A 56,460-nucleotide genomic window follows, 5' to 3' on the forward strand; every position below is an offset into this window, starting at 1 on the left:
CCCTCGCAGTGTCCGCAGCTCATTCCGCTCACCTTGTAGACCGCGGTGACGGAACCCTGGGTGTCGGTCTGGGCGCTCATGTCGTTCTCCTCGATGAGGTGTGTGACGTTCTGTGGTGTCGCACAGCCTATACCCCTAGGGGGTATTTCTCCAAGGGGGCTCGTGCCGCGTCCGCGTCCGCTCCCGTTCGAGGGGGCGCGGGGAAGCGCGCGACCGGCCACGATGTACCCGCGGAAGAACAGCGACGGGAGAGCCGATTCATGCGGGCAGTGGTGTTCGAGCAATACGGTGAGCCGCTCAAGGTGAGCGAGTTCCCCGACCCCCGGCCGGCACCGCACGGTGTCGTCGTACGGGTCGAGGCCACCGGCCTGTGCAGAAGCGACTGGCACGGCTGGCAGGGCCACGACCCGGACATCACGCTCCCGCACGTCCCCGGCCATGAGCTCGCCGGTGTGATCGAGGCGGTCGGCGCCCGGGTGAACCACTGGCGCCCCGGCGCCCGCGTCACCGTCCCCTTCGTCTGCGCCTGCGGCACCTGCCCCACCTGCGCCGCGGGGGATCACCAGATCTGCCCGCACCAGACCCAGCCCGGCTTCACGCACTGGGGTTCCTTCGCCCAGTACGTGGCCCTGGACCACGCGGACGTGAACCTGGTGGGGATCCCCGACGACCTCTCCTGCGCCACCGCGGCGGCGCTGGGCTGCCGGTTCGCCACGGCGTTCCGGGCGGTCGTGCAACAGGGCAGGGTCGCCGCGGGGGAGTGGGTCGCGGTGCACGGCTGCGGCGGGGTCGGGCTGTCGGCGGTGATGATCGCGGCGGCGTCGGGGGCGCGGGTGGTGGCGGTGGACGTGTCACCGCGGGCGCTCGACCTGGCGCGGACCTTCGGCGCGGTGGAGGGCGTGGACGCGTCCCGGACCGAGGACACGGCGGCGGCGGTCCGTGACCTGACCGACGGCGGCGCCCACCTCTCGCTGGACGCCCTCGGCTCACCCGTGACCTGCGCCGCCTCGGTCCACTCGCTGCGCCGCCGCGGCCGTCACCTCCAGGTGGGCCTGCTCCCGTCGGCCACCGGCACCACCCCCGTCCCGATGGCTCGCGCGATCGCCCTGGAGCTGGAACTCCTCGGCAGCCACGGCATGGCCGCCCACACCTACCCGCCGATGCTGGAGCTGGTCCGGGCGGGTCTCCTGCGGCCCGATCTGCTGGTGACGTCCGCGATCGGCCTGGACGCGGCGCCCGCGGCGCTGGCCGCGATGGGGACGGCACCGGGGGCGGGGGTGACGGTCATCGAGCCGTGGCGGTGAGGGCGGCCCACTCGTGGTCGAGGAGGCCCATGACGACCTCGTCGACCCAGGCGCCGTTCTTGAACTCGGTCTCCCGCCGGAGCCCCTCCCGTACGAAGCCGACCTTCTCGTACACGCGCAGGGCCCTGTGGTTGAAGGCGTACGCCTCCAACTGGACGCGGTGCAGAGCGAGGTGCTCGAAGGCGTAGCCGACGAGGAGCCGGACCGCCTCCGTTCCGACCCCCCGGTCGCGCCCTCGCGGCCCGATCAGTGTGCGGAAGGTGCAGCTGCGGGCGGCCGGATCCCACTCGTGGAGCACGACCTCGCCGAGGACCTCACCGCTGACGGGGTCGCACACGGCGAGGTCGAGCCGGTCGGGCTGCTCACAGCGGGAGCCGTACCAGGCCCGTAGGCGTTCCGGGGTGAGTTCGTCGGCCGGGTCGCCGGTGAAGCGGCGGACCTCGGCGTCACCGATGATCTCCCACATGACCTCGGCGTCGGCCTCGACGAACGGACGCAGCACGGTCTTCTCGCCGGCCAGCACGGGTTTGACGGAGAAGTCGCTCATGGCGGGACTGTGCCAGAGCCGGCCTCCTTCCGGCCCGGCGTTTTCCGCGGGGCGCCGGGTGCCCGCGAGCCACGGCCCCGAGGGCGCCCGCTCGACACGACCCGGCAGGGAGGGTGGGTCAGTCCTCTCTGCGCCCGCGGTTGCCCGGCCGCGAGGCGACCCAGGCCCGCACGGTGTCCGCGTACCAGAACGGCTTGCCGCCCTCGACGTGGTCGGGTGGCGGCAGCAGCCCGTGTTTGCGGTACGAGCGCACGGTGTCCGGCTGCACCCGGATGTGCGCCGCGATCTCCTTGTACGACCAGAGCCTTCGGTCGGTCATGAGTGGCACCTCCCCGCGCGCACCGCGGCGGCGGCCGGGAACGGCCGTCGGGGGTACCGGGCGCTGCGCTGGCGATCACAAAGCCTGTGCCCGGTGAACGACGCAGCGTGACCGCAGGTCAGGGCCTGTGCACCGCGTGTGACACAGAACCCGCGTATACGCGACATGCGTGACACGAAGGGGGCGTTTGTGACGCGAGTGCAGCAAAGGCGCACGCGGGCGCACGGGCGAGTCGCGTTGACAGGCGGCTCCCGGGGCTCCCAGGGCCCCTCGCCGACAGGGGTGCGGGGAACCGCGCGACAAGCCACGCGCCACCCGCACGCGCCCCTGCACCAAACCCGGCACCCCCTCGGGCGCCACGCCCCACCGGCGCCCTCTACGCCCCGCAGGACCTCAGGAACGCCCGGGTCCGCCGTGCGATCGGCAGCGGCTTGTCCGGCTCGCAGGGATACATGTCCTGCTCGACGATGGCGAACAGGTCCACGTCCAGCTTCTGCGCGGCCTCCAGCACCGGTCCCAGTGCCGGCACGCCCGACGGCGGCTCGCACATCACGCCCTGCGCCACGGCCGGCCCGAACGGCGTCCCCTTGGCCCGTACGTCGGCGAGGATCTCCGGGTCCACCTGCTTGAGGTGCAGATACCCGATCCGCGAGCCGTAGGTCTCGATCAGCTTGACGCTGTCGCCGCCGCAGTACGCGTAGTGCCCGGTGTCCAGGCACAGCGACACCAGTGAGGAGTCCGTCCCGTCGAGGAAGCGGACCACGTTCTCCTCGCTGTCGATGTGGGTGTCGGCATGCGGGTGGACGACGATCCGCAGCCCGTACTCCTCCCGGACCCGCTGTCCGAGCCGTTCGGTCAGCGAGGTGAGGTCGCGCCACTGCTCGGGCGTCAACGTGTCGGGCTCCAGCACCTCACCGGTCTTGTCGTCCCGCCAGAAGGACGGGATCACCACGAGATGGGAGGCGCCCATCGCCTGCGCCAGCACCGCGTTGTCCGCGACGTGCGCCCAGGTCTTCTCCCAGACCGACTCGCCGTGGTGCAGTCCGGTGAAGACCGTGCCGGCGGAGACCTGCAGGCCGCGGCGGCGCACCTCCTCGGTGAGGACCGCGGGGTCGGTCGGCAGATACCCGTACGGCCCCAGCTCGATCCACTCGTAGCCGGAGTCGGCGACCTCGTCGAGGAAGCGCTGCCAGGGGACCTGCTGGGGGTCGTCGGGGAACCACACACCCCAGGAGTCGGGAGCCGACCCGATCCGGATGCGCGACAGTGAGGGCTGAGGTGACAACGACGTCATGCCGGTCAGCTTCCGGGTGGGCAGCAAGCGCTGTCAAGGTCTGGTCCGAATGTCTGGACAAAACATTGACAGGGCGCCGGGCCGGAGGCTACAAAGCCGGGGGAGAGTCGATGCGAAGGGAACTCGATGGCGTACGACCTGATCACCATGGGGCGGATCGGAGTAGACATCTATCCGCTGCAGACGGGCGTCCCGCTGCCGCAGGTGGAGACCTTCGGCAAGTTCCTCGGCGGCTCGGCCACCAACGTCGCGGTCGCCGCCGCCCGCCTGGGACGCCGTACCGCGGTGATCACCCGGACCGGTGACGACCCCTTCGGGACCTACCTCCACCAGGCGCTGAAGGACTTCGGCGTCGACGACCGCTGGGTCACCCCGGTCCCCGGGCTGCCCACCCCGGTCGTCTTCTGCGAGATCTTCCCGCCGGACGACTTCCCGCTCTACTTCTACCGCGAGCCCAAGGCCCCGGACCTGGAGATCGACGCTCACGAGCTCGACCTCGACGCCATCCACGACACCCGGATCTTCTGGGTCACCGGCACCGGCCTGAGCGAGGAGCCCAGCCGTACGGCGACGCTCGCGGCCCTCGCCCACCGGGCCAAGGCGGGCACCACCGTCTTCGACCTCGACTGGCGCCCCATGTTCTGGCGGGACCCGGCCGCCGCCCGCCCCTTCTACGAAGAAGCCCTGCGCCACACCACCGTCGCGGTCGGCAACCTCGACGAGGTGGAGGTCGCGACCGGCGTGCGCGAACCCCGCGCCGCGGCCCAGGCGCTGCTGGACGCGGGTGTCGAGATCGCCATCGTCAAGCAGGGCCCCAAGGGCGTCCTGGCCGTCGACAGCAAGGGCGACGAGGCCGAGGTCCCGCCGCTCCCGGTGGACGTCCTCAACGGGCTCGGGGCCGGCGACGCCTTCGGCGGCTCCCTCTGCCACGGCCTCCTCGAAGGCTGGGACCTGGAGAAGATCATGCGGCACGCCAACGCGGCCGGCGCCATCGTCGCCTCCCGGCTGGAGTGCAGCTCGGCCATGCCGACAGCACGGGAGATCGAAGCCGCGATCGCCGCGGGGGCCGTCAAGTGAGCGTCGACGTCTCCGAACTCGTCCGCCTGCGCACCCGGCACCCCGAGGCCGTCGCGGAGGCCGCCGCCCGCCGGACCCGCAGGCCGCTGCTCGGCGACAACGGCCGTCTGATGATCGTCGCCGCCGACCACCCGGCCCGCGGCGCCCTCGGTGTGGGCGACCGCAAGCTCGCCATGGCCAACCGCGCCGACCTGCTGGAACGGCTCGTCCTTGCGCTCAGCCGCCCCGGCGTCGACGGCGTCCTCGCCACCGCCGACATCCTCGACGACCTGCTGCTGCTCGGCGCCCTCGACGGCAAGGTCGTCATGGGCTCGATGAACCGCGGCGGCCTCCAGGGTGCCCGCTTCGAGCTGGACGACCGCTTCACCGGCCACCGCGCCGAGGACATCGAGCGCCTCGGCTTCGACGCGGGCAAGCTGCTGCTGCGCATCGACTACGACGACCCGGGCTCCCTGACCACCCTGGAGTCCACCGCCCGCGCCATCGACGACATGGCCGCGCGCCGACTCCCCGTCTTCGTCGAGCCGTTCATCAGCGGCCGCACCGAAGCGGGCAAGGTGAGGAACGACCTCTCCGCCGAGGCCGTCACCAGGTCCATCGCCATCGCCTCGGGTCTGGGCGGCAGTTCGGCCTACACCTGGCTGAAGGTCCCCGTCACCGAGAACCCCGACGACATGGCCGAGGTCATGGCCACCTCCACGCTCCCCGCGGTGCTGCTCGGCGGCGAGGTCGGCGACGACCAGGACGGGGCGTACGAGAAGTGGCGCGGGGCACTCCAACTGCCCACCGTGCAGGGCCTGGTGGTCGGCCGTTCGCTGCTCTACCCGGCGGACGGTGACGTGGCCGCCGCCGTGGACACCGCCGTAGGACTGCTGTGAGGGCCGGATGACGACCAAGGATCTGTACATTCCCCAGGGCGCCTCGAGCAGCGCCCGGTACACCGTGGACATCGACCCGAAGCGGGCCGGCTGGACCTACTGCGCTCTGCGGGTCGTCACGCTGGAGCCAGGCGGCGCTCACACGTTCACCACCGGCGACAGCGAGTGGATCATCCTTCCGCTGGAAGGCGGATGTACCGTACAAGCAGACGAGAACGAGTTCCAACTCCTGGGCAGGGAAAGCGTGTTCGCGTCGGTCTCCGACTTCGCGTACGTGCCCCGCGACGCCCGGGCAACGATCGCCTCCGGCGCGGGAGGCCGCTTCGCCCTGGCAGGAGCGAAGTGCGAGCGACGACTCCCCGCCCGCTACGGCCCCGCGCCGGAGGTCCCCACCGAGGAGCGTGGCAGCGGCAACCGGCTGCGCCACGTCCGCAACTTCGCCTCCGCCGACGCCTTCGACTGCGACAAGCTCATCGCCGTCGAGGTCATCACCCCCGGCGGCAACTGGTCCTCCTACCCGCCCCACAAGCACGACGAGCACCGGCCCGGCGAAGAGGCGGAGCTGGAGGAGATCTACTACTTCGAGATCGACGGCCCGAACGGTTTCGGCTATCAGCGCGTGTCCCCCTCCCGCGAGGGCGGATCGGACGTCCTCGCGGAGGTCCGGTCCGGCGACGCCGTCCTCGTCCCCGACGGCTGGCACGGGCCGTCCATCGCCCAGCCCGACCACGACATGTACTACCTGAACGTCATGGCGGGACCGGGGAAGACCCGGGAGTGGCGGATCTGCTTCCACCCGGACCACACGGAGGGGTACCGATGACCACCCGCCTGACCGTCGCGCAAGCGCTGGTCCGCTTCCTGGCCGCCCAGTACACCGAGCGCGACGGCGTACGGCAGCGGCTGATCTCCGCGACCTGGGGCATCTTCGGCCACGGCAATGTCGCGGGCCTCGGCCAGGCGCTCGTCGAGTACGGCGCCGACATGCCCTACCACCAGGGCCGCAACGAGCAGTCGATGGTGCACGCGGCGGTGGGATACGCGCGGCAGTCCAACCGCCTGTCCACCCACGCCGTGACGACCTCCATCGGCCCCGGCGCCACCAACCTGGTCACCGGCGCCGCCCTCGCCACCATCAACCGCCTCCCGGTCCTGCTCCTGCCCGGCGACACCTTCGCCACCCGGGCCGCCGACCCGGTCCTCCAGCAACTGGAGGCCCCCTACGCCGGCGACATCAGCGTCAACGACTGTCTGCGCCCGGTGTCCAGGTACTTCGACCGGGTGACGCGCCCCGAGGCCCTGATCCCCGCCGCCCTCCAGGCCATGCGCGTCCTCACCGACCCGGTGGAGACGGGCGCGGTCACCCTCGCCCTCCCGCAGGACGTCCAGGCCGAGGCCTACGACTGGCCCGAGGAGTTCTTCGCCGAGCGCACCTGGGCCGTACGCCGCCCGGGCGCCGACCCCACCGAACTCGCCGAGGCGGTACGGGCGATCCGGGCGGCCCGACGCCCGCTCGTCATCGCGGGCGGCGGCGTCCACCACAGCCGGGCCGAGGCGGCCCTCGCCGAGTTCGCGGAGGTCACCGGCATCCCCGTCGCCTCCACCCAGGCCGGCAAGGGCTCCCTGCGCTTCGACCACCCCCAGGACGTCGGCGGCGTCGGCCACACCGGCACCGCCACCGCCAACGAACTCGCCCGCCAGGCCGACCTGGTGATCGGCGTCGGCACCCGCTACACCGACTTCACCACCGCCTCCCACACCCTCTTCGCGGGCGACGGCGTCCGCTTCCTCAACCTCAACATCGCGCCCTTCGACGGCCACAAGCTTGCTGGGCAGCCCCTCGTCGCGGACGCGCGCAGCGGCCTGGCCGAGCTGACCGCGGCCCTGCGCACGCACGGGTACCGGGTCGGCGACGAGTACGTCCGCGAGTACCGCGAGGACAAGGACCGCTGGGAGCACCGGGTCGACGCCTGCTACGAGGCCGAGGAGCCCGACCTGCGCCCGACGCAGCCGCAGGTCCTCGGCGCGCTGGACGCGCTCGTCGACGAGTCCGACGTGATCATCAACGCGGCCGGCTCGCTCCCCGGCGACCTGCACAAGCTGTGGCGGGCCCGCTCCCGGGACCAGTACCACCTGGAGTACGGCTACTCCTGCATGGGCTACGAGATCCCGGCGGCGATCGGCGTGAAGATGGCCGCCCCCGAGCGCAACGTCTGGGCGCTGGTCGGTGACGGCACCTATCTGATGATGCCGACCGAGATCGTGACCGCCGTCCAGGAGGGCGTCGCGATCAAGATGCTGCTCATCCAGAACCACGGGTACGCCTCGATCGGCGGGCTGTCGGAGTCGGTGGGCGGTGAGCGGTTCGGCACCGCCTACCGCTACCGGTCGGACGACGGCACCTACACCGGGGCCCCGCTCCCGGTGGACCTGGCCGCCAACGCGGCCAGCCTGGGCATGCGCGTTCTGCGCGCGAAGACCGTGAGTGACCTGCGCGAGGCCCTCGCTCAGGCACGCGCGGCGGACACTCCCACATGTGTCTACGTCGAGACCGAAACGGCAGACACAGTGTCGGGCGCGCCTCCGGCGCAAGCCTGGTGGGATGTACCTGTGGCCGAGACCGCGACCCGACCGTCTGCGGTGAAGGCCCGCGAGGAGTACGACCGGCACGTCTCAACCCGACGCCGCCATCTGTGAAGGAGCAACTGGGCATGACGAAGATCGTCAACCACTGGATCGGCGGCAAGACCGTCGACGGCGCGTCGGGCACCTACGGGCCGGTCACCGACCCGGCGACCGGCGCGGTCACCACGAAGGTCGCGTTCGCCTCGGTCGAGGAGGTGGACTCCGCGGTCGCCGCCGCCAAGGACGCGTTCGCGACCTGGGGCACGTCCTCGCTGGCCAAGCGGACCACGATCCTGTTCAGGTTCCGGGCGCTGCTGGAGGCGAACCGGGACGCGCTCGCGGAGCTGATCACCGCCGAGCACGGCAAGGTGCACTCCGACGCCCTCGGCGAGGTCGCGCGCGGCCTGGAGATCGTGGACCTGGCGTGCGGGATCACCGTGCAGCTGAAGGGCGAGCTGTCCACCGAGGTCGCCAGCCGGGTGGACGTAGCCTCCATCCGCCAGCCGCTCGGTGTCGTCGCGGGCATCACGCCGTTCAACTTCCCGGCCATGGTGCCGATGTGGATGTTCCCGATCGCCATCGCGACCGGCAACACCTTCGTCCTGAAGCCGTCCGAGAAGGACCCGTCGGCCTCGATCAAGATCGCCGAGCTGCTGGCCGAGGCCGGTCTGCCCGACGGCGTCTTCAACGTCGTCCACGGCGACAAGGTGGCCGTGGACCGCCTCCTGGAGCACCCGGACGTCAAGGCCGTCTCCTTCGTCGGCTCGACCCCGATCGCCCGCTACATCCACACCACGGCCTCCGCCAACGGCAAGCGCGTCCAGGCGCTCGGCGGCGCCAAGAACCACATGCTGGTCCTCCCGGACGCCGACCTCGACGCGGCGGCGGACGCGGCCGTGTCGGCGGCCTACGGCTCGGCCGGCGAGCGCTGCATGGCGATCTCCGCCGTGGTCGCGGTCGGCGCGATCGGCGACGAGCTGGTGGACAAGATCCGCGAGCGCGCCGAGAAGATCAAGATCGGTCCCGGCAACGACCCGGCCTCCGAGATGGGCCCGCTCATCACCAAGGTCCACCGCGACAAGGTCGCCTCCTACGTCGAGGGCGCCGCCGCGGAAGGCGCCGAGGTCGTCCTGGACGGCACCGGCCACACCGTGGAGGGCTTCGAGGACGGCCACTGGATCGGCATCTCGCTCCTCGACAAGGTGCCGACCACGGCGAAGGCCTACCAGGACGAGATCTTCGGCCCGGTGCTGAGTGTCCTGCGCGTGGACACCTACGAGGAGGGCCTGGCGCTGATCAACGCCTCCCCCTTCGGCAACGGCACCGCGATCTTCACCCGGGACGGCGGCGCCGCCCGCCGCTTCCAGCTGGAGGTCGAGGCCGGCATGGTCGGCGTGAACGTCCCGATCCCGGTTCCCGTCGGCTACCACAGCTTCGGTGGCTGGAAGGACTCGCTCTTCGGCGACCACCACATCTACGGCAACGACGGCACCCACTTCTACACCCGCGGCAAGGTCGTCACGACCCGCTGGCCGGACCCCGCCGACGCCCCGGCGGGCGTGGACCTGGGCTTCCCGCGCAACCACTGAGCGACTGACGAGCCCGGGCACCCCGCTGGGGGTGCCCGGGCTCAGTCGTGCCGTCTCACTGCCCCTGGGAGTCCTTGAGGGCCTGGGTCATGTCGGCGGTCTCCGCGGCCGGCGGGGCCTTGACCTCGGCGGTGGCGCCGAACTCGGAGAAGTCCATGGTGGCCGTGATCTTGCCCATGACCTGCTTCAGCCGGACGGGCAGGTCCTTGTCGTTCAGCCAGACGTCCATGGTGATGGAGTCGGCGCCGCCGGTCATCGAGCTCAGCAGGCTGTCCTCGCCGGAGTAGGCGTCCTTGAACTTGCCCATCTGCGACTGGTCGATCACGGCCCGGTAGTGGGTCGTCTTCTGCCCGTCGATGGTCTGCGAGCCGAGGTCGTCGACGTCGTTGGCGTACTTGAGGCCCTTCATCGAGGCCGTCGGGTTGCCGGCGCCGCCCCCGCTCATCGCCGCGGCGCCGCTCTCGCCGAGCACGGCGGAGGCGTCGACCTTCATCCACTCCTTGCCCTGGAGCGGGCCCGAGGCCTGCGGGTCGACGTCGTAGTAGTACACGCCGTCGACGAGCAGACAGTGGATCGTCGGGTCGTCCTGCACGGTCTGCATCTGCGCCGCCACGGTGTCCATCTGGACGTCGTAGGCCATGCCGTCGCCCCACGAGTACGTGCCGTTCATGACGACCGGCGTGCCGGTGCCCAGGTCGGTCGTCATCTTGATCTCGGCCGAGCCGAGCTGTTCGGTGCGGTCGGTCGCCCGGGTGAGCGCCGCCATGATCGCGTCGGTCTTGTCGACCGTCTCGGCCGCCTGCTTCACGGACTCCGCCCCGCACGCGGTCGTCGCCACCAGCGCCGCCGCCGTGAGCCCCACCCAGGCAGCGGTGTGCTTCAGCTGCATGATCCCCACCCATAGCTGTGATTCGTATGTGAGTGCTGTGCGACATGACTGTAGCGGGCGCCACCGACAGTCCAGCGACGAGATTTTTTCGCCGCACCCGGTGCGGTTCCCGTAGGCCCCAAGGGCAGGTAGGCGAAAGGGTTTGAGTGTCGTATCCGACCGCCAAGAGGCTGCTGATCTACTGATTCCGTAGGTAAGTACCCATTGACGCAATAGTTTTCGTCGGGGTTCCATGCCGCAACCGCTGCACGACGTTCGCTGTCGCACAAGTCGATCGGAACCGCCGCATGACCGACACGCTCCGCCCTGCCGAGGCCGCCCTCCCCGAGGCGCCCGACAGTCCCCACCAGCTCAGGCGCTCCATCGGAGTCGTCGGCGGCACCCTCCTCACCCTCTCCTGCGTGACCCCCGCCTCCACCCTCTTCGTCGTCGTCCCGGACCTGTTCGGCTCGCTCGGCACCGCCACCGCCCTGACGATCGCCATCGGCTCCCTGCTCTGTGTCGCCGTCGCGTTCTGCTACTGCGAGCTGGGCACCCTCATCCCCAGCGCGGGCGGCGAGTACGCGATGGTCTCGACGATGGCCGGACGCCTGGCGGGCTGGCTGGTCTTCGTCCTCTCCCTCCTGGTCGTGATGATCGTCCCGCCGGTGATCGCGATGGGCACCGCGGACTACCTCGCCCCGGTCGTCCACCTCGACGCGTCCCTGGCGGGCGCCGGCGTCATGCTCCTCGCCACCCTCGCCGGCCTGCTCGACCTGCGCGCCAACGCCTGGATCACCGGCGTCTTCCTGGTCCTGGAGGTGGTGGCGGCGGCCGTCGTCGCGGTCCTGGGCTTCGCCCACAGCGAGCGGGGCGCGGACAGCCTCCTCTCCCTGGAGGTGGCCGGCGCGGACGCTCACACGGACACGGTCACGGCGATGCTGATCGTGTCGGGCCTGGCGATCGCGCTCTTCGTCACCCAGGGCTTCTCCACCGCCGTCTACCTCTCGGAGGAGCTGGAGAACCCGCGCCGCAACGTCGCCCGCACGGTCCTCGCCACCCTGGCCATCTCCTCCGTGATCATCCTGGTCCCGGTGATCGCGATCACCCTGGGCGCCAAGGACCTCACGGAGCTGACCGGCGGCGACATCGGCACGATGGTCACCACCTGGTCCAACTCCGCCGTCGGCACCTTCGTCAGCCTCTGCGTGGCCCTCGCGATCATCAACGCCGGCATCGTCATGGTCATCCAGAACTCCCGCGTCCTGTTCGCCTCGGCCCGCGACCAGGCCTGGCCCACCCCGGTCAACACCCTCTTCGCCCGGCTCGGCCGCTTCGGCTCCCCCTGGGTCGCCACCCTCGCCGTCGGCATCCCCGGCGCCGCCCTCTGCTTCGTCGACCTGGACACCCTGTACGGCATCACGGGCGTCTCGGTGACCGGCATGTACCTCCTGGTCGCGGTGGCCGCCCTGCTCTCCCGCAAGGGCCGCCACCAGCACTCCGCCGCCTGGCGCATGCCCCTGTGGCCGGCGGCGCCGGTCCTCCTGATCGCGGTCCTGACGTACATCCTGACCCAGCAGGAGACGTCGTACCTGCTCTGGACGGGCGGCATCACCGCGGCGGCGACCCTGTACTGGGCGCTGTACCTCCGCCCGCGCAAGGACACGCGGTGGCTGGTCTCGATCCCGACGGGGGAGTAGCGCCGCCCCTCCAGGGGCGCGGGGCTGTGCCGATGTGCGGCTCCGCCGCGCGGGCGCGACCAGCCGCAACGGAGCCGCCCCCGGCACCTGACGGACCGGACCGAGCTCCAGACCGTACAGCGAACGCGGTACACGAACCCCTCGGCACACCCCCACGGGAGGTGCCCGGTTCAGCCTCCGGTCGACAACTCCCCGACAGTTTCACCCCGTACCGTTGAACCATGGATCTTCGACCCCCCGGACTGCGAGGGCGCCCCCGGAGGCCGCGGCGGTGGATCGCCGCCGCGGCCTCCGTCGCCGTCCTCGCGGGCGCCGGTACATGGACGGCCGTCGCAGCCGACGACGCGCCCCCGGTGCACCGCGCGGACCGGGTCATGGCGGTGAACGGGGTACACATCGACACCTCGTACTTCACCCCCGAAGCCGCCGGCAGGCACCCCGCCGTCCTCCTCGGCCACGGCTTCGGCGGCAGCAAGGACGACGTACGCGACCAGGCCGAGTCCCTCGCCCGGGACGGCTACGCGGTCCTCACCTGGTCCGCCCGCGGCTTCGGCAGGTCCACCGGCAAGGTCGGCCTCAACGGCCCCGACGCCGAGGTCGCCGACGTCTCGAAGCTGATCGACTGGCTGGCGAGGCAGCCCACGGTCCAGCTCGACAAGGCGGGCGACCCCCGCGTCGGCATGGCGGGCGCCTCCTACGGCGGCGCGATCGCCCTGCTCGCCGCCGGTCACGACGCCCGCGTCGACGCCATCGCCCCGGCGATCACCTACTGGAACCTCTCCGACGCCCTCTTCCCGAACGGTGTCCTCAAGAAGCTCTGGGCCGGCGTCTTCGTCAACACCGCGGGCGGCTGCGACAAGTTCGAGCCGGAGATCTGCGCGATGTACCAGCGCGTCGCCGAGTCCGGCACCCCGGACACCGCCGCCGAGAAGATGCTCCAGGAACGCTCGCCCGCCGCCGTCGGCGACCGGATCAAGGTCCCGACCCTGCTGATCCAGGGCCAGAGCGACTCCCTCTTCCCCCTCGACCAGGCCGACGCAGCCGCCCGGGCGATCAAGGCCAACGGCGCCCCCGTGGACGTCGACTGGATCGCCGGCGGCCACGACGGCGGCGACATGGAGACGAGCCGCGTCCAATCCCGCGTGGAGTCCTGGTTCGACCGCTGGCTCAAGAAGGAACCCGGGACCGACACCGGCCCGGCCTTCCGCGTCACCCGCACCGGAGGCGTCGACTCCACCGACGGCGCCGCCCAGCTGCGCAGCGCCGGCGACGACACCTACCCCGGCCTGCGAAGCGGCCGCAAGGCCATCGCCCTGACCGGCCGCGAGCAGAGCTTCGCCAACCCGGCCGGCGCCAACCCCCCGGCCGTCTCCGCCCTCCCCGGACTCGGCGGCACGGGAGGCCTCGCCCAGCTCTCCGCGCTCGGCGTCGGCGTCTCCCTCGACTTCCCCGGCCAGTACGCCCGCTTCGACTCCGCCCCGGTCCGCGACGACCTCCGCGTCACCGGCACCCCGACGGCCACCGTCCACGTGAGGTCCACCACCGAGGACGCCGTCCTGTTCGCCAAGGTCTACGACGTCGGCCCCGGCGGCACCCGGCAGGTGCTCCCGTCCCAGCTGGTGGCGCCGCTGCGGGTCGAGGGCGCCAAGGCCGGCAAGGACGTGACGCTCACCCTCCCGGCGATCGACCACGAGATCGACAAGGGCCACCGCCTGCGCCTGGTCCTCGCCTCCACGGACCTCGGCTACGCCTCCCCGGTGACCCCGGCGACGTACACCGTCTCCCTGAAGGGCGACCTGGAGGTACCGACGGCCCCCGGCCTCTCCACCGCGGCCGCCCCGCTGCCCTCCTGGGTCTGGTGGCTGCCCCTCGCGGGCGCCCTGATCGCGCTGGCCCTGCTCCTGACGGGCCGCCGCCGCACGGCCGGCCCCGCCCCGGACCCGGCGCTCGCCGACGTCCCGCTCCAGATCACGGACCTGAGCAAGAAGTACGCGGGCGGCGACCGTTACAGCGTCCGCGACCTCTCCTTCCGCGTCGAGAAGGGCCAGGTGCTGGGCCTCCTCGGCCCGAACGGCGCCGGCAAGACCACCAGCCTGCGCATGCTGATGGGCCTGATCAAGCCGGACGGCGGCGAGATCCGGGTCTTCGGCCACGCCATCCGCCCCGGCGCCCCGGTCCTGTCCCGGGTCGGCTCCTTCGTCGAGGGCGCGGGCTTCCTGCCGCACCTCTCGGGCCGCGACAACCTGGAGCTGTACTGGCGGGCCACCGGCCGCCCGGCCGAGGACGCCCACCTGGAGGAGGCGCTGGAGATCGCCGGTCTCGGCGACGCGCTCGCCCGCGCGGTCCGCACCTACTCCCAGGGCATGCGCCAGCGCCTCGCCATCGCCCAGGCCATGCTCGGCCTGCCGGACCTGCTCATCCTCGACGAACCCACCAACGGCCTGGACCCGCCGCAGATCCGCGAGATGCGCGAGGTGATGATCCGCTACGCGGCCGCCGGGCGCACGGTGATCGTCTCCAGCCACCTGCTGTCGGAGGTCGAGCAGACCTGCACCCACCTCGTGGTCATGGACCGCGGCCGGCTCGTCCAGGCCGGCCCGGTCGCCGAGATCGTCGGCTCCGGCGACACCCTGCTGGTGGGCACGGCCACACCCGTCGAGGAACCGGTCGTCGAGAAGGTGGCGGCGCTGGCGGGCATCGCCTCGGCGGTCCGTACCGACGACGGGATCCTGGTCCGCCTGGACGTCGACGGCAGCGCCCAGCGCCTGATCACCGAACTGGTCCGCCTCGAAGTGCCCGTCCGGTCCGTCGGCCCGCACCGCCGCCTGGAGGACGCCTTCCTCACCCTGATCGGAGGTGCCGCGTGAGCACCCTGACCGAGACGGCCTCCGGCTACCGGGCAGGCCGTACGCTGCCGCTGCGCGTCGAGCTGGCCCGCCAGCTCAAGCGCCGCCGCACGCTGGTGATGGGCGGCATCCTCGCCGCCCTGCCCTTCGTCCTGCTCATCGCCTTCGCCATCGGCGGCGAGCCCGGCGGCCGCAACGACACGGTCTCCCTGATGGACACGGCGACCGCGTCCGGCGCCAACTTCGCCGCGGTCAACCTGTTCGTCTCGGCGGGCTTCCTGCTGGTCATCCCGGTCGCCCTGTTCTGCGGGGACACGGTCGCCTCGGAGGCCGGCTGGTCCTCCCTGCGCTACCTGCTCGCGGCCCCCGTGCCCCGGGCCCGCCTGCTGTGGTCCAAGCTCGTCATCGGCCTCGCCCTCAGCCTGGCCGCGATGATCCTGCTCCCGGTCGTCGCCCTCGCCGTCGGCACGGCCGCCTACGGCTGGGGACCGCTGGAACTGCCCACCGGCGGCTCGCTCGCCCCGGGCACCGCCGCGGGACGGCTCGTGATCGTCGTCGCTTTCATCTTCGTGTCCCAACTGGTCACCGCCGGGCTCGCGTTCTGGCTCTCCACCAAGACCGACGCCCCCCTCGGCGCGGTCGGCGGCGCGGTCGGCCTGACCATCGTCGGCAACGTCCTGGACGCCGTGACCGCCCTCGGCGACTGGCGCCACTTCCTGCCCGCGCACTGGCAGTTCGCCTGGGCGGACGCCGTCCAGCCCACCCCCGAGTGGTCCGGCATGATCCAGGGCACCGCGGTCTCGATAACGTACGCCCTCGTGCTGTTCGCCCTGGCCTTCCGCGGTTTCGCCCGCAAGGACGTGGTCTCCTAGGTCAACGGAAGATCACCTACCGGTCTCGACAGGCCTGCTCCGTGGCCTCATCGAGACGCTTCCGCAACGCTTCGTAGCGCACGTTCCGGCCCCCCGGCCCGTCACAGTCACAAAGGTCGACGTCAACGGACCAAGGGGGCACCGAAGATGGAGCAGTACCGAACACGACGCGTGCGCACCGCCCTGCTCGCGCTCACCGCCGCGGGCGGCCTGCTGCTGACGGGGTGCAGCGCGGACGGCGGCAGCGCGGGCGGCTCCTCGTACGACGGCAGCCGCAAGGGCGGCGGCTACGCACCCGCCCCCGAGGGCGAGCAACAGGGCAGCCCCGACAGCTCGGACAGCGACTCCCGCGAGGTCGCCCCCGAGCCGGACTACCTCTCCACCTTCGCCCTCGACGTGGACACCGCCTCCTACGGCTACGCCCGCCGCACCCTCGCCGAGGGCCGGCTGCCGGACCCCGCCACGGTCCGCCCGGAGGAATTCGTCAACAGCTTCCGCCAGGACTACGACCGTCCCGAGGGCAACGGCTTCACGGTCACCGTCGACGGCGCCCGCACCGACGAGGACGACTGGTCCCTGGTCCGCGTGGGCCTGGCCACCCGCACCGCCGAGGACGGCGAGGAGCGCCCGCCGGCCGCCCTGACCTTCGTCATCGACATCTCCGGCTCCATGGCCGAGCCGGGCCGCCTGGACCTCGCCAAGGACTCCCTCGGCACGATGACGGACCAGCTCCGCGACGACGACTCGGTCGCCCTCGTCACCTTCAGCGACGAGGCCGAGCGGGTCCTGCCGATGACCCGCCTCGACGGCAACCGCGACGAGATCCACGACGCGATCGACGGCCTGGAGCCCACCGACTCCACCAACCTCGGCGCCGGCGTCGAGACCGGCTACGAGACCGCCGAGGACGGCCTGCGCGAGGGCGCCACCAACCGGGTCGTCCTGATCTCCGACGCCCTCGCCAACACCGGCGACACCGACTCCGAAACCATCCTCGAACGCATCGCGAGCGAACGCCGCGAGCACGGCATCACCCTCTTCGGCGTCGGCGTCGGCAGCGACTACGGCGACGAACTGATGGAGGAACTCGCCGACAAGGGCGACGGCCACACCGCCTACGTCTCCAGCGAGGACGACGCCCGCAAGGTCTTCGTCGAGCAACTCCCGCGAAACATCGACCTCACCGCCCGCGACGCCAAGGCCCAGGTCGCCTTCGACCCCGAGACGGTCAAGGAGTTCCGCCTCATCGGCTACGACAACCGCCGCGTCGACGACGAGGACTTCCGCGACGACAGCGTCGACGGCGGCGAGATCGGCCCCGGCCACACCGTCACCGCCCTCTACGCCGTCCGCCACAAGCCCCACGCCGAAGGCCACCTCGCCACCGCCGGCGTCCGCTGGCTGGACCCGGAGTCCCGCACCCCGCACGAGGAGTCCGGCCAACTGGAGAGCGAGGACCTCGAAGACGACCTCTGGGACGCCGGCCCCCGCCTCCAGATCACCGCGGTGGCCGCCTACTTCGCCGACGCCCTGCGCTCCTACGGCGCCGAGGCCCGCCCCCTGCCCGGCACCCCCTCCCTCGGCGAACTGGGCGAGCACGCCCACGACTTGGCGCGGTCCACAGAGGACGAGGAGGTCTCCGCCCTCGCCGAGGCGATCGACCAGGCGGACCGCCACGGCGACTGACCACCGGGTCCTGCCGCACCCATTGACCTTTTATTACGCGTGAGTAAGTTGACTCTCGGGTAAGCAATGTCTGGGGGCCGTCATGGGCGTACGCAAAGACCTGAAGAGGGCGAAACGGCGCAGCGACCTGGCCGGCCGCGCCAAGGTCGAGATCACCAGGGACGACACGGGCGCGGTGCGGGAGGCCCGCACCGCGCCCCTCGCCCCGCACCCGCTGACCGGCAGCACCGCGGACCTGCCGTTCACCAACGCGGCCGAGGCCCCCGACGCGGTGGCCCTGCGCCGCAAACAGGGCGCCACCTGGCACCCGGTCACCGCGGCCGCCTTCGCCCGCGAAGTCACCGCCGTCGCCAAGGGGTTGATCGCCGCCGGTCTCCAACCTGGCGGCCGGGTCGCGGTGATGTCCCGCACCCGCTACGAGTGGACGGTCCTGGACTTCGCCATCTGGGCCGCGGGCGGCCAGACCGTCCCCGTCTACGCGACCTCCTCGGCCGAACAGGTCGAGTGGATCGTCCGCGACTCCGGCGCCCGCCTCGTCGTCACCGAGACCGCCGAGAACGCCGACACGGTCACGACGGGCACCGCCCGCCACCAGGAGCGGCCCCGCATCTGGCAGTTGGACGCGGGCGCACTCGCCGACCTCACCCGCCTCGGCCGCGACGTCCCCGACGAGGAGGTCACCAAGCGCCGCGCCGCCCTGACCCCCGGCACGGTCGCGACGATCTGCTACACCTCCGGCACCACCGGAAAGCCCAAGGGCTGCGTCCTCACCCACGCCAACCTCCACGCGGAGGCCGCCAACACCGTCGAGCTGCTCCACCCGATCTTCAAAGAGGTCACCCGGCAGGTCGCCTCCACCCTCCTGTTCCTCCCGCTCGCCCACATCCTCGGCCGCACCCTCCAGATCGCCTGCCTGATGGCCCGCATCGAGATCGGCCACTGCCCGAGCATCAAGCCCGACGAACTCAGGCCCGCCCTCAAGGAGTTCCGCCCGACCTTCCTCGTGGGCGTCCCCTACCTCTTCGAGAAGATCCACGACACCGGCCGCGCCACCGCCGAGAAGATCGGCCGGGGTGCCTCCTTCGACCGCGCCGACCGCATCGCCGTCCGCTTCGGCGAGCAGTACCTGGACAGGTTCCTCGACCGCGGCAAGGGCCCCGGCCCCGGCCTCTACGCCGCCTGGGCCCTGTACGACCTGCTGGTCTACCGCCGCGTCCGCAAGGAACTCGGCGGCCGCATGCGCTACGCCATCAGCGGCGGCTCCCCGCTCGACCGCAACCTCAACCTGTTCTTCCACGCGGCCGGGATCAACGTCTACGAGGGCTACGGCCTGACCGAGACCTCCGCCGCGGCCACCATCGTCCCGCCCCTCAGGCCCCGCCCCGGCACGGTCGGCCCCCCGGTCCCCGGCACCGCCGTCCGCATCGCCGACGACGGCGAGGTCCTGATCAAGGGCGGCATCGTCTTCGGCGGGTACTGGAACAACCCGGCCGCCACCGACGCCGTCCTCACCGACGGCTGGTTCGCCACCGGCGACCTCGGCTCCCTCGACGAGGACGGCTATCTCACCATCACCGGCCGCAAGAAGGACATCCTCGTCACCTCCGGCGGCAAGAACGTCTCCCCGTCCGTCCTGGAGGACCGGCTGCGCAGCCGCCCACCGGTCGGCCAGTGCCTGGTCGTCGGGGACAACCGTCCCTTCGTCGCCGCCCTGATCACCCTGGAACCCGACGCGGTCGCCCACTGGCTGTCGGTCCGCGGGCTGCCCGCCGACACCCCCCTGTCCGAGCTGGAGACCGACCCCCGGCTGCGCGCCGACGTCCAGAAGGCCGTGGACTACGCCAACGCGGCCGTCTCCCGCGCCGAGTCGATCCGCGCCTTCACCCTGGTCGAGGGCGAGTTCACCGAGGACAACGGGATGCTCACGCCGTCCCTGAAGGTCAAGCGGCACGCGGTGACGGCGGCGTACGCGCGGGAGATCGAGGCGATCTACCGCACCTGACACGCAAAGCGGCGGGCCACCGGAGGAACCGGTGACCCGCCGCGGCGGAGATCCGAGGATCAGCCGTTGCCGGCGCCGTTGCCCGCCAGCACGGAGATGTCGTCCAGGATGTGCGACAGCGGCTCGTCGCCCTTGGCCTGGGTGGAGTTCTCGACACACTGCTGGTTCTGCGGGGCCGACAGGATCGGCACGTCCTGCAGGACACCGACGGCGACGAGGCCGACGACCCCCTGGGCGTTGAGCTTCGCCGGCAGGCCGACACACGGCTTGTTCAGCGAACCCTGGACCAGCGAGAGCTGCGGGCTCATGTCGCCGAACGTCGCCGAGTTGCCGAACTCCTGCGAGGCGTGGTTGCCACTGGCGGAGGTGGTGCCGGTGTCGTCACCGATGGCAAGAGCCTGGGGCGCGGCCGCGGCCGAGATACCGGCGACGGAGGCGGCGATAGCCGCGGTAGCCCACAGCTTCTTCATGTTCATTCCCTTCGAGAAGCGGACTCCGGTGAGGAGCTGCATGATCGTCAACGGCCGTACCCCGGCCGGGGTTGCGCTCTGTGCCCCGATTGGCCCAGCGCGCGGCGCCAGGGCGTGGGCGCCCTGGTCGTACGAGTTCATTTACGGGCGAGGGAGCCGCCCCGCACCGGGCTCCCGCGGGCTGGCGACACCCGCCGAACGCGAAAACAGCGGGCCGCCGGGGAAACCGGCGGCCCGCTGACGGGGCTTCAGATCGCAGCCTCAGGCTCAGAGAGTGGAATCTCCGAGGACGGTTCAGCCGTTGCCGGTGCCGTTGCCCGAGAGGGCGGAGATGTCGTCCAGGATGTGCGACAGCGGCTCGTCACCCTTGGCCTGGGTGGAGTTCTCGACACACTGCTGGTTCTGCGGCGCCGACAGGATCGGCACGTCCTGGAGGACACCGACGGCGGCGAGGCCGACGATCCCCTGCAGGTTCGCCTTCGCGGGCAGACCGATGCAGGGCTTGTTGAGCGAGCCCTGGATGAGCGCCATCTGCGGGCTCATGTTGCCGTAGGTGGCCGAGTTGCCGAACGACTGGTGCGCACCGTTGCCGCTGGCGGACTTGGTGCCGTCGTCGTTGCCGATCGCCATGGCGGGGGAGGCGGCACCCACGACGGAAGCGGCGACCGCGGCGGAAGCCAGAACCTTCTTGATCACTTGCTAGTCCCTTCTGGAGAAACCCCGTCCACCGGAGCGCTCTGGTCAACTGGCCGGGGCCCGCTTGGTTCCTCCTCTTCACTCCGATGGCCCAGCGAAAAGAGTCACCGCCGCGACACGGCGAAGTCCCGTGGCGTCCGTGAATTCCGGGAGCGGTGCGGTCCGATCGGGTGAACAGCCGAAACCAAACCCGGCGGGGCTGGTTGATGCGAGGGCAGGAGCGTGCGTCTCGGTGATGCACCCAGGAAAGGAACTGAAATGCTGAAGAAGGCAATGGCCGCCACGGCGGTCGCCGCTTCCGTCGTTGGTGCGGCGTCGCCGGCCATGGCCATCGGGAACGACCAAGGCACCACGTCGGCGAGTGGCAACCACGCCACCTCGAAGTTCGCCAACTCGGTCACCAAGGGTGACCTGAGCCCGCAGGCCACCCTGGTGCAGAGCACCGCCAACAAGCTGTGCGTCGGCCTGCCGGCGAAGGTGAACGCTCAGGCCATCGTCGGCGTCATCGCCGCCGTCGGTGTCCTCCAGGACGTGCCGATCCTGTCGGCCCCGCAGAACCAGCAGTGCGCCGAGAACTCCACCCAGGCCAAGGGTGACGAGCCGCTGTCGCACATCCTGGACGACATCTCCGCCCTCTCGGGCAACGGCGTCGGCAACCACTGATCCGTCGTTTCTGACATCGCTCGGGCCGTCCGTCTCCAGCGGACCGCCCGGGCTTTTTCCGTCCCTCAGGCGAATGGTTTCTGCTCATTTGGACGCGTCGTGTCAATTCTGTGGAGGCGTTCGAGTGAATTACCAGACGACGCACGTTCCGGAGTTTCTTCATCTGTCTATCCCTCGTTTACAGCCTGTAGGTCACGTCATAGGGGCATGACCGCAGAGAAGGGAAAGCTCATGAAGAAGACCGCTGCTGTCGTCGCGGGCGCGATCATGGCCCTGGGTATGGCCGCCCCGGCCTTCGCGGACGCGGAGGCCGAGGGCGCCGCCGTTCACTCGCCGGGTGTCCTCTCCGGCAACCTGGTCCAGGTTCCTGTCCACATCCCGGTCAACGTGTGCGGCAACACCGTCAACGTCGTCGGCCTGCTGAACCCGGCGTTCGGCAACGTCTGCGTCAACGACTGACGTCGTAACGCCTCCAGCCACTCCGGCTGATCGAGCCGGCCTTGGACTGCTTCCTCGCCTTCCAAGGCCGGCTTTTTCCACTTCTTCAAGCAGGAGGACAACGAGATTGCGACAGACCCTGAGCAGGGGAATGGTCGCGGCCGCCGCCGCGACGAGCATCCTGTCCCTGTGTGGCAGCAGCCCCGCCTTCGCCGACTCGGACGCGGACGGCGGCGCCAAGGGCTCGCCGGGCGTCCTGTCCGGCAACTCCGTCCAGGCCCCGGTCGACGTACCGGTGAACGCCTGCGGCAACTCCGTCGACCCCGTCGGCGTGTTGAACCCGACGTTCGGCAACTCCTGTGTCCATGACTCGGGTTCGCCCAAGGGCGGCGCCTCCTACGGCGACGAGTCCGGCCACGACGGGGGCAGCCACGGATCCTCCGGTCACGGGGCACCCCACGCGTGCGAGTACATGGCGGACGGCGGCGGGGCCTACGGCGACGACTGCGGGACCGGCGGCCACGAGGAGTCCCCGGGGTACGGCGACACCCCGACGCCGACGCCGACCACACCGGGGCCGACCCACACGCCGCCGAACGGTGGGGAGCACACGCCGACGCCGACCCCGACGCCGCCCAACGGCGGGGACCACACGCCGACGCCGACCCACACGCCGCCCCATGGTGGGGAGCACACGCCGACGCCGACCCACACCCCGCCGAACGGCGGGGAGCACACGCCGACGCCGTCCCCCACCTCGTCGGTCTCGACCCCGCCCCCGGGGCCGCACGGTCCGCCGCCACAGCTCCCCGAGACCGGCAGCGGTGAGACCATGGCGGCCGCCGCCATCGGCAGCGCCGTGATGATCACGGCCGGAGCGGTGCTGTACCGCCGGGGCCGCAAGCAGGCCGCGGCCCATCTGTAGTCGCGCCGGGTGCCGGGCCCCTCGGTCCGGCACCCGCGCCCCTCACCGCCGTACCCGCTCGGGCGATGCGCCCCGTGCCGGAGCCGGGATCACGCCCGCGCCCGGACCGGTGCGCAGCCGGCGCCGCACCCCCCGTACGAGCGCGCCCGCCGTGTAGGTCGCGCCGTGCACGAAACGCATCGCCGGGCCGAAGGCGGAGGCCGTCATCAGGCCCGCCAGGAACAGGCCGGGATGCGACGGGGACTCGAAGTCCCGGCCGGCCGCCGGCGCACCGTCGGCCGCGGTCGCCAGGGACGCGCGCAGCTCGGGCGAGAGCAGGCCCAGCCGGTCGGTGGTCGCCCGGAAACCGGTGGCCGCGATGACGTGCTCGGTCTCCAGGGTGCGCGAGGCCCCCGCCCCGCCCGCCCGGTCCAGCACGTCGACCCGCACCCCGCCCGGCACCGCCCGCGCCGCCGCCACCTCGTGGGCGAGCAGCACCTCCACGGCCGGCTCGACCCGCTCCCGCACCCACCAGGCGCCCGCCGGACCGAGCGCCGTCGCCGCGATCCGCGCCCGCGTCGGCCCCGGGAGCCGGCTGTACAGGCCGGGGCGCTCGGCGTAGAACCAGTTGCGCCAGCCGCACCCCAGGGCGCTGTGCGGGGAGCGGGCCGACCGCCACCAGGGGCGCTGCCACGGGGGCGGTACGTCGTTCCAGCACAGCTCGTCGGCGCGGGCCAGCACCCGGACCCGGGTGCCCTGTTCGGCGAGAAGAGCCGCGGTCTCCAGGGCCGCCTGGCCGCCGCCGATCACGGTGACGTCCCGGCCGCGGAAGCGGGCGAGGTCGCCGTGGTGGCTGCTGTGCGTCACGCGGGAGGTGTCGAGGCCGGCCAGCGCGGCCGGGATCTCGACGAACGGCATCATGCCCACGGCCAGCGCGACCGTGCGGGCGGGCAACACCTCGCCGTCCTCCAGGACCGCCTCGAAGCCGCCCGGCCGCAGCGCCACCAGGCGGGTCACCGTGCGCTCGTCCACCGGGGGAACGGCCGTGCGGGCGAACCACAGCCCGTAGTCGGCGTACATCTCCACCGGGACCGGCTCCCCGTGCCGGACCGTCACGCCCCGGCTCTCGCAGTAGACGTCCAGGCCCCGGCGGCGCCCGGGGTCGCAGAGGTGCGAGGCCCACGGCTCCGACTTGAGGAACATCCCGCGCGGCATGTGGTCGCGCCAGGACGCCATGGGGCGGCCGAGGACGCGCACGCCCAGCCCGGCGGCCGCGGCATGGGACGCGATGGACAGGCCGTAGGGGCCCGCGCCCACCACCAGCAGGTCGTACATCAGCGGCTGCCCGCCTTCTCCTCGCCGGTCGGCTCGGCCGCCACGGCGGTCGCCCGGCGCGCCGACGGCACCCGCCCGCGCTCGCCGGCCGGGGCGCACAGCCCCCGGAGCCGCGCCAGCAGCCGTCGGGACACATGCCGGCCCCACAGACCCCACATCGCCCGGCCCGGCGCCCGGTCGTCGCGCGCACCCCAGGCCCGCTCCCGGCCCGCGGGCGCGGGGCGCAGCGCGGTCAGCGGGGCGTAGTTCTCCACCACGAACTCCCGCCCGGCCCGCGGCACCCCGTCCGGCAGCGGACGGTGCGTCAGGTCCAGGTGCAGCGCGCGGACGACGTCCAGGTCCGCGGTGTCGCTGAAGAGCCGGAACTGGGCGCCGGGCCGCGGGTTGAAGTCGAGCAGATGGTGGCGGCCCTCGGCGTCGCGGCGGAAGTCGAGGTCGAAGATGCCCCGGTAGCCCAGCTCGCCGGCGATCCGCTCGGCGAGCGCCTGCACCGTCGGGTCGGGCGTCCAGCGCCCCACCGCCGTCAGCCCCGCCCCGCGCGGCCAGGCCCGCAGCTTCACACCGGCACCCCCGCCGCGCACCGCGCCCGTACGGTCGGCGTACCCGTGGAAGAACCAGTCGCGGTCGGTGCCCGGCGGCAGGAACGCCTGGAGCAGCAGCCGGCTGCCCGCCTCCTCGGTGCGCAGATACAGCTCCCTCGCCTCCTGCGGGGAGCGCACCACCACCGTGCTGCGCAGCCCGCTGTCCGTCGGCAGCAGCCAGGGACGGCTCCACTTCGCCACCACCGGCAGGCCCAGCCGCCAGGCGGCCCGCGCCGCCTCGGCCGCGCTGTCCGGGATCAGCGTGAGCGGATGCGGTACGTCCACGGCGGCGCACAGGGCGGCCAGTTCCGCCTTGTCGGCGACGCGCTCGGCCAGCGGGCCCCGCGCCGGGGGCAGCAGATAGGCGGGCGCCAGCTCCGCGCGCAGCCGGTCCACCGCGACCGCGCTCGCGTCGTCCATCGGGATCAGCACCGCGGGGCGCGCGACGCGGGCGGCGATGCGGCGCAGGGCCACGCCGATGGCGGGAGCGGGCGCGCCGGGCGGCGGCGGGGGATGGATCGCGCGGACAAAACGCGACCGGGACACCGGACTTCCGGTGGAATCCGCGACGACGTGCACCTCCACTCCGGCTCTGCCGAGCGAGCGTACGGCGCCCAGCGTTCCGTGGTGAAAGGGATTCCGGTCGATCCGCAGCAGCACGGCGGGGACCCGGGTGTCGAACAGCGACACGGACTCAATTCCTTCGGTTGTTTCACTCGTGCGGGCGATCGGGCCACTCGAAAGCCGCAAGCACGGTGGCGGAGTTCGCCTTGGCGTGACTGAGTGTCAGTTATCGGATTAGCGCGAGAGTGAGAAAGGAGCAGGCATGGACTCACAGCAGCGACGGGTTCGGACCAGACGGCTGGCGTTCATCGCGGCGTCGGTCGCCGCGGCCGCCGCCCTGGCCTCGGGGCCCGGATTCGCAGCGGGGGTGGCGCGGGCCACCGATCCGCCCGCTCCCACGCCCGCCGTTCCGACCGTCCCCTCCCCGTCCGCCCAGCCGACCGGCACCCCGAGCGCCGACCCGGTGACCGAGCCGAAGCCCGTGCCGAAGCCGCCCGCCTTCGGCGCCTATCTCGACTACGGCCCACGCGGGGTGGACCGCATCGCCGAGCTCAGCCGCTGGCTGGGCGGCGCCGAGCTGCGGGTGGGCCACACCTATCTGCCCGGCGACCGCTGGAGCAACATCGAGGGCGCCCCCGACTTCCTCACCTCGTGGGCCGACTGGCGCAACGCGCGCGAGGACCGGATGTTCGTCCTCAACGTCCCCATGCTGGAGCGCAACGAGGACGGCGTCCCCGACCACCAGGTCGCGCGGCTGCTGCGGCAGGGCGCGGCCGGCGCCTACGATCACCACTTCCGCCGCCTGGCCGAACGGCTGGTGGAGCTGAAGGTGCCGGACACGGTCCTCGTGCTCGGCTGGGAGATGAACGGCATCACGTACACCCATCGCTGCGGGCCGGACCCGGAGGCCTGGAAGAAGTACTGGAACAGGATCGTCACCACCATGCGTTCGGTGCCGGGCCAGAAATTCCGCTTCGACTTCACACCGAGCCGCGGCAAGGACGCCATCGGCTGGACGCAGTGCTATCCCGGCGACGACACCGTCGACATCATCGGCATGGACTCGTACGACCAGCCGGCAGGCCTCTCGTTCGACCAGCAGGTGAAAGAGCCGTTCGGGCTTCAGGAGCACGTGGAATTCGCGAAATCCCACGGCAAGGCAATTTCCTATCCTGAATGGGGACTCTTCCGCAACGGAGACAACGCCGAGTACATGCGGCGCATGCTCGCATGGATGGACGAGCACAAACCGCTGTACAACACGCTGACCGACTACTGTCCGCACGGCGTCTGGCAGTGCGACGACAACCCGAGGGCGTCGGAGATCTACCGGTCCGTGCTCTCCGGGCGCACCGGTGAGCCGACCCCGACGCCCACCGAGCCGATGCCGACGCCGACGCCCACCGAGCCCACGCCCGAGCCCACGCCGACGAACCCGGCCGACTGCTCGCCGCTGGAACTCGGCGACTGGGTGGAGTACTGGATCGGCGGGAAGCTGTGCATGCGCTTCGACTGGTGGTCGCGCAGCCGGTGACGCCCAGGCGGCGGGTCGCTCACGGCCCGCCGCCACCGCGCTCCCGCCACCGGCGCACCAGCTCCTTGCCCCGCCTGCGGGCGGCGACGTCGCACAGGGCCGCCTCCAGCAGCGGGGCGGTGCGCCGCCGGGCGAGCAACAGCCGCTGGTTGGCCACCGGTTCGGGCCGCCAGTGGTGCTTGTACGGCTCGTTCCCGCGCAGCAGGCTCAGCGTGCCCCGGGCGTGCCGGCTGCACGCGTCCAGCAGCATCACCGCCACATCCGCCTTGCGTTCCCGCAGACACGGATGGGCGCCGTACAGATAGCCGCCCGTGAGGCGTCGCGACAGCAGCGTCAGATCGACGGCCACCACGTCGTCGTCCAGCCGGAACTCGGTGACGGCCGCGTCCCCCGCGGCCACCATCGGGGCGACCGAGCGCACCAGGTGCTCGCGGAACCGCGGCAGCAGATGCTCGCCCGTCACCCTGCGCCCCTGCCACTGCAACCGGTGCAGCTCCAGCAGCCGGCGCACCGCCTTGTCGACCTCGTCCGGCTCCACGACGTGCCGTTCGACACCGAGCGCGGTCAGCTTGCGGAGCTTGGCGCGGGCCCGCTGCTGGGCCTTGGCCGACGGCAGCCGGGCCACCAGCTCGTCCATGGTCACGGCGGGCAGCTCCAGGCACAGCGAGTCGCCGACCCGGCGCCGGGGCCCGGACCAGTGGTCGTAGATCCGCTCGGCCGCGCCGCCCGGCCGCACCTCGCGCAGGTCCACCAGCGCGGTCCGGGCCGCCGCCGCGAGCCCCGCGGTGAGCGCGGCCGCCGCCTGCGCGCCGCGCTCGTCGTCCAGCAGGACGTCCCCGTAGTCGGAGATCGCCCCGCCGAGCGGCACCAGGGACGGCACGGGTCGGTGGACCCGCATCAGGGGCGCGGCGGCGACCAGGTTGTCCCCGTCGCGGACCACGAGGACCCGCAGCCGCCCGGGACGGCCGTAGGACAGCCACCACGAGTGCAGCCAGGGGTGGCTCTGGAACGGGGTGGCGGTGGAGCAACGGCCGTACAGGCGCCGCCAGTCGGGGGCGAGTGCGGCGAAGACGGTGTCGTCGGTGACGAGTTCCGTCCGGTACGTCACAGCTGGCCGTGGGCGTCGGCGGCGACGGTCGGGCCGGGCACCGAGGCGGGGCGCCCCGGCTCCGGGGCGGACCGCCGCGGCCGCGCCAGCAGCACCAGGCCGCCGAGCAGCCCGCCCGCGCTCGCCCCGACCAGCCCGGTCACCGCGGGGGAGGCCGAGGTCGGCTCGGTGGGTCTGGTGGCGCGGGCGAACTGCTGGAGCTCGACGTGGGTGGCGTTCTGGGTGGTGTCCGCGTGCCGGGTCAGGGCCCGGGCGACCGCGTTGGCCATGTCGGCGGCGAGGTCGGGGCGGGATGAGGTCGCCGTGATCCCGATCATCGGGGCGTCCGGCGAGGTCGCCGTCTGCACGCTCGACCTCAGCGTCCCGACCGGGACGCCCGCCCACACCTGCGCGTCGCCGAGCACCGCGAGCTGGGTGGCGACCCGGCCGTAGGCCTGGGCGAAGCCGAGCGCGGTGGCGGAGTCGGACCTCTCGGCGGGGACGGCGACGACGTAACTGGTCGCGGTGTACTCCGGCGGCTCGGCCAGGCCGTACACGCCGCCCAGCAGACCGCCGGTGACGGCGCCGGCCGCGAGCAGGGACCAGGCGGGGAGGGTCTTGGCGCGGGTGAGGACCGCGGCGGGGCGGCGGGGCCCTGTGGGGTTCTCGGTCATGGGGAACTGACCTCCTGGGGTGACGTGGGCGAGGTGGCCGACGTGGGCGACTTGGGGGGCGAGACCGCGGCCGCGTACACATCCATCAGCTGTGCGGCGCTGCGGGTGATGCAGTAGTGGTGGGCGGCGTCCGGGGCGGTGCGCGGGCGGGGACCCTCGGCGCGGACCGCCGCGATCGCGCGGGCGAACTCCTCGACGCCGCCGAGGACCTGGCGGCTGCCGGGGGCCGCCTGCGAGGGCAGGTCCTCGATCGCGGGGCAGGAGCTGTAGAGCACCGGCAGCCCGGACGCCAGCGCCTCGACGACCGCGAGGCCGAACGCCTCCTCGGCGGACGGGGAGACGAGCAGGTCCATCGCGGCGGCGAGAGACGGCAGATCGGGGCCGGGGGAGCCGTCGGGGACGCTCGGGCGCTCGCCGGTGAACAGCACCCGGTCGGCGACCTGGGCCTCCCGGGCGACCCGGCGCAGCAGATGCTCGTCCGGGCCGCCGCCGACCAGCAGCAGCCAGCAGTTCTCCGGGAGCCGGGCGAGGGCGCGGATCGCGGTGTCGAAGCGTTTGCCCGCCGTGAGCCGTCCGATACCGCCGATGACGTACGCCTCCTCGGGCAGGCCGAGGCGGCGCCGGGTGCGCAGGCGCTGAAGCGCGTCGAAGCGGAAGCGGGGCAGGTCGATGCCGTTGGGGACGACCTGGATGCGGGGTGCGGGCACGCCCCAGCGCCGCAGCCGGGCGGCCACCGTGGGGGAGACGGCGACCGTGGCGCGGCCCAGGCGCTCGCTGGCCAGGTACAGCCCGCGGACCCCGGCGGTGAGCCGGCGGCCCTCCATCTGGGAGTCGCCGAGCGAGTGCTCGGTGGCGACGACCGCGCGCACCCCGGCGAGCCGCGCCGCGAGCCGGCCGTAGACGCAGGCGCGGTACAGGTGGGTGTGCACGAGGTCGTAGCCGCCGGACCGGATGTGGCGGACCAGGCGGGGCAAGGCGGCCAGGTCGCGGTTGCCGGCCATGCCGAGGTGGGTGACGCGTACCCCGTCGGCGGTCAGGCCGTCGGCGACCGCGCCCGGGTTGGTGAGCGTCACGACGTCGCAGTCGACCGGCAGATGCCGCAGCAGCAGCCGCAGTTGCTGCTCGGCGCCGCCGACCCCGAGGCCGGTGATGACGTGCAGGGCCCGCATCTCAGAGCCCCTCGACGGGACGGCGGCGCAGCCGGTGCAGCCGGTGCTTGAGGAACAGGCGCACGGCGGTGTCGTTCTGGCCGATGTGCAGCCGGGGGAGGGCGAGCGGGCCGGTGAGCGGACCGGGGTCGATGGCGCAGGCGTACGTGTATCCGGCGTCCCGTACGGCGTCGACGGCGCGCTGGTCGACGGTGCCGTAGGGGTAGCAGAAGCCGCCGATGGCCGCGCCGGTCAGCTCCTGGAGCGCGGCCCGGCTCTCGACCGTCTCGGACTTCAGCCGCAGGTCGTCGGCCCGGGTCAGGTCGACGTGGGTGAGTCCGTGCGAGCCGATCTCGATCCCCGCCTCGGCGGCTCGCCGGATGCCGTCCGCCGTCAGCAGCGGCTTGCGCGGGCCCAGCGGGTCCCAGGCGTTGTCGCCGCCGAGCCGGCCGGGCAGCACGAACAGGGTGGCGCCGAAGCCGTGCCGCTGGAGCACCGGGAGGGCGTGGTCGAGGAAGTCGGCGTACCCGTCGTCGAAGGTGAGGCCGACGAGGTCGGTGCGGGTGGGTTCGGCCAGCAGCGCGGCCATGGACACGCCCCGCAGACCGCGCCGGCTCAGCCAGGTCAGCTGCCGGTCGAGACGTTCGGGTGTGACCGTGACGCGGTAGGGGTCGTCGGAGCAGTCACCCACCGAGTGGTACATCGCGATCCACGGGACGGGGGCGGAATCAACGGCAGCGGCCATGAGTGAGCCTTCGTGTGACGGAACGTAGGGATCTCAGTGCGGGTACGACACCCTGGGCGTCCAGCGCCCAGGCGAGCAGGACGAACACGGCGGCGACGGTCGCGCCGCCCGCGACGAGGCCGGGCATGGCGGACGGCACCCGCGAGGCGACGAGGGCCCCGGCGATCGTCGCGACCACGGCGGCGCACACCGGTCTGCCCAGCTCGCGCACCGCGCTCCGCCGGCGGATCGGGACGCTGCCCGGGCCCATCCCGGCCAGCAGCAGTACGGCGGCGACGGTGATGCCGGTGGCGTTGGCGGCGGCGATACCGGCCACGCCCCACGGGCCGACCGTCCAGGCGCCGATCCACGAGGTGGCGGCGATACCGGCGGCCATCGCTGCGAACGGGTACCAGCTGGGGCGGGCGGCGGAGAAGTAGGACCGCACGAGCACCCCGGTCAGGGTCTGGCCGAGCAGCCCGAGGGCGTACACGCGCATGACGCCCGCGGTGGCGGCGGTGTCCCGGGCGGTGAACGCGCCGCGCTGGAAGAGGAGTTCGATGATCTGCGGGGCGCAGGCGATCACCGTGGCGGCGCCGAGCAGGACCACGCAGGAGGCGAGCGCGAGGTCGCGTTCCACCCGGGAACGGGCCCGCTCGACGTCACCGTCGGCGAGGGCGCGCGCGACCACCGGGAAGGTGACCGTGCACAGCATCAACGACAGGGTCATCGGGATCTGGGCGACCTTCTGCGCGTAGTTCAGGTGCGAGATGGCCCCGGCGTCGAGGGTGGAGGCGAGGTAGCGCTCGATCAGGGTCTGGGACTGCCGGCACAGCGCGAAGAGCAGGACGGTGACGACGAGGGCCGCGGTCACCGCGCGGTCGCCGCTCCCGCCCGGCTCCTGCGGGGTGAGCTGCTGCCGCCGGAACAACTGGCGTGCGAAGGAAGGCAGTTGCACCAGGAACATCAGTCCGCCGCCGATCGCCACCCCGACCGCCGCCGACCGCACGCCCCACTGCCCGCCGAGCACGAACATCGCCGTGATGATGCCGGTGTTGTACGCCACGTAGATCGCGGCCGGCGCGAGGAACCTGCGGTGGGCGCGCAGTGCGGCACTGCAGTACCCGGCGAGCCCGAAGCCCAGCACGCAGACCGCGGTGAGCCGGGTGCAGTCGACGGCGAGCGCGGGGTCGGGCAGGCCCGGTGCCAGGGCCTCGACGACGTACGGGGCGGCGCCGACGAGCAGCGCGGACACTGCGACGAAGGCGAGGGACAGCTTCGGCAGCGTGGCCACGACCAGCGCCCGCACCGGGTCCCCGGCGACCCCCTGCGCCCGCCGCGCCAGCGCCAGGCTGAACGCCGGGACCAGCGCGAAGGCCAGCCCGTCCTCGATGAGCAGCGTCGAGGCGAACTCCGGGACGGTCCACGCCACGAGAAACGCGTCGGTCTCGCTCCCGGCCCCGAACAACCGCGCCAACGCCTGGTCCCGCGCCAGCCCCAGCACGGCCCCGGCGACGGAGAGCACAGCGGTGACGAGCGTGGCCTTGGCGAGGAAACGCCGGGAGACGGGCGCGAGATCGGGAGGGCCGGGCGGGTCCTTGGGCGGGACGCGGGGAGAGGGCTCGGCGGCGGCCGTGCCCCGTGCCTGCGACGGACGGGGCTCCGTGGCGCTCGCGTCCCGTGCGTGCGACGGGCGGGGCTCCGTGGTGCTCGCGTCCCGTGCCTGCGACGGGCGGGGCTCGGTCGCGCTCGCGTCCCGTGCCTGCGGTGGGCGGGGCCAGAGGGCCGCGGGTGGGGTGTCTCCCGGGCCGGCCGTGGTCTGGTCGGAGGGTCCGGTGGCCCCCGTGTCCCGTTCCGTCGGAGTGTCCGGGGTGGCCCCGGAGGTCCGCGGCGGCATCGCCCTCATCGGGTGGCCGCCTCCTCGGCGCGGTCGGGCAGCGGGGCCGGGACCGCCGGGGCGTTCGCCGGGGTGTCGTCGGCCAGGGCCCACCAGGCGGCCAGCCCGAAGCACACCGCGGTGAGCACCGTGGAGGGTCCGCCGATGTCGGCGTAGACGAAGTCGGTGAGCTGCCAGACGAGGAATCCGCAGGCGATCAGCGCGCAGTCGAGGCCCGGTCCGCAGCGCCGGACGCGGACGAGCCGGCGCAGTCCGCACACCAGCAGCGCCAACCAGCCGCCCGCGAGGGCGAGGAGGCCCACGAGGCCCTGCTCGGCGAGGACCAGCAGGTACATGTTGTGCGGGGAGAGCAGCGGCTGCTTGCGGAAGGTCGCGCCCGCGCCGTCGGTGTCGCTGCCGGCGGACAGGGCGAGCGAGGCGTGCGCGTCCCGGTGGTCGGGGAAACCCTTCAACCCCACGCCGGTCAGCGGCTGTTCGCGCCACATGTCGAGGGCCGCCGCCCACATGGTGTAGCGGTCCGTGACGGACTGGTCGGGCGCGTCGGTGACCCGCGTGATGCTGTCGACCCGCTCCTGGAGCATCGCCGAACCGACGCCGAAGCCGCCGACGAGGATCACACCGAGCGCGGCCACCACCGCCCCGACCCGCAACGCCCGCCGCAGCCCGGCCAGTACCAGCTGTACCGTGCAGGTCAGCGCCGCCGCGATCCACGCCCCGCGGCTGAAGGACAGCGCGAGGGGGACCAGCAGGGCCGTCGCGCAAGCGGCGGCGACCACCCGCTGCCGTACCGGGGACCGGCCCAGCGCCAGCCCGGTCGCGCACACCAGCCCGAAGCACACGACGGTCGCCATGCCCATCACGTCCTGCGCCCCGAAGGTGCCCACGGCACGGATCTCCCGGCCCTGGTACGAGGCCCCGGTCCCGGTGAGGAACTGGTGCACCCCGATCGCCCCCTGCCACAGGGCGAGTCCGATGAAGGACCAGGCCAGCACGCGGAAGTCGCGCCGGTCCCGGACCAGCAGCAGCACCGCGGCCGGCACCAGCACGAAGACCTGGAGGTAGCGGCCCATCCCGGTGATCCCGACGCCCGGCGAGGCGGCACCGACGGCGGCGACCGCCAGCCCGGCCACCGGCAGCCCCAGCACCACGAGGGCCGTACGGGACAGCGGGCGCCGCCTCTCCCGTACGAGACGGATGCCGCAGTACAGCACCACGAGCGCCGAGAGCGCGTCGGCGGGACCCGCGCCCCCCTCGCCGCCCGGCCCGGTCGGCAGCCCCAGCAGGGCGACGACCGCCACCACCGGGAGCACCGGTGCGAACCCCCGCACCCGGTCCATGCTCAGCTCCCCGTCGGACGCACGAGCGCGACCGCGGTCCGCGCCAGGATGCAGATGTCCTGCCACAGCGACCAGTTGTCGATGTACGCGTTGTCGAAGCGGGCCCGGTCCTCGATGGAGGTGTCGCCGCGCAGCCCATGGATCTGGGCGAGCCCGGTGATACCGGTCCGCATCCGGTGGCGGGCCGCGTAACCGGGGTAGCTCTGGCTGAACTGGGCGACGAAGTAGGGGCGTTCGGGCCGCGGGCCGACCAGGCTCATGTCGCCCCAGAAGACGTTCCACAGCTGGAGCAGCTCATCGAGCGAGCTCCGGCGCAGGAAGCGGCAGAACCACGACATCTGGCGTTCGTTCGCCACGCTCCACCGGGTCGCCGACTCGTGCTCGTCGACCGGGCGGTGGGTGCGGAACTTCAGCAGGGTGAAGGGACGTCCGTCCTTGCCGATGCGTTCCTGGTGGAAGACGACCCCGGGCCCGTCGGTCAGCCGCAGCACCACCGCGCACACCAGCAGCAGCGGGCTGACCAGCAGCAACAGGGCCCCGGCCACCAGCACGTCCAGCACCCGCTTGCCGACGCTGCCCCGCCGCCGGCCCCCCATGTCCAGGCGGCGGCAGGCGAACCCGGCGAGCTGCTCACGGCTGGCGTACGACGGGCAGTCCGCGTCGACCTCCCACACCGCGCAGCCCGACTCGGCCAACGCCCGCAGCAGCGGCCCCTGTTGGGTGCGCGCCGAGGGGTGCACGACCAGGACGTCCCGGACGCCGTTCTGGATCAGCGCCCGCTCGACCTCCTCGCCGGTCGTCAGCACCGGCAGCCCGTCACTGCCGTCCGGCGTCTCGGCGACGACACCCACCGGCCGTACCCCGCACCGCGGATGGCGCAGGATGCCCGCGGCCACCCGCTGCGCGGTCGCGGCGGGGCCGACGACCAGGGCGGCGCGCGGCCGGTTCAGCAGGGCCGTGCGGCGCCGCCAGTGCACGAAGCCACGGGTCGCGCAGGCCGCCGCCGACTGGAGCAGGAGACCGAGGGCGAGCGTGCGGGCGGACAGGGCGTGCTGCGGGGCGTACGCGGCGACCAGCGCGCCGAGCGCCAGCCAGGACACCGCGATCCGGCCGCAGACGGTAGGCAGTTCTTCGAGGACGCCGGGGACGGCCCGGGGCAGCTGCGGGCGCAGCAGCATCGACGCGGACACCGACAAGGCCGCGAGCAGCGGCTGATGCTCGGTCCCGGTGAGCGCGAGGGCCCCGAGCAGTGCCGCGAGCAGGTCCGCGGCGAGCAGCGGCACCGGGGAGGCGGGCCGGGGCTGCGGGCGGCGGTGGGGGAACCGGAACCCGCCGACGGCACCGCGCGAGGGGATGACCGAGACGGGCGAGAATCCGTGATCCCATGGCTGCCCGCCGGGCGAGGGGACGGTACTTTCGGCGGTCACGAGTGGATGGACTCCCTGTACTCGAAAGGCACGGCATGGGCTGCGGTGCCGAGCAGTTCGCGGTACACGCCCGCCACCGCCTCGGTCGTGTGCCGTACGTCGTGCGTGGACAGGACGTGACGGCGCCCCTGATGACCGAGCGCCTCGCGGCGCAGCGGATCGAGCAGCAGCTCGGCGACGGCGCCGGCGAGCGCGGCCGGGGCCTCGGGGGGCACCAGGCAGTGGGGCGCGAGATCCGGCGGCAGGCTCTCGCGGGCACCGTCGACGTCCGTCAGCACCACCGGCCGCCCGCACGCCATCGCCTCCAGCGGGGCGAGCGCCATGCCCTCCCAGCGGGAGGGCAGGACGACCAGATCGGCGGCCTGGTACCAGGGGACGGGGTCGGCGACGGCCCCCGCGAACACCACCGACTCGGGTGCGCGGGCGGCCAGTCGGTCCCGCTCGGGTCCGTCGCCGACGAACACGAGCCGGGCCCGCGGCACCCGTTCCCGCACCGCCTCCCACGCCTCCAGCAGAACGTCCTGCCCCTTCTGCCGGCACAGCCGCCCCACGCACACCACGAGCGGGGCTGCCGGACCGACGTCCGGCAGCAGGGACGCCCGTACGGTGTCCACGGCGGCGGGGTGGAAGCGGGCGGGGTCGATGCCGTTGGGGACGACGCTCCACCGCCCGGCGATCCCGGCGCGCACGCCGGTCGCGCGCTCGGCGGCGCTCACACACACCACCCGGGAGGCCCAGCGCGCCCCCCAGCGCTCCCACTTCAGCGCGAGCGCCGCGGTGACGCCGTCGACCGCCTCGAAGGACCAGGCGTGTGGCTGGAACACCGTCGGCACCCGCCCCCGGATCGCGAGCCGCCCGGCCAGACCGGCCTTTGCGCTGTGCGCGTGCACCAGTTCGGGCCGTACCTCTTCGATCACCTGAGCGAGCTGTCGTACCTCGCCGAGGAGCGAGGGCCCCGGCGAGCGCGTGGCCCGCCATCGGCGTACGTCCGCGCCCAGCGCCCGCAGTCCGTCGGCGAACGCGCCGGCCGGGCAGGCCACCGCGACCTCCAGGCCGGCCGCGAGCTGGGCCCGCACCAGGTCCGTCACGACGCGGGCGACCCCGCCCGCCACGGGCTGCGTAAGGTGCAGGACCCGTGGCCGAGGGTCGGTTGCTGACTGGTGCATTGCGCGGTTTCCTCGCTCACGGACGGCACTCGGGAGGGGCGGGAACGCGCCTCAGCGCTGGGCGTCGACGGCGACGATGAGCGCCCCGGCCCTCGCCGCGTCCCGCTGGGGAACGAGCCGGAAGGCCAGCTGGTCACCACCGGCTCGCGGCGCCTTGCCGGGATCGAACACATCGGGGCCGTACCGAAGGGTGTTCGCACACGAGGTGAACCGGTGTGACGGAGTGGATCCGGACTCACCCGTACAGCCGTGGTCGCCGGCGCGGGCGACGGGTCCGGCCGGTCCGGAGGCGCCCCCGGGGATCCTGATCGTGGCGTGGGCGAGGGCTGCCGCCGTCGCTCGGCGCAGCGACGGACGCAGGGGATGGCGCATGACCGGGGTGGCCTTCCGGGAAGAGGTGCGCGAGCGGGTGGCACGCCCGGCTCGTGGTGCCAGGGCGTCATGAGGGCGATCTGCTGGCTACAGGGGTGCGTCGCGAGGTCCGCAACTGTAGCCACTATCTGTACTAATCCGCCGAAACCCGACAAGTGTGTCGGACAAGTGTGGTGGAATCGTGAAGCCGTCCTTTCGTGAGATCACCCCATTGGCGGCACAACCCGCGCGCGCCCCGCGCGTTGACACAGCGCCGGGCATCCCCGCCCGGGTGTTTGTGTCAACCCCAAGGAGCACCTCTCCATGTCGCGTATCGCGAAGGGCCTGGTCCTTACCTCCGCTGCCGTCGCGGCCGTCGCCGGCGGCGCCGGAATCGCCGCCGCCGACGCCGACGCGCACGGCGCTGCCGCCCACTCCCCGGGTGTGCTGTCGGGTAACGCCGTCCAGGTCCCGGTCCACATTCCGGTCAACGTCTGCGGCAACACCGTGAACGTCATCGGTCTGCTGAACCCCGCCTTCGGCAACACCTGCGTCAACGACTGACGTCGGCGCGAACCGCCCTTTGCCGGCCGCCTTCCCGTGGTTTCCCCCCGGGTGGGCGGCCGGTTTGCGTTCCCCCGAATGGGCGGTGGGGGTGGCGACGCGGTGAGCTGGGCCTGACGGGGCGCCTCACCAGCGAGGACGCGCCCAAGGGATGGTTACCCTACGAATACGATCGGTTGCAGAGCACGATGGGCGCTTCCACGGTAGGAGGAGATCCGTCCCAGATCGAAAGGGATCACCCATGCGTGCTCTGTCCGCACGACGTCTCGCATCCGCTGCCCTCAGTGCCACCCTCCTGATCGGAATCGCCGCTCCAGCGGCGGTGGCGGTCGACCACGAGCCGCAGCACGAGCGCGCGCTGACGGGGGTGAAGGACCCGGTTCAGGGCGCCGACGCGCTGCTCGGGCAGGTCAAGACGCTGGGTGACCTGGTGGCCGTGCTCAAGCCGGTCACCGAGGTGCTCGACACCGTGCTCAACGCCAAGGACGGGATCAGCCCCGCACAGGCGACCCAGCTCCTGAAGACGGTCCAGGACGCCATCGCCGCGGCCACCGCGCAGGCCCCCGTGCCGGTGCCGCAGGCGCCCGTGACCCCCGCCGACCCGGGGCTCACGCCTGCCACGAACGTCCCGACGGTGCCGTCGGCCGTCCCCGCGCCGTCCACCGCCCTGCCGGTGCCGGTCACGCTGCTGGCGCTCCCGCTGCCCGCGGACAGCACCGGCGACTCCAAGGCGCCCTCCGCCGACGCCGGCGGCGACGCGCTCGCCGCCCTCCAGACGGCCGTCAGCGACCTGCTCGCGGCGGCATCCGCCACACCCCCCAGCGCCTCGAAGGTCCTCGCGGCCGCCACGGCCGTGGTGGGCAAGCTCGTCAACGCCACCGTGGCGCTGCTGCTGGGCGGCGGGCTCCCGCTGCCGCTCCCGCCCGGCGGGCTGCCGACGGACGCCGCGCCCGGTGCGGTCGGCGGGCAGCCGGCCGGAGGTCTGCCGCCCACCTCGTGAGCCGCCCGGAGCCCCCCGGAGAGCCTGGGCGGTTCTTTTCTCTCTCGGACCAGGGGTGGCGCCTGAGGCGAAGCAGTCGTCACCCCAGCCGTTGTGCCGGTCGGACGGACCGGCACAACGGCTGTTCTTTTTCCTATTGCTTTCTCATCTCCGCCGGGAATCCCGGCGGATGGGTCGCAGAAATTTCTGCGTACAGGGTTTCCGGGCCGGTCGGGGATCGTTAGGCACGGCGTCAGAATTCTCTCTGGTGACGTGAGTTGCCGAAGAAAGGAACACGATGAAGTCCCTGAAGGCTGCCGCCGTTGTTGCCGGTTCCGTAGCCCTCGCCGGTGCTGCCGCGCCCGCGTTCGCCTACAACACCGCCGACGTCACGCCCACCAGCCTCACCGGCGCCGTGAACACGCTCACCAGCGGTCAGCTCGCCCCGGCCGACGTGATGCCGCTCCAGCACCAGTCGAACGCCCTCGACACCGAGAACAAGGACTCCGTGCTCAACACCGTGAAGGGCGCGACCGCCACGCTGAACAACAGCGGTCTGCTCGGTGGGCTTCCGCTGGGTGGCTGACGTATTCCTGCCGCGGGAAAAGGGCCGATTCCGTGGTGACGGGAATCGGCCCTTCAAGGCGTCCGGCACGCCGTCCCCCGGGTACGTCCCGCGCTGTTCGAGGCCGCGTACCTCGTTCGTGTGGACCCCGTGCCGGGTATCACCCGGTCGGGTGAGAACGGGCCGAGTGGGCTTCCGGCCCGTCGATATGGTCGCGCGGTGACCTCAACCCGAAGCGAAACCCGCCCCTTCAACGCCGCCGACCTGGGCACGCTCGTCGTGATGGCCTGGAGCGGCGATGCCCCCGACGGCCACATGCCCTACCTCCTCGCCTACACCCTCGGGGACTCGGCGAGCGGCCCGGAGGCCGCCACGGCCGCCGTCGAAGCGCTGCTGGAGAACAACGGGTTGCCCGTCGGCGGCGACCTCGTCGACGGCAACGCCCGGCAGAACCTGCCGGTCAGCCTGCTCGTCGAGGCGGGTACGGCCGTCGTCAACATGCCCGGCTTCAACGCCCAGTGCGCCCCGCCCGAGGAGTGGCTGGAGGCGGTCGCCGAGCGCGGCTTCGCGTACTTCGTCTTCACCACCCGCCCCTGGCCCGAGGCCGAGCCGGGCAAGCCCGTCGACCCCGAGGCCCTGGCCGCCTTCGCCGGCGCCGACGACACCCTGAACGCCGCCGCGCACGTCGTCCTCCCCGCCCGCAGCCTGCGCGGCTGATGACCCGGACCGCGGGCGCCGGCCGCGGCTTCGCCGGGCTGATGGTGCTCACGGGGGCCGCCGGACTGCTGGCCTCCTGGGTCATCACCCTCGACAAGTTCACGCTGCTCCAGGACCCGGACTTCACCCCGGGCTGCAGCCTGAACCCCGTGGTGTCCTGCGGCAGCGTCATGCGCAGCGACCAGGCCTCGGCCTTCGGTTTCCCCAACCCGATGCTGGGCCTGGTCGCCTACGGCATCGTGATCGCCGTAGGCGTGAGCCTGCTGGCCGGTGCGCGCCTGCCCGGCTGGTACTGGCTCACCTTCGGCGCCGGCTGCCTCTTCGGCGTCGGGTTCGTGACGTGGCTCCAGTTCGAGTCGCTGTACCGGATCAACGCCCTGTGCCTGTGGTGCTGTCTGGCGTGGGTCGCCACCATCGTCCTGTTCTGGTGCGTGACCTCGTTCGCCGTACGCGACCGCTTCCTGCCCGCACCGGCCCGGGCGAGGTCGTTCCTCACCGAGTTCGCCTGGGTCGCACCGGTGGTGCACCTCGGGATCGTCGGCACGCTGATCCTGACCCGTTGGTGGGACTTCTGGACGAGCTGACCAGTCACACGTCGTACTACTGCGGCAAACGGGCGAATCTTGCACTGGTGACCGGGCCGAGGTCGTTACGAGGTACGGACGTCGAGCCACACACATCCGGAAAGGGACCGTACCTGAGATGAAGTCGACCACCCGAGGAACCATTGCCGCCGTCATCACGGGCGTCGCGGCCGCGGTGGGCGCCGCCGCGACCCCCGCCGCAGCGGTGGAGACGGTCCCCGTCCCGGTGCCGCTGGACGGCATCGAGAAGTCCCTCAACGTGGAACTGCCCAAGGTCGGCGGCGAGATCCCGTTGCCCATGCCGGGCGCGCCCGAGGGCCCGCGGTACGTCGAGGGCCACCTCCTGCCCGAGCGGGTCATCCCGCAGCTGCCGGTCAGCGGCGGACTGCCCGGCCTCGGCCTGCACGCGCCCCTGCCGCACCTCCTCGGCGACGACTTCGACCACGTCGGCGTCGGCACCCCGGCCTCCGACCTGCGCACGCTGGCCCCCGGGCTGGCCCTGGACGCCCCGCTGACCGCCCCGAACGCCGAGAACTTCGGCCTGCCGGACACCAAGCTCCCGCAGGTGGGCGTCCTCACGCCGGTCCTGCAGACCGTGCCCGCCGCCGACCTGGTGATGGGCCCGGGCCTCTAGACCTCGACCGCTCCCAGGAGCCCGCTCGGACCACCCGATGGTGACCGTGCGGGCTCCTTCGCGGTTACCGCTACGGATCAACCGAACCGGACGAGGAGCACACGATGGTCGTCAGTGTCGGCGCAGTGGCGGTAGGGGCGGAGCCCGCGGGGCAGGCCCAGGGCAGACCCGGCGCGGCCCGGGACAGCCGGCGGGATGTGATGAGGGGGCTCCTCGCCGCGGCGGGCGCCATGGCGCTGGCCCCCGTCGTCGCAGCCTCCCGGCCGACGGGACGGACGGACAACCCCGGGCGCGTCGGCTTCGACGAGACCTACCGCGGCCGGCGCATCCGCGGCGTCGAGACCTCCGGCCGCGACCTCGGCGCCGCCCAGTGGCAGGTCACCGTCGACGACCGCCCCCTGCATCTGATGCGCCGCGCCGACGGCACCTGGCTGAGCATGGTCGACCACTACCGGTCGTACGCGACACCCCTCGACGCCACCCGCGCGGCCGTCGACGAACTGTCGCCGGGACAGCAGCTGCGCGAGACACACAAGGGGGGCCACCATGGCGTACATCCGTAGGGACGCGAGCACCCTCACGAGCGCCGAGAAGCGGCGCTTCGTGAAGGCACTGCTGGAGCTCAAACGGCGGGGCGAGTACGACGAGTTCGTACGCATGCACATCGACTACTACGTCACCGACGGCGAGGGCGGACTCCGTACGGCCCACATGGCGCCGTCCTTCCTGCCCTGGCACCGGCGCTTCCTGCTCGACCTGGAGCGGGCGCTGCGCCGCGTGGACTCCTCGGTGACGGTGCCGTACTGGGACTGGACCAAGGACCGCAGGGCGGGCGCGGCGCCCTGGACCAAGGACCTGCTCGGCGGCACCGGGCGGCCCTCGGACCGGCGGGTGATGACCGGGCCGTTCGCCTGGTCCACGGGCAACTGGACCCTCACGGAGGGCGTGACCGACGAGCAGTACCTCACCCGGGACCTCGGGCGCGCCCGTGACCCGCTCGAACTGCCCACCAGGAGCGACCTGGAGGCGGCGCTGGCGGACCCGGTCTACGACGTCGCGCCGTGGGACTCCACGTCCACGAAGGGGTTCCGCAACCGGCTGGAGGGGTGGGGGAGCGGGCGCGGGCCCGCCGCCTGGCGCAACCACAACCGGGTGCACCGGTGGGTCGGCGGCGCCATGGTCGGCGGCGCGTCCGTCAACGACCCGGTCTTCTGGATGCACCACGCCTTCGTCGACCTCCAGTGGTACCGCTGGCAGCGGCGGCACCGGGGCGCCCGCTACCTGCCCGCGAGGCCGCCGGCCGCCGGGAGCTCCCAGTACCGGCGGATCGTCGCGCGGCACGAGAAGCTGCCGCCGTGGGATGTCACGCCGGACTCGCTGGAGGACGTGAGCGGGATCTATCGCTATGCGTGAGTGAGGGGGCCCGCCGCTGTGCGTGGGTGAGGGGGCCCGCCGCTGTGCGTGGGTGAGGGGGCCCGCCGCTGTGCGTGGGTGAGGGGCCCGCCGTTCTGCGTGGGCGGCGAGGTCCGTCGCTCCGCGTGGATGGGGGCAGGGGTAGGGCGGTGCGTGCGCGGGTGACTCGCCGGGCACGCGGAAGAGCCCCGGCGCTCGGAGTGCCGGGGCCCTTCTGGAGTGACAGGGGGTCAGCGGCCGTAGCCGTGGCCGCCCTTGTGGTCGTCCTTGTCCCCGTCGTGGCCGTCGCTGACGTTGGCGCACGTGTTGCCGAAGGCCGGGTTGAGCAGGGCGATGACGTTGACGGTGTTGCCGCACACGTTGACCGGGATGTGGACCGGAACCTGGACGACGTTGCCGGACGCGACACCGGGCGAGTGGGCGGCGGCGGCCTGCGCGTCCGCGTCCGCCATGGCCATACCGGCGCTGCCGAGCGCCACGGCACCGGCGCCGAGAGCGACACCGGCAGCCTTCGCGATGCGAGACATCACGTTCTCCTTCTGAATCGGTGAGCGCGACAGCAGGGCTCGCCGCCGCACTCCCCCTTCAACGTCTCCGCTCACGGCTGGTAACGGCGATTGTGCACGGATCACCCTTTTTGCGGTTCGCGTGGCGAGGCGGTCGGTGGACGGCCGGGCCGGAGGGTGGAGGCCGTCGGGGGGCGGGAAAATCGCCTGGTCCGGGATCGGGCGCCTCCACTAGCCTCCCGGCATGGCTACCGACCGACTCATGCGTCTGTTCACCGACGAGACCCGGGTACGCGCCTTCGCGGCGGTGGCCCTGGGCGCGAGGACCCCGGAGGAAGCCGCGCGGACGGCCGGGCTGTCGGCGCGGGAGACGGCCCTGGCGCTGCTGAAGCTGCGGGAGCGGGGCGTGCTGACGGCGGCCGCGGACAGCGGCGAACTGAGCGTGGCGTACGAGGTGTTCAGGGAGCACGCGCGCGTGGAGCGGTCGGCGGACGGCACCGACGACCCCGGCTCGGGGGACGAGCTGACGCTGCGGACCTTCGTCCGGCAGGGCCGGCTGGTGCGGCTGCCGGCGCAGTGGGCCCGTAAGAAGGTCGTACTCAGGTACATCGCCGAGCAGACCTTCGAGCGAGGTGTCGACTACCCGGAACGGACCGTCGACGAGAAGCTGCGCGGCTGGTGCGACGAGGGCGACGTCGACCATGTGACGCTCCGGCGCTACCTGGTGGACCTGCACCATCTGAGCCGGAGCGAGGGGATCTACCGGGTGGCTGAAGCGGCGTGAGCCCGCTTCCGGGCGGATTTTGACGTCACGGCAGCCGTCGTACCGGGGAACCCGCGAGGTAGGCCTGGATGTCCTCGACGGCCTGGGCGTAGTACGTCCGGTAGTTGGCCTGGGAGACATAGCCCAGGTGGGGCGTGGCGAGCAGGCGTGGGGCGGAGCGCATCGGGTGGTCGGCGGGCAGTGGTTCGACGTCGAAGACATCGATGCCGGCGCCGGCGATCCGGCCCTCGTGGAGGGCGGCGAGCAGGGCGTCCTGGTCGACGATCGCCGCGCGCGAGGTGTTGATCAGATACGCCGTCGGCTTGAGGAGGGCGAGTTCGGCGGGGCCGAGCAGGCCTCGGGTGCGGTCGCCGAGGGCGAGGTGCACGGAGACGAAGTCGCTGTCGCGCAGGAGGTCCTCCCTGCTCGGGGCGAGTTCGACGCCCACCTCGTCGGCGCGCTCCCTGGTCAGGTTCTGGCTCCACGCGCTCACCCGCATACCGAAGGCGAGTCCGATCCGCGCCACCCGGCCGCCGATCCTGCCGAGCCCGAGCAGGCCGAGTCGGCGGCCCTCCAGGTCGGCGCCGACCTGGAGGGCCAGGGGCCGCCCGAGCGCAGGGCGTTGCTCTCCTCGACGATTCCGCGGGCGAGACCGAGCAGCAGCGCCCAGGTGAGTTCGACGGGCGGCGTGGAGGAGCTGGCGGTGCCGCACACGGTGACGCCGTGCGCCTCGGCGGCGGCGTAGTCGATGACGCTGTTGCGCATCCCGGAGGCGACGAGCAGCTTCAGCCGGGGCAGCCGGGAGATCAGGGAGGCGGGGAAGGACACCCGTTCGCGCAGGGTCACGATGATGTCGAACTCGGCGAGCGTCCGCGCCAGGGCGTCCTCGTCGAGGTGGGTGGTGAAGGACACGACCTCGACGTCGTCCGCGACGGCTGACCAGTCGGCCATCTCGGTCGCCACCCGCTGGAAGTCGTCGAGCACAGCACAACGCAGCCGCACGTCTCGGTCCCTCTCTGCCTGCCCCTGGCGTTTCCGCGCCCTTCGCGGCCCAGTATCGGCGACGGGGGTCGCTGGGGACCTCCGCCTGCGGCTGGGCCCGCTTCGGCCAACAAAAAAGCCCTCCCGGAGGAGAGCTGAGGAAAGGGCGCCCCCGGCAGGACTCGAACCTGCGGCCAAGCGCTTAGAAGGCGCCTGCTCTATCCACTGAGCTACGGGGGCCGGTGTGGTGGCCTCGTGCCTGGTGCCCGGGTGTGGGCTGATCCGTGACGTTGCCGGGGACAAGGATAGGGCTCCCCGCTCCTTGTCCCTGCTGCTTCGCCTCCGTGGCTCAATGTGGAGGTTCGGTGAAGCGGTCCTGATAATCGCAGGCAGGTACGAATCGTGCATCGCTTTTGGCGCCTCGCGCCCCGGGTGTTGTGCACTCGTTATGCCTGGACTGTGCCGTTGTCCCAGTCATCCCTTCCATCCCTTGTGTTCCCTCGGCGCGCAGACATGCTCATATGCTTCAGAAATCCCCTAAAATTGGGCATTCTTCGCATGTGGTGACCTTGGACGTACGGCCTCAGCTGCTCGACGCACTTTCCGCCCTGCGCGACCGTGTCGCCGCCGCACGCTTCCCGCTGCCCCTCGCGGGGGCTCCACGCGCGCGTGCCAACCGCGACGAACTGCTCGCCCAGCTCGACGACTATCTGGTGCCCCGGTTGCGCCAACCCGAAGCGCCGGTGCTGGCCGTCGTGGGGGGATCGACCGGGGCCGGGAAGTCGACCCTCGTCAACTCCCTTGTGGGCAGACGCGTCAGCGAGGCGGGCGTGCTGCGGCCGACCACGCGCACCCCGGTGCTGGTGTGCCATCCGGAGGACCATCACTGGTTCAGCGGGATGCGCGTACTGCCCGACCTCACGCGCGTGTGGGTGCCGCACCAGGAGGCGAGCGACGAACTCCTGCTGCCCGGCGAGGATCCCGCGCGCGTGCTGCGCGTCGAGACCGCCGACTCCCTCCCGCCCGGCCTCGCCCTGCTCGACGCACCCGACGTCGACTCTCTCGTCGCCGACAATCGCACCCTCGCCGCCGAACTCATCTGCGCGGCCGACATCTGGGTCATGGTGACCACGGCCGCCCGCTACGCCGACGCCGTGCCGTGGCATCTGCTGCGCACCGCCAAGGAGTACGACGTCACCCTCGTCACCGTGCTCGACCGGGTCCCCCACCAGGTCGTCTCGGAGGTCTCACGGCAGTACGGAGCCCTGCTCACCAAGGCCGGGCTCGGCGAGGTGCCGCGGTTCACCGTGCCCGAGCTGCCCGAGTCCGCCTGGGGCGGTGGGCTGCTGCCGGTCAGCGCCGTGGCACCGCTGCGGACCTGGCTGGTGCACCAGACCCAGGACGCGGCCGCCCGCCACCACACCCTGGCCCGTACCGCGCACGGCGTCCTCAACTCGCTCAAGTCCCGGATGCCCGAGCTGGCCAGCGCGGCCGCCGCCCAGTACGCGGCCGCCCTCCGGCTCACCGCCGCCGTGGACGGGGCGTACGACAGCGAGTACGCGCGCGTGCGAGGACGGCTGCAGGCCGGTTCGGTGCTCGCCGGGGACGCGCTCAAGCGGTGGCGCGCCTTCCCCCTCGACTGCACCGCCGGCGAACTGCTCGACGCGCTCGTGGAGAGCCTTGCCGCCCTCCTGTTGTGCGCCGTCAGCGCCGCCGACGAGCGCGTGGACGAGGCCTGGCGGCGCGAACCGGCGGCGAGCGCCCCCGAACTGACCGCACGGGAGCCGTCGCCGGAGAGCGCCGAGCACCGGATCGGGCTGGCCGTACGACGGTGGCGGCGCGAGCTGGAGGAGTTCGCCGAGGAGGAGGTGCGCGACCTCGACCGGACCGTCGCGCCCGACCCCGAGGTGATCGCCGCGCTCGTCGCCACCGTGCTGCTGGGCGGCCGCCGGGCACGCACGGCGGGCGAGGGGCTCGCCGAGCGGATCGGCGCGCACGGCGCGCTCAGGCTGCGTGACCGGGGCGGACGGCTGCTCGCCGAGCACCTGGACCGGGTGGTCCAGGTGGAACGTGAGCGCCGGCTCGCGCCGCTCGACGCCCTCGACGTACACCCGGAACCCCAGGCCCAACTGATCGCCGCGCTGTCCGTACTACAGAAGGAGAGGTGACCGTGACCGCCGTCACTGACCAGGACCACACCGATCACACGGAGGACGCCGTCTCCGAGGACACAGGCACCGCGCCGGGGGAGGGCGACGACGCCGTGGACCCTGCCGAGGAGGAGCGTGAGGAGGCCGGCGGCGAGCAGCACGCGCGCGTGGCGGACGACCGGGACCCCGGCCGCGAGGAGGCACGTATGGATCGCGTGGATCGCGCGAAGGGGCGTACGGAACGGGGCGAGGAGGCTACCGACTCGCCGGAGAGCTGGGACGACGGGCTGATCGCGCGACGGGTCGGGGAGACCACCAGCGCCGAGCCGGTGGCCGTCGTCGAGACCCGGGGCGCCGCTGTCCGGCCCGCGGCTCCGCTGGCGTACGACGGGCCCCTGCGGTCGCGTCTGGACGCGCTGCGCGAGCTCGTGGGGCTCTCCCGGACCCGGCTCGACAGCCGGACGCTCGCCGAGGCCGGGCGGGTGCTCGACGAGGCGGCGGCACGGCGCCGACTGTCCGGGGAACACACCGTCGTCGCCCTCGCGGGCGCGACCGGCAGCGGGAAGTCCCAGCTGTTCAACGCGCTGGCCGGGGTGGCCATCTCGGAGACGGGCGTACGACGTCCCACGACGGCCGCGCCCATCGCGTGCAGCTGGAGCGACGGCTCGGCGAGCCTCATCGAGCGGCTCGGCATCCCGCCCCGGCTGCGGCGGCGCCCCCTGCAGAGCGCCGAGTCGGAGGCACTGCTGCGCGGACTGGTGCTGATCGACCTGCCCGATCACGACTCGGCGGTCGTGCAGCACCGTGAGCACGTGGACCGGATCCTCGACCTCGTCGACGCGGTCATCTGGGTCGTGGACCCCGAGAAGTACGCCGACGCGATGCTGCACGAGCGGTATCTGCGGCCCATGGCGGGACACGCGGAGGTCATGTTCATCGTCCTCAACCAGATCGACCGGCTGCCCGGCGAGGCCACCGAGCAGGTCCTCGACGATCTGCGGCGGCTGCTCGACGAGGACGGGATCGCGCTGGGCGAGTACGGCGAACCGGGGGCCACCGTGCTCGCGCTGTCCGCGATGACGGGCGACGGCGTCGGTGAACTCCGTGAGGCGCTCGCACAGTTCGTCGCCGAGCGCGGGGCGCCCGCGCGGCGCATCTCGGCCGACGTGGACGCCGCCGCGTGGCGGCTGCGGCCCGTGTACGCCACCGGGCGGCGCACCGGCCTCAGCGAGGAGGCACGGGACGAGTTCGCGGCACGGCTCGCCGACGCGGTGGGTGCCACGGCGGCGGGCGAGGCGGCCGAACGGGCGTGGCTGCGCAACGCCAACCGCGCGTGCGGGACGCCGTGGCTGCGGCTGTGGCGGTGGTACCAGGACCGGCTCGAACCGACCACCGGGCGACTGCCGTTGCGCGCGCCGGCCGACGAGGAGGCCACGGCACGGCAGCGCGTCGAGCAGGCGGTGCGCACGGTGGCCGAACGGGCCTCCGCCGGGCTTCCGGCGCCGTGGGCACTGGCGGTGCGGGAGGCGGCCGCGCGGGGCTCTCAGGGGCTGCCCGAGGCGCTGGACGAACTCACCGCGCGCGCGGGACTGCCGCCGGGGCGGCCGCCGCGACCGGGGTGGTGGCCGGCGGCGGTGTTCGCACAGGCGTCCATGACGCTGCTCCAAGTCGTGGGCGGGCTGTGGCTGGTGGGCCAGATCGTGGGGTTCATGGCGCCCAACCTCGGCGTGCCCGTGCTGCTGATGGTCGCCGGGATCATCGGCGGGCCGCTGGTGGAGTGGAGCTGCCGGATGGCGGCACGCGGGCCCGCGCGGCGCTACGGCATGGAGGCCGAGCGGCGGCTCAGGGAGGCGGCCTCCGGGTGCGGGCGGGCCCGGGTGCTGGATCCGGTGGCGTCGGAACTGCTGCGGTACCGGGAGGTCCGGGAGCAGTACGGGAGGGTGTTGGGGGTGGAGGCCGGGGTGCGGTGAGTGCCGGCGGGGTGGGCGGGACGGTGGCTCGTCTTGGGGCTCGTCTTGGGGCGGGCTCTTGTCGGTGCGGTGACTCCTCGTGGGGGCGGGGTGTGGATCTCTCGCGGGGCGGTCGTTCCCGTTGGTGGGGTGGTCTCCCGCGATCCCGTTGGTGGGGTGGTCTCCCGCGAGGGCGGTTCGCGCACTCCACGTGAGTTCGCGGGCTCCTCGCGAGGGCGGGTCGCTCTCGTTCGGGTGACGGGGTTGTCCACAGGCGGGCCGGTGGTCCACAGGGCTCGGTGGGCTCGGGCCGACGGAGGCAGTCTGGCCTCACGGCGATCGCGACGGACGCGGTCGGCGGAGCAGACGCAGCCGTACGGGACGGGCCCGTCGGCGTATCCGGGAGGGGTTCGAGATGAACGAGACGATCATCGGCGTGGTGGGGAACGTGGCGACGCAGCCGGTGTTCCGGGAGACGGAGAACGGCGCCTCGGCGCGGTTCCGGCTCGCGGTGACCGCGCGCTATCGGGACCGCGAGAGGAGCGAGTGGAAGGACGGGCACACCAACTTCTTCACGGTGTGGGCCAATCGGCAGCTCGCCGCGAACGTGGCGGCCTGTCTGTCCGTGGGGGAGCCGGTGGTCGTGCAGGGCCGGCTGAAGATCCGTTCGGATGTGGTCGACGGCAAGAGCCGGACCTCGGCGGACATCGACGCGGTGGCGATCGGGCACGACATGGCGCGGGGCACGTCCATGTTCCGGCGGGAGCAGAAACCGGAGACGAACGGCCTGCCCGCCCGGCCCGAACCGAACTGGGCGACTCCGGCCGACGACACCGAGACCCAACGGGAGCCGGAGCCCGTCGCGGTGACATGACGTCAGCGGACCGAAGTGCGGCTTATCGGCGAATGCGTACCGAACGACCCCGGTGGATTTGTCGATAAGCCCTGCCCGGCGGCGATCTTGGCGATAACGATTCCGAGTCGGATCGGCCGCCCGACCGCATCACCGGGAACCGTGGTGCGGGCACGTACCTAGGATGCCGGGCAGAGCTCGAGGGGCTGCTGATTCTGCTGGTGGGACCGTTCCCCCACGTCAACGGGTCCTGCCAGAAGGGGAATTCTGTGTTTTCTGCGTTGTTTTCCGCGTGCGGGCGAGGAGCGGTCCGCGGTGCCGCCGCGACGCTGGTGTCCGCGCTGGTCGCGGCAGGTGCGCTGGCGGCCGGTGCCGGCCCGGCCGTCGCCGCCGAGGGGACGGCACAGAACCAGGGCGGGGCCACCGCGACCATGGGCGGGTTGAAGACGTACGGCGAGGCCGTCCTGCACGACGACTCCGGGGAACTGGAGGTCTCGGCGGGCCTGTTCGAGATGTCCGTCGACGGCGGTGGCACCCTGCAGACGTACTGCGTCGACCTCCACACCCCCACGCAGGCGGACGCCCGGTACCACGAGACGGCGTGGAGCGGCACCTCGCTCGCCGCCAACAAGGACGCCGGGAAGATCCGTTGGATCCTCCAGAACTCCTACCCGCAGGTGAACGACCTCGCGGCGCTCGCCGCCAAGGCGGGCATCCCGGGCGGCCTCACCGAGCAGGACGCGGCGGCCGGCACCCAGGTGGCCATCTGGCGCTACTCGGACGCCGCGGACGTCGACGCCGTCGACCCGCAGGCCGAGAGGCTCGCCGACTACCTCCACAAGAGCGCGCGCGACCTGGCCGAGCCCGCGGCCTCGCTGAGCCTGGACCCCGCCGCGGTCTCCGGCCGCCCCGGCGGACTGCTCGGACCGGTGACGGTGCACACCAACGCGGGCAGCGTGACGGTGGCGCCGCCCGCGGACGCGGTGACGGGCGGGGTGCGGGTCGTGGGGAAGGACGGCAAGCCCCTGACCTCGGCGAAGAACGGCACCGAGCTGTTCTTCGACGTGCCCGAGGACGCGGCGCCCGGCTCGGCCGAGCTGACCGTGCAGGCGTCCACCACCGTGCCGGTGGGGCGCGCCTTCACCTCCGAGAGCAGGAGCCAGACGCAGATCCTGGCCGGCTCCAGCGAGTCGACGGTCTCGGCGACGGCGAGCGCGTCCTGGGCGGATCGGGGCGCGATACCCGCGCTGTCCGCGGCGGAGAACTGCGCCGAGGGCGGCGTGGACATCACGGCGACGAACGAGGGCGACGCCGCCTTCACCTTTGAGCTGTCGGGCATCGAACACACCATCGCGGCGGGCGAGACGCGCACGGTCACGATCCCGCTCCAGGAGGACCAGGCGTACGACTTCACCATCACCGGCCCCGGCGGCCTCGAGAAGCGCTTCACCGGCATCCTCGACTGCCGGACCCAGGGCGCCGAGACGGGCGACACGACCCAGACCCTGAGCGAGCCGACCCCCCTCCTGGCGGACGACACCGCGGCCGGCACCAACCTCGCCGCGACGGGCGGCTCCAGCGCGACACCGGTGATCGCCGGGTCGGCCATCGGGCTGGTACTGATCGGCGGGGCGTCCCTGGTGCTGGTGCGCAGGAAGAAGACACCTGCGCGGGACTGAGGTCCAGGGCGCCTGACGTTCTGTGAGGGCCTGATTACCTGGCGGAGCGGTCTTGAGGGGGCCTGACCATCTGATTACCTTCGGCCGGGTCTCTCTGGAGCCGGCCCGGAGTTCCTGTCGATCTACGGGACGCGTTTCCTCGCTGGATCCATGGCAGCCGCCCGGGCAGAGGAGCGCTCGACCGTGCGCGAGTTCCTCGCCGTGGCCGACCAGGCAGCCCGCCGACTCGGGCAAGACGCGAACCATGTGTGGACCGCGTTCGGCCCGACCAACGTCGACATCCACCGCGTGGGCTGGGCGCGCGCGGAGAGCTGGACTGGTCGCGCTGCGCGATCGACTCGGTGAACATGCGGGCCCTGAAAGGGGAGACCTGACAGGTCCGAATCCTGTCGACCGAGGCAAGAAGGGCTCGAAGGTCGACTTGATCACCGAGCGGACCGGTTTACCCCTCTCGGTCGGTATCTCCGGCGCGAACCTGCACGACAGTCCGGCAGTCGAGCCGCCAGTGCGGGGCATCCCGCCGATCCGTTCCCGCCGCGGCCCGCGCCGCCGCCGTCCTGCCAAGCTCCACGCGGACAAGGGCTACGACTACGACCACCTGCGGCGATGGCTTCGTAAGAGGGGTATCCGCCACCACATCGCCCGCAAGGGCATCGAGTCATCTACACGGCTTGGCCGACACCGTTGGACGGTCGAGCGCACGATGTCCTGGCTGGGAGGCTGCCGCCGTTTGCACCGCCGCTACGAACGCAAGGCCGAACACTTCCTGGCCTTCACCGCCATCGCCTGCCGCCTCATCTGCTACCGCAGACTCGCCAAATGAGACGACCCACTTAGGGTCCGCCCCCTGCTTCGCTCCGGGCTGCGGTACAGCAGTGGAGTACAGCAACCGCCTCGGCCGCTGGTGACTGAGGCAGACCGTGAGCCGCCTTGTGGCCAGGGCGGATGACCTCGGAGACCGTCCCGCCCGTTGACGCGAGGCGTGCACGAGGGGCCGATCTCAGCTCATGGCCGGCGCCCCGCCAGCTCGACTCGGTCATTGAGACTCCGCCGACCTCGTAAAAGTCGCCTAGTCCATCAGTGCGCCGACGATGCGCCTGTTGGTCGCCGTGCTCTGCTCGTACGTTGACCGAGTGGAATGGTTGACCTTGATCAGTACGCTGAGCGGCGGCGTGCTCGGTGTGGGCTCGACACTGGTCGTTGAAGCTGTTCGTGCCAAGCGAGAGCGAGGACACCGCTATGCAGAGCTGCAACGCACGGCATGCGTCCGGTACCTCACTGCGCTCACCGAGACCGAGGCCGCGCTCCAGGCCCTCGCGCTAAGTCATTCGCCACCCATCGCGAACGCCGACGTGGTCGAGGCCTTTCGCTCACGCCATTTGGTGCCAGCACGATACGAGCTGTTCCTTGTAGCACCCCCAAGCGTGTACACCGCTGCGCACGAGGCGTACGACCGGCTGAGAGCTGTGCGAGTAGCCATCGCCACGACCAACGTCGTGTGAGCGACGACTCCGCAGGCTGGCACGCCATCCACGTCCCGTACGATGACGCGTTCCGCCGACTTCGTGTCGCCATGCGTGAATCGCTGAGCCCCGGATTCAGGTTCTGACGCGGCTAATCAGCGGCGCGTGTAATGAACGCCTCAGTGCTCGAGGTCTTGGCGAGCGCCCCGACGACTACACAGGCGAGCCGCGACGCCAAGGTGGCCATGTCAGACCCTTCGCGTAACCTCCGTCGCAGTGCCGCGAGACGGCACGTTGACATACAGCCGTTACGAGGTGACGTGCATGACCGCTTGGCTCCTTACTTGCAACCCTGACGTCTTCGACTTGGATTCGTTCCGGCGTGATGGGGGCCAGTTGGACAACTGGAGTGTGGCTCGCTACCGATCGGAACTCGCTGAGGGTGACGGCTTCGTCCTGTAGTTGACCGGTCCACGCGGTGGGCTGATTGCGCGCGGTCGCATCACGGGTGTGCCGTTCCTCAGTGATGACGCGCACAACGGTGGAGTACGAGCCCAGCGAAGCGCCATGGATCGAGCTGTGCCAACGAGTGGGCATCACATTGGCCTGGCCCGGCAAGGAAGATGATGTCCTCACGTAGCCGCACACGTCGCTAGTGCCGGGGAGCCATCGTTTCTGAGTGGTGGCGAGTGAAAGTCGACCTCAGTCGTTCGCTGACAGCTCTCGACGCATCATGTCGCGGTAGTCGTAGTGGCGCACCTGAAACTCCATCGCCTCGTCCATGCTCATGCCCTCCTTGGCCACATAGACCTCGGCAGCGGCAGTCTGGGCTGTCTCCGCCCGCTCCCTCAGGAACGCCACCAACTCATTGGCCGTGGCCTCCGGATGCAGTTCAAGCCACATCGCGGCCAACTGATGGCAGTACGTATGCATCATGGCCTGGTTGTGCGCCATGAAGTCTTGGGTGGCGTTACGACGAGTCATGGGTCAAGCATCTCTGGATGGGAGCACCCGGGTGGCTTTTCGGCAATAGGCGCCTCCGAACCGCCTTGGCCATCGTGGACAGGCCCCGCTCCATTGATCAAAGACGTGGCCAGACCAGGAACGTTCCGTGGGACCGGAAGGAACTCCGGAGCCGTGTGCGTCATGGATCGGGACGGCAGTGGGGCAGGTACGTCACATGTCAATGATGGCCCACCCTCGGTGGGCTGGGCCGTCCGAGGGAGAGCCAACGACGACAGGTGACGACAGTCGACGACGGCTCTCCCCCTGCTCAGAGACAGTGCTCCGATCACCGGCACAGGCGCCATCCCCAAAGGTGAGTTGAGGAATTCCAGAGGTTCGACACAGGATGGCAGTCATGCCCTCCTGAAGCGGACGCGTACACAATCGAACCGCGAAGCACTGGGCATGTAGCGGGTATGAAGACTTCGCTTACCCTACGCCGGATCCTGCGCGGCATACATGCACACCGCTTCCAGGCACGCTATGGCGTCCCCTGGAATGACCTGCCCCGCCTTCAGCAACGGCGAATCAGGATCAATCAGAGGGCCGACAACCGCCGACGGGTCATGCTCGCGCTCACCGTGGTGGGGGCGATGACCGTGCTCGTCGGGCTGCCATGGCTGGTGTGGCGGGGCCCCTACGTGATCGACGGAGAGTATCTAGACCGCAACGAACTGGCGAAGGGGTCAGCTGCTCTAGTAACTGGTTTGCGCACCGCCATAGTCGCCTGCATCGCCGCCCTAGGCGCAGGCACGGCCCTGCTCTACACCGCCCGCACATACCGGCTCACTCGGCGGGGGCAGATCACCGATCGCTTCACTAAGGCTCTGGAACGCCTCGGCTCAGAGCAGCAATACGTACGCATCGGCGGCATTCTCGCCATGGAACAGATCTTTCGAGACGCACCCGAGCAAGCCGCCACCGATGCCGCCACTGTCCTGCGCCACTTCATTCGCGACCGCACCCCTAAGGCGGCCCCCACCTCTACTCTGCTGGATACCGAAGGACTGCCCCACGAGGTCGCCCCCGACGTCCAGACGGCTCTGACCTTCCTGACCCGCGCAGATTTGCGGCCGTATGTTGCTATCCGCGAACCCCTATCCCTCCCTGACTTGCACCTCGCCGGCGCAGATCTAAGGCACGCCGACCTCACCAGGGCCTACCTGAAAGGAGCGACGCTCACCGGGGCCAAAATGCACCAAGCGACGCTCGTCGGCGCTTACCTGCACGAGGCGAAACTCACCGGTGCCGACCTCGCCGGGGCCGACCTCCGCGGCGCGACGCTCACCGGTGCCGACCTCGCCGGGGCCGACTTACGAGGCACGGACCTGTCGGAGGTTCGAGGCTTCACTCAGCCACTCACGGAAGTACAAACAGACGAGAAGACCATCCTTCCGCCCGAGCGTCGTAGGGTGCCGGATGATCTGGCTTGACATGCTCCACATCGTCATCAGTCCGCCGTGCGTGGGTCCTCGTCTGTCGAATGCGTGTCGGAGTTGCCGAACGTCTGAACTTGGCGCCCGTAAAAGGTCAGGTCAGCCACGCTCGTCCAATGGTCCGCTCCAGCGCCTTCCAAGCGCTCGCTCCAAGCCTCCCGATACGCCCCAGCAGGCCCCTTCACGCCGTGTGGCTCAATCCGCGGCCTTGTTGGCGCTTCATGTACGTGTCACACAGTTGATAGGCGGGGTGACTGGGGGAGGGGGACTCTGTATGTCCGTGCTGGGTGGCAATCGCGGTGAGCCGTCGGACTGGGCCATGAAGCGGTTTGGGCGGCATGCCGGCAGGCTGGTCGAGGCGATTCCGGAACAACTGGCCAGGGCTCACGCGCGGGCTCATGCCGTTCACCTCACCGCGAGGCTGAAGAAGCGCAGTCCTTACGGTGTCGCCCTGGCCGAGGCAGTGCGCGAGAATCTCGCGGACACGGCTCGTGAGCTGGACGAAGCCGTGCGCGACGTGCGCGGGTATGAGTACGCCGTCATCAATGACCACGCGCTCTTCCCCTTTAAATACGCCGACCGCCCCAGGCCCCTCGAACGTGCGCGGCTGGCGGCCAACGCTTCCCCCACGCGCAGGAGGATGCTCCTGAGCCACGGGCCGGAACCGCAAGACGGTCTCTTCCTTCTTGACGACGAGCTCACCACCGAGGAGTACGAGGAGCTGCACGAGACCTTCGAGGCCCTCGGCGCCTCCACGAAGCTCGTGTGCCTCTTCTTCACAGCCGACCCAGAGAACGGCATCCATGTCATCCACTGGGGAGACGCCCATCTCGAACCCGACCGCACCTTCACCTGGCTCCACAGCGAGCAGTTGCGGGTCGCGCCCCAGCCGCTTGAGTGAGGAGCCCCGATCCTGGGCCGTCCCCGGGCCGTCCGACGCTCCCCGAGGTCACTCGAAGACAACCGACAGTGACAGTTGATCTACAGCCGTCGACGACGAACGCCCAGGTCACAGCCGCCCAGCCATACGGGTTACCACCCAACGCTGGACCTCAGGCAAGATGGGGTGTATCTGCCCACTGTCAGATTTCAAGCTGCCGGACGGTTTCTCTTGGCTGAGTACATCTACACCATGCGCAAGACGCGCAAGGCAATCGGCGACAAGGTCATCCTTGACGACGTCTCGCTGAACTTCCTGCCTGGCGCGAAGATCGGTGTGGTCGGCCCGAACGGTGCCGGTAAGTCGACCATTCTGAAGATCATGGCGGGGCTGGAGCAGCCGTCGAACGGTGACGCGTTCCTGTCGCCGGGGTACAGCGTCGGCATCCTGTTGCAGGAGCCGCCGCTCAACGAGGACAAGACCGTCCTCGAGAACGTCCAGGAGGGCGTCGCGGAGGTCAAGGGCAAGCTCGACCGGTTCAACGAGATCGCCGAGCTGATGGCCACCGACTACAGCGACGCGCTGCTCGACGAGATGGGCAAGCTCCAGGAGGAGCTGGACCACGCCAACGCCTGGGACCTCGACGCCCAGCTCGAGCAGGCCATGGACGCGCTCGGGTGCCCGCCCGGCGACTGGTCCGTCACCAACCTCTCCGGTGGTGAGAAGCGGCGCGTGG

General features: G+C 71.9%; 52 protein-coding genes, 1 tRNA gene and 2 pseudogenes (2 of these 55 cut by a window edge). 33 read left to right on the forward strand and 22 right to left on the reverse strand.

Translation table 11 applies throughout. The features are described from left to right. A protein-coding gene (locus ACZ56U_RS15450; protein ID WP_391235707.1) for a heavy-metal-associated domain-containing protein crosses the window boundary here: on the reverse strand, positions 1-80 show its start. Its footprint begins 160 nt before the window's first position; the window shows 80 of its 240 coding nt (coding positions 1-80); its start codon is at positions 78-80; its stop codon lies off the left edge, out of view. 180 nt (positions 81-260) lie between these two features. Here ACZ56U_RS15450 and ACZ56U_RS15455 point away from each other — a divergent pair, with 180 nt between their 5' ends. Continuing rightward, entirely contained in the window at positions 261-1,304 is a 1,044-nt protein-coding gene (locus ACZ56U_RS15455) for a zinc-dependent alcohol dehydrogenase family protein (protein ID WP_469084516.1), read from the forward strand. Here ACZ56U_RS15455 and ACZ56U_RS15460 read toward each other — a convergent pair. From ACZ56U_RS15460 to ACZ56U_RS15470, 3 genes are all read right to left on the reverse strand, one after another. Further along, the gene (locus tag ACZ56U_RS15460) at positions 1,285-1,851 is read right to left on the reverse strand and encodes a GNAT family N-acetyltransferase (protein WP_469084517.1); all 567 of its coding nucleotides are present in this window, start codon (positions 1,849-1,851) and stop codon (positions 1,285-1,287) included. The two genes, ACZ56U_RS15455 and ACZ56U_RS15460, sit on opposite strands and share 20 nt — an antisense overlap. A gap of 118 nt (positions 1,852-1,969) precedes the next feature. Next, complete coding sequence (locus ACZ56U_RS15465) at positions 1,970-2,170, reverse strand: helix-turn-helix transcriptional regulator (RefSeq protein ID WP_020116516.1); 201 nt, start codon at positions 2,168-2,170, stop codon at positions 1,970-1,972. A gap of 376 nt (positions 2,171-2,546) precedes the next feature. Beyond that, a complete protein-coding gene (locus ACZ56U_RS15470; RefSeq protein ID WP_469084673.1) occupies positions 2,547-3,464 on the reverse strand; it encodes a sugar phosphate isomerase/epimerase family protein in 918 nt (305 codons plus the stop codon). 126 nt (positions 3,465-3,590) lie between these two features. Here ACZ56U_RS15470 and iolC point away from each other — a divergent pair, with 126 nt between their 5' ends. From iolC to mmsA, 5 genes are read left to right on the forward strand one after another with little or no spacing between them, the layout of a single operon-like run. Further along, positions 3,591-4,541, forward strand: a complete 951-nt coding sequence (iolC, locus tag ACZ56U_RS15475) for a 5-dehydro-2-deoxygluconokinase (RefSeq protein ID WP_469084518.1) — start codon at positions 3,591-3,593, stop codon at positions 4,539-4,541. Then, positions 4,538-5,419, forward strand: coding sequence for a Cgl0159 family (beta/alpha)8-fold protein (locus ACZ56U_RS15480; protein ID WP_469084519.1), 882 nt, complete (start codon positions 4,538-4,540; stop codon positions 5,417-5,419). The genes iolC and ACZ56U_RS15480 overlap by 4 nt, the downstream gene beginning before the upstream one ends. Before the next feature lie 7 nt (positions 5,420-5,426). Next, entirely contained in the window at positions 5,427-6,242 is an 816-nt protein-coding gene (gene iolB / locus ACZ56U_RS15485) for a 5-deoxy-glucuronate isomerase (protein WP_469084520.1), read from the forward strand. After that, the gene (gene iolD / locus ACZ56U_RS15490; RefSeq protein ID WP_469084521.1) at positions 6,239-8,116 is read left to right on the forward strand and encodes a 3D-(3,5/4)-trihydroxycyclohexane-1,2-dione acylhydrolase (decyclizing); all 1,878 of its coding nucleotides are present in this window, start codon (positions 6,239-6,241) and stop codon (positions 8,114-8,116) included. Before iolB ends, iolD begins: the two co-directional genes overlap by 4 nt. A 14-nt stretch (positions 8,117-8,130) precedes the next feature. Further along, entirely contained in the window at positions 8,131-9,633 is a 1,503-nt protein-coding gene (gene mmsA, locus ACZ56U_RS15495) for a CoA-acylating methylmalonate-semialdehyde dehydrogenase (protein ID WP_469084522.1), read from the forward strand. 55 nt (positions 9,634-9,688) lie between these two features. Here mmsA and ACZ56U_RS15500 read toward each other — a convergent pair whose 3' ends face one another. Further along, a complete protein-coding gene (locus ACZ56U_RS15500) occupies positions 9,689-10,522 on the reverse strand; it encodes an SCO4651 family lipoprotein (RefSeq protein WP_469084523.1) in 834 nt (277 codons plus the stop codon). 287 nt (positions 10,523-10,809) lie between these two features. On the opposite strand from ACZ56U_RS15500, the gene ACZ56U_RS15505 reads away from it, so the two are divergent. The 5 genes from ACZ56U_RS15505 to ACZ56U_RS15525 all read left to right on the forward strand — a co-directional run bounded on the left by ACZ56U_RS15505 (position 10,810) and on the right by ACZ56U_RS15525 (position 19,607). Next, positions 10,810-12,201 (forward strand): APC family permease, encoded by a 1,392-nt coding sequence (locus ACZ56U_RS15505; protein WP_469084524.1) that lies wholly within the window; start codon positions 10,810-10,812, stop codon positions 12,199-12,201. A gap of 221 nt (positions 12,202-12,422) precedes the next feature. Continuing rightward, on the forward strand, positions 12,423-15,068 hold the full coding sequence (locus tag ACZ56U_RS15510) for an alpha/beta fold hydrolase (protein WP_469084525.1): 2,646 nt from the start codon (positions 12,423-12,425) through the stop codon (positions 15,066-15,068). Next, positions 15,065-15,919 (forward strand): ABC transporter permease, encoded by an 855-nt coding sequence (locus ACZ56U_RS15515; protein WP_469084526.1) that lies wholly within the window; start codon positions 15,065-15,067, stop codon positions 15,917-15,919. The genes ACZ56U_RS15510 and ACZ56U_RS15515 overlap by 4 nt, the downstream gene beginning before the upstream one ends. Positions 15,920-16,066: 147 nt before the next feature. Continuing rightward, positions 16,067-17,605, forward strand: a complete 1,539-nt coding sequence (locus ACZ56U_RS15520) for a vWA domain-containing protein (protein WP_469084527.1) — start codon at positions 16,067-16,069, stop codon at positions 17,603-17,605. An 82-nt stretch (positions 17,606-17,687) separates the two neighbouring features. Then, positions 17,688-19,607, forward strand: a complete 1,920-nt coding sequence (locus ACZ56U_RS15525) for an AMP-dependent synthetase/ligase (protein ID WP_469084528.1) — start codon at positions 17,688-17,690, stop codon at positions 19,605-19,607. Positions 19,608-19,666: 59 nt separating this feature from the next. Here the strand turns inward: ACZ56U_RS15525 and ACZ56U_RS15530 are convergent, their stop codons facing one another. Together ACZ56U_RS15530 and ACZ56U_RS15535 are read right to left on the reverse strand one after the other, a co-directional pair. Next, positions 19,667-20,077 carry a rodlin gene (locus ACZ56U_RS15530; protein ID WP_469084674.1) on the reverse strand — a complete coding sequence of 137 codons (411 nt, stop codon included), beginning with the start codon at positions 20,075-20,077 and terminating at the stop codon, positions 19,667-19,669. A gap of 294 nt (positions 20,078-20,371) precedes the next feature. Next, positions 20,372-20,773 carry a rodlin gene (locus tag ACZ56U_RS15535; RefSeq protein ID WP_469084529.1) on the reverse strand — a complete coding sequence of 134 codons (402 nt, stop codon included), beginning with the start codon at positions 20,771-20,773 and terminating at the stop codon, positions 20,372-20,374. A gap of 258 nt (positions 20,774-21,031) precedes the next feature. Between ACZ56U_RS15535 and ACZ56U_RS15540 the strand changes: the two genes are divergently transcribed. From ACZ56U_RS15540 to ACZ56U_RS15550, 3 genes are all read left to right on the forward strand, one after another. Continuing rightward, positions 21,032-21,436 (forward strand): rodlin, encoded by a 405-nt coding sequence (locus tag ACZ56U_RS15540; RefSeq protein WP_469084530.1) that lies wholly within the window; start codon positions 21,032-21,034, stop codon positions 21,434-21,436. Between the two features lie 231 nt (positions 21,437-21,667). After that, complete coding sequence (chpD, locus tag ACZ56U_RS15545) at positions 21,668-21,895, forward strand: chaplin ChpD (protein ID WP_469084675.1); 228 nt, start codon at positions 21,668-21,670, stop codon at positions 21,893-21,895. A gap of 106 nt (positions 21,896-22,001) precedes the next feature. Continuing rightward, a complete protein-coding gene (locus ACZ56U_RS15550) occupies positions 22,002-22,799 on the forward strand; it encodes a chaplin family protein (protein ID WP_469084531.1) in 798 nt (265 codons plus the stop codon). Positions 22,800-22,841: 42 nt separating this feature from the next. Here ACZ56U_RS15550 and ACZ56U_RS15555 read toward each other — a convergent pair whose 3' ends face one another. Next, positions 22,842-24,113, reverse strand: a complete 1,272-nt coding sequence (locus ACZ56U_RS15555; RefSeq protein ID WP_469084532.1) for an NAD(P)-binding domain-containing protein — start codon at positions 24,111-24,113, stop codon at positions 22,842-22,844. Further along, a complete protein-coding gene (locus tag ACZ56U_RS15560; RefSeq protein WP_469084533.1) occupies positions 24,113-25,384 on the reverse strand; it encodes a carboxylate--amine ligase in 1,272 nt (423 codons plus the stop codon). Before ACZ56U_RS15560 ends, ACZ56U_RS15555 begins: the two co-directional genes overlap by 1 nt. A 136-nt stretch (positions 25,385-25,520) precedes the next feature. Between ACZ56U_RS15560 and ACZ56U_RS15565 the strand changes: the two genes are divergently transcribed. Continuing rightward, positions 25,521-26,792, forward strand: a complete 1,272-nt coding sequence (locus tag ACZ56U_RS15565; RefSeq protein WP_469084534.1) for a glycoside hydrolase family 26 protein — start codon at positions 25,521-25,523, stop codon at positions 26,790-26,792. Positions 26,793-26,811: 19 nt separating this feature from the next. Here ACZ56U_RS15565 and ACZ56U_RS15570 read toward each other — a convergent pair whose 3' ends face one another. The 9 genes from ACZ56U_RS15570 to ACZ56U_RS15610 are packed head-to-tail and all read right to left on the reverse strand — an operon-like array spanning position 26,812 to position 36,624. Next, a complete protein-coding gene (locus ACZ56U_RS15570; protein WP_469084535.1) occupies positions 26,812-27,900 on the reverse strand; it encodes a GNAT family N-acetyltransferase in 1,089 nt (362 codons plus the stop codon). Next, positions 27,897-28,553, reverse strand: coding sequence for a YveK family protein (locus ACZ56U_RS15575; RefSeq protein ID WP_469084536.1), 657 nt, complete (start codon positions 28,551-28,553; stop codon positions 27,897-27,899). Before ACZ56U_RS15575 ends, ACZ56U_RS15570 begins: the two co-directional genes overlap by 4 nt. Then, positions 28,550-29,722 (reverse strand): glycosyltransferase, encoded by a 1,173-nt coding sequence (locus ACZ56U_RS15580; protein ID WP_469084537.1) that lies wholly within the window; start codon positions 29,720-29,722, stop codon positions 28,550-28,552. The genes ACZ56U_RS15575 and ACZ56U_RS15580 overlap by 4 nt, the downstream gene beginning before the upstream one ends. A gap of 1 nt (position 29,723) precedes the next feature. Then, entirely contained in the window at positions 29,724-30,446 is a 723-nt protein-coding gene (locus tag ACZ56U_RS15585) for a polysaccharide deacetylase family protein (protein WP_469084538.1), read from the reverse strand. Next, positions 30,430-32,331, reverse strand: a complete 1,902-nt coding sequence (gene murJ, locus ACZ56U_RS15590; protein WP_469084539.1) for a murein biosynthesis integral membrane protein MurJ — start codon at positions 32,329-32,331, stop codon at positions 30,430-30,432. Before murJ ends, ACZ56U_RS15585 begins: the two co-directional genes overlap by 17 nt. Continuing rightward, positions 32,328-33,659, reverse strand: coding sequence for an O-antigen ligase family protein (locus tag ACZ56U_RS15595; protein WP_469084540.1), 1,332 nt, complete (start codon positions 33,657-33,659; stop codon positions 32,328-32,330). The genes murJ and ACZ56U_RS15595 overlap by 4 nt, the downstream gene beginning before the upstream one ends. Positions 33,660-33,661: 2 nt before the next feature. Continuing rightward, positions 33,662-35,086: an exopolysaccharide biosynthesis polyprenyl glycosylphosphotransferase gene (locus tag ACZ56U_RS15600; protein WP_469084541.1), complete on the reverse strand. Its 1,425-nt coding sequence runs from the start codon at positions 35,084-35,086 to the stop codon at positions 33,662-33,664. Then, positions 35,083-36,252 carry a glycosyltransferase gene (locus ACZ56U_RS15605; protein ID WP_469084542.1) on the reverse strand — a complete coding sequence of 390 codons (1,170 nt, stop codon included), beginning with the start codon at positions 36,250-36,252 and terminating at the stop codon, positions 35,083-35,085. Before ACZ56U_RS15605 ends, ACZ56U_RS15600 begins: the two co-directional genes overlap by 4 nt. Before the next feature lie 51 nt (positions 36,253-36,303). Beyond that, a complete protein-coding gene (locus ACZ56U_RS15610) occupies positions 36,304-36,624 on the reverse strand; it encodes a hypothetical protein (protein WP_469084543.1) in 321 nt (106 codons plus the stop codon). Positions 36,625-36,927: 303 nt separating this feature from the next. On the opposite strand from ACZ56U_RS15610, the gene ACZ56U_RS15615 reads away from it, so the two are divergent. From ACZ56U_RS15615 to ACZ56U_RS15650, 8 genes are all read left to right on the forward strand, one after another. Continuing rightward, a complete protein-coding gene (locus tag ACZ56U_RS15615) occupies positions 36,928-37,167 on the forward strand; it encodes a chaplin (RefSeq protein WP_469084544.1) in 240 nt (79 codons plus the stop codon). A 241-nt stretch (positions 37,168-37,408) separates the two neighbouring features. Then, on the forward strand, positions 37,409-38,167 hold the full coding sequence (locus tag ACZ56U_RS15620; RefSeq protein WP_469084545.1) for a hypothetical protein: 759 nt from the start codon (positions 37,409-37,411) through the stop codon (positions 38,165-38,167). Between the two features lie 277 nt (positions 38,168-38,444). After that, positions 38,445-38,732, forward strand: a complete 288-nt coding sequence (locus ACZ56U_RS15625; protein WP_391241129.1) for a hypothetical protein — start codon at positions 38,445-38,447, stop codon at positions 38,730-38,732. 198 nt (positions 38,733-38,930) lie between these two features. After that, complete coding sequence (locus tag ACZ56U_RS15630; RefSeq protein ID WP_469084546.1) at positions 38,931-39,428, forward strand: DUF5949 family protein; 498 nt, start codon at positions 38,931-38,933, stop codon at positions 39,426-39,428. Continuing rightward, on the forward strand, positions 39,428-40,012 hold the full coding sequence (locus ACZ56U_RS15635; protein WP_469084547.1) for a vitamin K epoxide reductase family protein: 585 nt from the start codon (positions 39,428-39,430) through the stop codon (positions 40,010-40,012). Before ACZ56U_RS15630 ends, ACZ56U_RS15635 begins: the two co-directional genes overlap by 1 nt. Positions 40,013-40,130: 118 nt before the next feature. After that, entirely contained in the window at positions 40,131-40,646 is a 516-nt protein-coding gene (locus tag ACZ56U_RS15640; protein WP_469084548.1) for a hypothetical protein, read from the forward strand. A 104-nt stretch (positions 40,647-40,750) separates the two neighbouring features. Next, complete coding sequence (locus ACZ56U_RS15645) at positions 40,751-41,209, forward strand: tyrosinase cofactor (RefSeq protein WP_469084549.1); 459 nt, start codon at positions 40,751-40,753, stop codon at positions 41,207-41,209. Further along, complete coding sequence (locus ACZ56U_RS15650; RefSeq protein ID WP_469084550.1) at positions 41,193-42,059, forward strand: tyrosinase family protein; 867 nt, start codon at positions 41,193-41,195, stop codon at positions 42,057-42,059. Before ACZ56U_RS15645 ends, ACZ56U_RS15650 begins: the two co-directional genes overlap by 17 nt. Positions 42,060-42,289: 230 nt before the next feature. Here ACZ56U_RS15650 and ACZ56U_RS15655 read toward each other — a convergent pair whose 3' ends face one another. Then, the gene (locus tag ACZ56U_RS15655; RefSeq protein ID WP_469084551.1) at positions 42,290-42,586 is read right to left on the reverse strand and encodes a chaplin; all 297 of its coding nucleotides are present in this window, start codon (positions 42,584-42,586) and stop codon (positions 42,290-42,292) included. Between the two features lie 223 nt (positions 42,587-42,809). On the opposite strand from ACZ56U_RS15655, the gene ACZ56U_RS15660 reads away from it, so the two are divergent. Continuing rightward, the gene (locus ACZ56U_RS15660) at positions 42,810-43,349 is read left to right on the forward strand and encodes a DUF2087 domain-containing protein (RefSeq protein ID WP_469084552.1); all 540 of its coding nucleotides are present in this window, start codon (positions 42,810-42,812) and stop codon (positions 43,347-43,349) included. Between the two features lie 25 nt (positions 43,350-43,374). Here the strand turns inward: ACZ56U_RS15660 and ACZ56U_RS15665 are convergent. Beyond that, positions 43,375-44,330, reverse strand: a pseudogene (locus ACZ56U_RS15665) (D-2-hydroxyacid dehydrogenase family protein). Between the two features lie 146 nt (positions 44,331-44,476). Then, a tRNA-Arg gene (locus ACZ56U_RS15670) sits at positions 44,477-44,549 on the reverse strand. Positions 44,550-44,869: 320 nt separating this feature from the next. Between ACZ56U_RS15670 and ACZ56U_RS15675 the strand changes: the two genes are divergently transcribed. From ACZ56U_RS15675 to ACZ56U_RS15700, 6 genes and pseudogenes are all read left to right on the forward strand, one after another. Continuing rightward, positions 44,870-46,477 carry a dynamin family protein gene (locus tag ACZ56U_RS15675; RefSeq protein WP_469084553.1) on the forward strand — a complete coding sequence of 536 codons (1,608 nt, stop codon included), beginning with the start codon at positions 44,870-44,872 and terminating at the stop codon, positions 46,475-46,477. 2 nt (positions 46,478-46,479) lie between these two features. Continuing rightward, a complete protein-coding gene (locus ACZ56U_RS15680; RefSeq protein ID WP_469084554.1) occupies positions 46,480-48,429 on the forward strand; it encodes a YfjP family GTPase in 1,950 nt (649 codons plus the stop codon). 394 nt (positions 48,430-48,823) lie between these two features. Further along, positions 48,824-49,282 (forward strand): single-stranded DNA-binding protein, encoded by a 459-nt coding sequence (locus ACZ56U_RS15685; protein WP_469084555.1) that lies wholly within the window; start codon positions 48,824-48,826, stop codon positions 49,280-49,282. 248 nt (positions 49,283-49,530) lie between these two features. After that, the gene (locus ACZ56U_RS15690) at positions 49,531-50,940 is read left to right on the forward strand and encodes a Cys-Gln thioester bond-forming surface protein (protein ID WP_469084556.1); all 1,410 of its coding nucleotides are present in this window, start codon (positions 49,531-49,533) and stop codon (positions 50,938-50,940) included. A gap of 293 nt (positions 50,941-51,233) precedes the next feature. Continuing rightward, positions 51,234-51,763: pseudogene (locus ACZ56U_RS15695) on the forward strand (IS5 family transposase); the annotation flags it as partial. A gap of 310 nt (positions 51,764-52,073) precedes the next feature. Continuing rightward, positions 52,074-52,442, forward strand: coding sequence for a hypothetical protein (locus tag ACZ56U_RS15700; RefSeq protein WP_469084557.1), 369 nt, complete (start codon positions 52,074-52,076; stop codon positions 52,440-52,442). Between the two features lie 663 nt (positions 52,443-53,105). Here ACZ56U_RS15700 and ACZ56U_RS15705 read toward each other — a convergent pair. After that, complete coding sequence (locus ACZ56U_RS15705; RefSeq protein ID WP_469084558.1) at positions 53,106-53,387, reverse strand: hypothetical protein; 282 nt, start codon at positions 53,385-53,387, stop codon at positions 53,106-53,108. Between the two features lie 437 nt (positions 53,388-53,824). Between ACZ56U_RS15705 and ACZ56U_RS15710 the strand changes: the two genes are divergently transcribed. The 3 genes from ACZ56U_RS15710 to ettA form a co-directional block, all read left to right on the forward strand. After that, positions 53,825-54,841: a pentapeptide repeat-containing protein gene (locus ACZ56U_RS15710; RefSeq protein ID WP_469084559.1), complete on the forward strand. Its 1,017-nt coding sequence runs from the start codon at positions 53,825-53,827 to the stop codon at positions 54,839-54,841. 277 nt (positions 54,842-55,118) lie between these two features. Then, complete coding sequence (locus ACZ56U_RS15715) at positions 55,119-55,745, forward strand: hypothetical protein (protein WP_469084560.1); 627 nt, start codon at positions 55,119-55,121, stop codon at positions 55,743-55,745. A gap of 210 nt (positions 55,746-55,955) precedes the next feature. Further along, positions 55,956-56,460, forward strand: the beginning of a protein-coding gene (ettA, locus tag ACZ56U_RS15720) for an energy-dependent translational throttle protein EttA (protein ID WP_469084561.1). 1,160 nt of this gene lie beyond the right edge of the window; the window shows 505 of its 1,665 coding nt (coding positions 1-505); its start codon is at positions 55,956-55,958; the stop codon falls past the right edge of the window.

This window comes from Streptomyces sp. NPDC034103 (genome assembly GCF_055575395.1).

Bases quoted from the DNA above. Each gene is read 5' to 3' on its own strand.
- ACZ56U_RS15455 (WP_469084516.1), top strand. From the start codon at position 261: ATGCGGGCAGTGGTGTTCGAGCAATACGGTGAGCCGCTCAAGGTGAGC.
- ACZ56U_RS15460 (WP_469084517.1), bottom strand. From the start codon at position 1,851: ATGAGCGACTTCTCCGTCAAACCCGTGCTGGCCGGCGAGAAGACCGTG.
- ACZ56U_RS15465 (WP_020116516.1), bottom strand. From the start codon at position 2,170: ATGACCGACCGAAGGCTCTGGTCGTACAAGGAGATCGCGGCGCACATC.
- ACZ56U_RS15470 (WP_469084673.1), bottom strand. From the start codon at position 3,464: ATGACGTCGTTGTCACCTCAGCCCTCACTGTCGCGCATCCGGATCGGG.
- iolC (WP_469084518.1), top strand. From the start codon at position 3,591: ATGGCGTACGACCTGATCACCATGGGGCGGATCGGAGTAGACATCTAT.
- iolB (WP_469084520.1), top strand. From the start codon at position 5,427: ATGACGACCAAGGATCTGTACATTCCCCAGGGCGCCTCGAGCAGCGCC.
- iolD (WP_469084521.1), top strand. From the start codon at position 6,239: ATGACCACCCGCCTGACCGTCGCGCAAGCGCTGGTCCGCTTCCTGGCC.
- mmsA (WP_469084522.1), top strand. From the start codon at position 8,131: ATGACGAAGATCGTCAACCACTGGATCGGCGGCAAGACCGTCGACGGC.
- ACZ56U_RS15500 (WP_469084523.1), bottom strand. From the start codon at position 10,522: ATGCAGCTGAAGCACACCGCTGCCTGGGTGGGGCTCACGGCGGCGGCG.
- ACZ56U_RS15505 (WP_469084524.1), top strand. From the start codon at position 10,810: ATGACCGACACGCTCCGCCCTGCCGAGGCCGCCCTCCCCGAGGCGCCC.
- ACZ56U_RS15510 (WP_469084525.1), top strand. From the start codon at position 12,423: ATGGATCTTCGACCCCCCGGACTGCGAGGGCGCCCCCGGAGGCCGCGG.
- ACZ56U_RS15520 (WP_469084527.1), top strand. From the start codon at position 16,067: ATGGAGCAGTACCGAACACGACGCGTGCGCACCGCCCTGCTCGCGCTC.
- ACZ56U_RS15525 (WP_469084528.1), top strand. From the start codon at position 17,688: ATGGGCGTACGCAAAGACCTGAAGAGGGCGAAACGGCGCAGCGACCTG.
- ACZ56U_RS15530 (WP_469084674.1), bottom strand. From the start codon at position 20,077: ATGAAGAAGCTGTGGGCTACCGCGGCTATCGCCGCCTCCGTCGCCGGT.
- ACZ56U_RS15540 (WP_469084530.1), top strand. From the start codon at position 21,032: ATGCTGAAGAAGGCAATGGCCGCCACGGCGGTCGCCGCTTCCGTCGTT.
- chpD (WP_469084675.1), top strand. From the start codon at position 21,668: ATGAAGAAGACCGCTGCTGTCGTCGCGGGCGCGATCATGGCCCTGGGT.
- ACZ56U_RS15555 (WP_469084532.1), bottom strand. From the start codon at position 24,113: ATGTACGACCTGCTGGTGGTGGGCGCGGGCCCCTACGGCCTGTCCATC.
- ACZ56U_RS15565 (WP_469084534.1), top strand. From the start codon at position 25,521: ATGGACTCACAGCAGCGACGGGTTCGGACCAGACGGCTGGCGTTCATC.
- ACZ56U_RS15575 (WP_469084536.1), bottom strand. From the start codon at position 28,553: ATGACCGAGAACCCCACAGGGCCCCGCCGCCCCGCCGCGGTCCTCACC.
- ACZ56U_RS15580 (WP_469084537.1), bottom strand. From the start codon at position 29,722: ATGCGGGCCCTGCACGTCATCACCGGCCTCGGGGTCGGCGGCGCCGAG.
- ACZ56U_RS15585 (WP_469084538.1), bottom strand. From the start codon at position 30,446: ATGGCCGCTGCCGTTGATTCCGCCCCCGTCCCGTGGATCGCGATGTAC.
- murJ (WP_469084539.1), bottom strand. From the start codon at position 32,331: ATGAGGGCGATGCCGCCGCGGACCTCCGGGGCCACCCCGGACACTCCG.
- ACZ56U_RS15595 (WP_469084540.1), bottom strand. From the start codon at position 33,659: ATGGACCGGGTGCGGGGGTTCGCACCGGTGCTCCCGGTGGTGGCGGTC.
- ACZ56U_RS15605 (WP_469084542.1), bottom strand. From the start codon at position 36,252: ATGCACCAGTCAGCAACCGACCCTCGGCCACGGGTCCTGCACCTTACG.
- ACZ56U_RS15610 (WP_469084543.1), bottom strand. From the start codon at position 36,624: ATGCGCCATCCCCTGCGTCCGTCGCTGCGCCGAGCGACGGCGGCAGCC.
- ACZ56U_RS15615 (WP_469084544.1), top strand. From the start codon at position 36,928: ATGTCGCGTATCGCGAAGGGCCTGGTCCTTACCTCCGCTGCCGTCGCG.
- ACZ56U_RS15620 (WP_469084545.1), top strand. From the start codon at position 37,409: ATGCGTGCTCTGTCCGCACGACGTCTCGCATCCGCTGCCCTCAGTGCC.
- ACZ56U_RS15625 (WP_391241129.1), top strand. From the start codon at position 38,445: ATGAAGTCCCTGAAGGCTGCCGCCGTTGTTGCCGGTTCCGTAGCCCTC.
- ACZ56U_RS15635 (WP_469084547.1), top strand. From the start codon at position 39,428: ATGACCCGGACCGCGGGCGCCGGCCGCGGCTTCGCCGGGCTGATGGTG.
- ACZ56U_RS15640 (WP_469084548.1), top strand. From the start codon at position 40,131: ATGAAGTCGACCACCCGAGGAACCATTGCCGCCGTCATCACGGGCGTC.
- ACZ56U_RS15645 (WP_469084549.1), top strand. From the start codon at position 40,751: ATGGTCGTCAGTGTCGGCGCAGTGGCGGTAGGGGCGGAGCCCGCGGGG.
- ACZ56U_RS15650 (WP_469084550.1), top strand. From the start codon at position 41,193: ATGGCGTACATCCGTAGGGACGCGAGCACCCTCACGAGCGCCGAGAAG.
- ACZ56U_RS15655 (WP_469084551.1), bottom strand. From the start codon at position 42,586: ATGTCTCGCATCGCGAAGGCTGCCGGTGTCGCTCTCGGCGCCGGTGCC.
- ACZ56U_RS15660 (WP_469084552.1), top strand. From the start codon at position 42,810: ATGGCTACCGACCGACTCATGCGTCTGTTCACCGACGAGACCCGGGTA.
- ACZ56U_RS15685 (WP_469084555.1), top strand. From the start codon at position 48,824: ATGAACGAGACGATCATCGGCGTGGTGGGGAACGTGGCGACGCAGCCG.
- ACZ56U_RS15705 (WP_469084558.1), bottom strand. From the start codon at position 53,387: ATGACTCGTCGTAACGCCACCCAAGACTTCATGGCGCACAACCAGGCC.
- ACZ56U_RS15710 (WP_469084559.1), top strand. From the start codon at position 53,825: ATGAAGACTTCGCTTACCCTACGCCGGATCCTGCGCGGCATACATGCA.
- ACZ56U_RS15715 (WP_469084560.1), top strand. From the start codon at position 55,119: ATGTCCGTGCTGGGTGGCAATCGCGGTGAGCCGTCGGACTGGGCCATG.